Origin of the sequence: Pseudomonas sp. HMWF032 (assembly GCF_003060885.1) — a bacterium.
Lineage (GTDB): Bacteria > Pseudomonadota > Gammaproteobacteria > Pseudomonadales > Pseudomonadaceae > Aquipseudomonas.
In genome coordinates this window covers 57,800-114,633 of sequence record NZ_QAIG01000002.1, presented here as the reverse complement: position 1 = coordinate 114,633, position 56,834 = coordinate 57,800, and the positions used below count along the sequence as shown (strand labels likewise).

General features: G+C 59.9%; 53 protein-coding genes, 3 tRNA genes and 2 pseudogenes (1 of these 58 cut by a window edge). 30 read left to right on the top strand and 28 right to left on the bottom strand.

All coding sequences use genetic code 11. From position 1 onward, the window contains the following. Positions 1-83, top strand: the end of a protein-coding gene (locus tag DBR00_RS01260) for a glutathione S-transferase N-terminal domain-containing protein (protein WP_108487114.1). The gene continues 622 nt to the left of window position 1, outside the view; the window shows 83 of its 705 coding nt (coding positions 623-705); its start codon lies off the left edge, out of view; it ends in the stop codon at positions 81-83. A 55-nt stretch (positions 84-138) separates the two neighbouring features. On the opposite strand, the gene DBR00_RS01255 is transcribed toward DBR00_RS01260, so the two are convergent. The 3 genes from DBR00_RS01255 to DBR00_RS20615 form a co-directional block, all read right to left on the bottom strand. Further along, on the bottom strand, positions 139-630 hold the full coding sequence (locus DBR00_RS01255; RefSeq protein ID WP_108487131.1) for a hypothetical protein: 492 nt from the start codon (positions 628-630) through the stop codon (positions 139-141). A gap of 216 nt (positions 631-846) precedes the next feature. Next, entirely contained in the window at positions 847-1,542 is a 696-nt protein-coding gene (locus DBR00_RS01250; RefSeq protein WP_305888764.1) for a tRNA (adenine(22)-N(1))-methyltransferase TrmK, read from the bottom strand. A gap of 142 nt (positions 1,543-1,684) precedes the next feature. Beyond that, the gene (locus tag DBR00_RS20615) at positions 1,685-1,834 is read right to left on the bottom strand and encodes a cyclophilin-like fold protein (RefSeq protein ID WP_256582899.1); all 150 of its coding nucleotides are present in this window, start codon (positions 1,832-1,834) and stop codon (positions 1,685-1,687) included. Between the two features lie 101 nt (positions 1,835-1,935). On the opposite strand from DBR00_RS20615, the pseudogene DBR00_RS01245 reads away from it, so the two are divergent. From DBR00_RS01245 to DBR00_RS01235, 3 genes and pseudogenes are all read left to right on the top strand, one after another. Next, a pseudogene (locus tag DBR00_RS01245) lies at positions 1,936-2,325 on the top strand (phosphoadenosine phosphosulfate reductase family protein); the annotation flags it as partial. A gap of 303 nt (positions 2,326-2,628) precedes the next feature. Continuing rightward, positions 2,629-3,747, top strand: coding sequence for a DUF1837 domain-containing protein (locus tag DBR00_RS01240; RefSeq protein ID WP_108487112.1), 1,119 nt, complete (start codon positions 2,629-2,631; stop codon positions 3,745-3,747). Then, complete coding sequence (locus DBR00_RS01235; protein ID WP_108487130.1) at positions 3,740-6,361, top strand: DEAD/DEAH box helicase; 2,622 nt, start codon at positions 3,740-3,742, stop codon at positions 6,359-6,361. The genes DBR00_RS01240 and DBR00_RS01235 overlap by 8 nt, the downstream gene beginning before the upstream one ends. 385 nt (positions 6,362-6,746) lie before the next feature. On the opposite strand, the gene hrpA is transcribed toward DBR00_RS01235, so the two are convergent. From hrpA to DBR00_RS01160, 14 genes and pseudogenes are all read right to left on the bottom strand, one after another. Beyond that, positions 6,747-10,814: an ATP-dependent RNA helicase HrpA gene (hrpA, locus tag DBR00_RS01230; protein ID WP_108487111.1), complete on the bottom strand. Its 4,068-nt coding sequence runs from the start codon at positions 10,812-10,814 to the stop codon at positions 6,747-6,749. A 135-nt stretch (positions 10,815-10,949) separates the two neighbouring features. Beyond that, positions 10,950-11,159: a cold-shock protein gene (locus DBR00_RS01225; protein WP_090251540.1), complete on the bottom strand. Its 210-nt coding sequence runs from the start codon at positions 11,157-11,159 to the stop codon at positions 10,950-10,952. Positions 11,160-11,397: 238 nt separating this feature from the next. Then, positions 11,398-11,586: a 4-oxalocrotonate tautomerase gene (locus DBR00_RS01220; RefSeq protein ID WP_108487110.1), complete on the bottom strand. Its 189-nt coding sequence runs from the start codon at positions 11,584-11,586 to the stop codon at positions 11,398-11,400. 430 nt (positions 11,587-12,016) lie between these two features. Continuing rightward, positions 12,017-13,852 carry a Gldg family protein gene (locus tag DBR00_RS01215; protein WP_108487109.1) on the bottom strand — a complete coding sequence of 612 codons (1,836 nt, stop codon included), beginning with the start codon at positions 13,850-13,852 and terminating at the stop codon, positions 12,017-12,019. A gap of 8 nt (positions 13,853-13,860) precedes the next feature. Beyond that, positions 13,861-14,595, bottom strand: a complete 735-nt coding sequence (locus DBR00_RS01210; protein WP_108487108.1) for an ABC transporter permease subunit — start codon at positions 14,593-14,595, stop codon at positions 13,861-13,863. Continuing rightward, on the bottom strand, positions 14,592-15,515 hold the full coding sequence (locus DBR00_RS01205; RefSeq protein ID WP_108487107.1) for an ABC transporter ATP-binding protein: 924 nt from the start codon (positions 15,513-15,515) through the stop codon (positions 14,592-14,594). Before DBR00_RS01205 ends, DBR00_RS01210 begins: the two co-directional genes overlap by 4 nt. Positions 15,516-15,709: 194 nt before the next feature. Further along, a complete protein-coding gene (locus DBR00_RS01200) occupies positions 15,710-16,879 on the bottom strand; it encodes an iron-containing alcohol dehydrogenase (RefSeq protein WP_108487106.1) in 1,170 nt (389 codons plus the stop codon). 8 nt (positions 16,880-16,887) lie between these two features. Beyond that, on the bottom strand, positions 16,888-18,276 hold the full coding sequence (locus tag DBR00_RS01195) for an aldehyde dehydrogenase family protein (RefSeq protein WP_108487105.1): 1,389 nt from the start codon (positions 18,274-18,276) through the stop codon (positions 16,888-16,890). A gap of 186 nt (positions 18,277-18,462) precedes the next feature. Next, positions 18,463-19,836: a glutamine synthetase family protein gene (locus DBR00_RS01190; RefSeq protein WP_108487104.1), complete on the bottom strand. Its 1,374-nt coding sequence runs from the start codon at positions 19,834-19,836 to the stop codon at positions 18,463-18,465. Between the two features lie 231 nt (positions 19,837-20,067). Next, positions 20,068-20,175, bottom strand: a pseudogene (locus DBR00_RS21330) (C4-dicarboxylate ABC transporter); the annotation flags it as partial. A 303-nt stretch (positions 20,176-20,478) separates the two neighbouring features. Further along, positions 20,479-21,426, bottom strand: coding sequence for an alpha/beta fold hydrolase (locus tag DBR00_RS01175; protein ID WP_108487102.1), 948 nt, complete (start codon positions 21,424-21,426; stop codon positions 20,479-20,481). Between the two features lie 323 nt (positions 21,427-21,749). Continuing rightward, on the bottom strand, positions 21,750-22,859 hold the full coding sequence (locus tag DBR00_RS01170; RefSeq protein ID WP_108487101.1) for an NADH:flavin oxidoreductase: 1,110 nt from the start codon (positions 22,857-22,859) through the stop codon (positions 21,750-21,752). A 52-nt stretch (positions 22,860-22,911) separates the two neighbouring features. Next, positions 22,912-23,505: a TetR/AcrR family transcriptional regulator gene (locus tag DBR00_RS01165; RefSeq protein WP_108487100.1), complete on the bottom strand. Its 594-nt coding sequence runs from the start codon at positions 23,503-23,505 to the stop codon at positions 22,912-22,914. A 275-nt stretch (positions 23,506-23,780) separates the two neighbouring features. Next, positions 23,781-24,068 (bottom strand): PA4642 family protein, encoded by a 288-nt coding sequence (locus tag DBR00_RS01160; RefSeq protein ID WP_108487099.1) that lies wholly within the window; start codon positions 24,066-24,068, stop codon positions 23,781-23,783. A 183-nt stretch (positions 24,069-24,251) separates the two neighbouring features. Here DBR00_RS01160 and dauA point away from each other — a divergent pair, with 183 nt between their 5' ends. After that, positions 24,252-25,982 carry a C4-dicarboxylic acid transporter DauA gene (dauA, locus tag DBR00_RS01155; protein WP_177479867.1) on the top strand — a complete coding sequence of 577 codons (1,731 nt, stop codon included), beginning with the start codon at positions 24,252-24,254 and terminating at the stop codon, positions 25,980-25,982. A 5-nt stretch (positions 25,983-25,987) separates the two neighbouring features. Here the strand turns inward: dauA and DBR00_RS01150 are convergent, their stop codons facing one another. Both DBR00_RS01150 and DBR00_RS01145 read right to left on the bottom strand, forming a co-directional pair. Beyond that, positions 25,988-26,461: a WbuC family cupin fold metalloprotein gene (locus DBR00_RS01150; RefSeq protein ID WP_108487098.1), complete on the bottom strand. Its 474-nt coding sequence runs from the start codon at positions 26,459-26,461 to the stop codon at positions 25,988-25,990. 5 nt (positions 26,462-26,466) lie between these two features. Continuing rightward, entirely contained in the window at positions 26,467-27,024 is a 558-nt protein-coding gene (locus tag DBR00_RS01145) for a hypoxanthine-guanine phosphoribosyltransferase (RefSeq protein ID WP_090375611.1), read from the bottom strand. 247 nt (positions 27,025-27,271) lie between these two features. Between DBR00_RS01145 and upp the strand changes: the two genes are divergently transcribed. Together upp and DBR00_RS01135 are read left to right on the top strand one after the other, a co-directional pair. Beyond that, positions 27,272-27,910 carry a uracil phosphoribosyltransferase gene (gene upp / locus DBR00_RS01140; RefSeq protein ID WP_108487097.1) on the top strand — a complete coding sequence of 213 codons (639 nt, stop codon included), beginning with the start codon at positions 27,272-27,274 and terminating at the stop codon, positions 27,908-27,910. A gap of 3 nt (positions 27,911-27,913) precedes the next feature. Then, entirely contained in the window at positions 27,914-29,182 is a 1,269-nt protein-coding gene (locus tag DBR00_RS01135) for a uracil-xanthine permease family protein (protein WP_108487096.1), read from the top strand. Positions 29,183-29,246: 64 nt separating this feature from the next. Here the strand turns inward: DBR00_RS01135 and DBR00_RS01130 are convergent, their stop codons facing one another. From DBR00_RS01130 to DBR00_RS01120, 3 genes are all read right to left on the bottom strand, one after another. Then, the gene (locus DBR00_RS01130; protein ID WP_108487095.1) at positions 29,247-30,623 is read right to left on the bottom strand and encodes an MFS transporter; all 1,377 of its coding nucleotides are present in this window, start codon (positions 30,621-30,623) and stop codon (positions 29,247-29,249) included. 156 nt (positions 30,624-30,779) lie between these two features. Next, positions 30,780-31,802 (bottom strand): ferrochelatase, encoded by a 1,023-nt coding sequence (hemH, locus tag DBR00_RS01125; RefSeq protein WP_108487094.1) that lies wholly within the window; start codon positions 31,800-31,802, stop codon positions 30,780-30,782. A gap of 8 nt (positions 31,803-31,810) precedes the next feature. After that, positions 31,811-32,716: a TIGR01777 family oxidoreductase gene (locus DBR00_RS01120; RefSeq protein ID WP_108487093.1), complete on the bottom strand. Its 906-nt coding sequence runs from the start codon at positions 32,714-32,716 to the stop codon at positions 31,811-31,813. Positions 32,717-32,906: 190 nt separating this feature from the next. On the opposite strand from DBR00_RS01120, the gene DBR00_RS01115 reads away from it, so the two are divergent. The 12 genes from DBR00_RS01115 (at position 32,907) to DBR00_RS01060 (ending at position 43,071) form a co-directional block, all read left to right on the top strand. Further along, positions 32,907-33,899, top strand: a complete 993-nt coding sequence (locus DBR00_RS01115; RefSeq protein WP_108487092.1) for an NAD(P)/FAD-dependent oxidoreductase — start codon at positions 32,907-32,909, stop codon at positions 33,897-33,899. Next, entirely contained in the window at positions 33,896-34,141 is a 246-nt protein-coding gene (locus DBR00_RS01110) for a TIGR02450 family Trp-rich protein (protein ID WP_108487091.1), read from the top strand. The genes DBR00_RS01115 and DBR00_RS01110 overlap by 4 nt, the downstream gene beginning before the upstream one ends. A 125-nt stretch (positions 34,142-34,266) precedes the next feature. Continuing rightward, the gene (locus DBR00_RS01105) at positions 34,267-35,232 is read left to right on the top strand and encodes a DUF523 and DUF1722 domain-containing protein (RefSeq protein ID WP_108487090.1); all 966 of its coding nucleotides are present in this window, start codon (positions 34,267-34,269) and stop codon (positions 35,230-35,232) included. Next, positions 35,229-36,170 carry a MerR family transcriptional regulator gene (locus tag DBR00_RS01100; protein WP_108487089.1) on the top strand — a complete coding sequence of 314 codons (942 nt, stop codon included), beginning with the start codon at positions 35,229-35,231 and terminating at the stop codon, positions 36,168-36,170. Before DBR00_RS01105 ends, DBR00_RS01100 begins: the two co-directional genes overlap by 4 nt. A 14-nt stretch (positions 36,171-36,184) precedes the next feature. After that, on the top strand, positions 36,185-37,624 hold the full coding sequence (phrB, locus tag DBR00_RS01095; RefSeq protein ID WP_108487128.1) for a deoxyribodipyrimidine photo-lyase: 1,440 nt from the start codon (positions 36,185-36,187) through the stop codon (positions 37,622-37,624). Further along, positions 37,621-38,043 carry a nuclear transport factor 2 family protein gene (locus DBR00_RS01090; protein WP_108487088.1) on the top strand — a complete coding sequence of 141 codons (423 nt, stop codon included), beginning with the start codon at positions 37,621-37,623 and terminating at the stop codon, positions 38,041-38,043. The genes phrB and DBR00_RS01090 overlap by 4 nt, the downstream gene beginning before the upstream one ends. Further along, on the top strand, positions 38,040-38,807 hold the full coding sequence (locus DBR00_RS01085) for an SDR family oxidoreductase (RefSeq protein WP_108487087.1): 768 nt from the start codon (positions 38,040-38,042) through the stop codon (positions 38,805-38,807). Before DBR00_RS01090 ends, DBR00_RS01085 begins: the two co-directional genes overlap by 4 nt. Positions 38,808-38,816: 9 nt before the next feature. Continuing rightward, positions 38,817-40,064, top strand: a complete 1,248-nt coding sequence (locus DBR00_RS01080; RefSeq protein WP_108487086.1) for an NAD(P)/FAD-dependent oxidoreductase — start codon at positions 38,817-38,819, stop codon at positions 40,062-40,064. Between the two features lie 17 nt (positions 40,065-40,081). Further along, positions 40,082-40,882 carry a DUF1365 domain-containing protein gene (locus tag DBR00_RS01075; protein WP_108487127.1) on the top strand — a complete coding sequence of 267 codons (801 nt, stop codon included), beginning with the start codon at positions 40,082-40,084 and terminating at the stop codon, positions 40,880-40,882. After that, on the top strand, positions 40,869-42,143 hold the full coding sequence (locus DBR00_RS01070) for a cyclopropane-fatty-acyl-phospholipid synthase family protein (protein ID WP_108487085.1): 1,275 nt from the start codon (positions 40,869-40,871) through the stop codon (positions 42,141-42,143). The genes DBR00_RS01075 and DBR00_RS01070 overlap by 14 nt, the downstream gene beginning before the upstream one ends. Then, positions 42,136-42,663 (top strand): DUF2878 domain-containing protein, encoded by a 528-nt coding sequence (locus DBR00_RS01065; protein ID WP_108487084.1) that lies wholly within the window; start codon positions 42,136-42,138, stop codon positions 42,661-42,663. The genes DBR00_RS01070 and DBR00_RS01065 overlap by 8 nt, the downstream gene beginning before the upstream one ends. Before the next feature lie 96 nt (positions 42,664-42,759). Next, complete coding sequence (locus DBR00_RS01060; RefSeq protein WP_108487083.1) at positions 42,760-43,071, top strand: YkgJ family cysteine cluster protein; 312 nt, start codon at positions 42,760-42,762, stop codon at positions 43,069-43,071. Positions 43,072-43,197: 126 nt separating this feature from the next. Here the strand turns inward: DBR00_RS01060 and DBR00_RS01055 are convergent, their stop codons facing one another. The 6 genes from DBR00_RS01055 to hemA form a co-directional block, all read right to left on the bottom strand. Continuing rightward, positions 43,198-43,713: an acyloxyacyl hydrolase gene (locus DBR00_RS01055; RefSeq protein WP_108487082.1), complete on the bottom strand. Its 516-nt coding sequence runs from the start codon at positions 43,711-43,713 to the stop codon at positions 43,198-43,200. Positions 43,714-43,814: 101 nt separating this feature from the next. Further along, the gene (murI, locus tag DBR00_RS01050) at positions 43,815-44,603 is read right to left on the bottom strand and encodes a glutamate racemase (RefSeq protein WP_108487081.1); all 789 of its coding nucleotides are present in this window, start codon (positions 44,601-44,603) and stop codon (positions 43,815-43,817) included. Beyond that, the gene (locus DBR00_RS01045) at positions 44,596-45,354 is read right to left on the bottom strand and encodes a molybdopterin-synthase adenylyltransferase MoeB (protein WP_108487126.1); all 759 of its coding nucleotides are present in this window, start codon (positions 45,352-45,354) and stop codon (positions 44,596-44,598) included. Before DBR00_RS01045 ends, murI begins: the two co-directional genes overlap by 8 nt. Before the next feature lie 19 nt (positions 45,355-45,373). Continuing rightward, a complete protein-coding gene (gene prmC, locus DBR00_RS01040; RefSeq protein WP_108487080.1) occupies positions 45,374-46,207 on the bottom strand; it encodes a peptide chain release factor N(5)-glutamine methyltransferase in 834 nt (277 codons plus the stop codon). A 131-nt stretch (positions 46,208-46,338) separates the two neighbouring features. Next, positions 46,339-47,421, bottom strand: coding sequence for a peptide chain release factor 1 (prfA, locus tag DBR00_RS01035; protein ID WP_108487079.1), 1,083 nt, complete (start codon positions 47,419-47,421; stop codon positions 46,339-46,341). Positions 47,422-47,430: 9 nt separating this feature from the next. Further along, positions 47,431-48,726: a glutamyl-tRNA reductase gene (gene hemA, locus DBR00_RS01030; RefSeq protein ID WP_108487078.1), complete on the bottom strand. Its 1,296-nt coding sequence runs from the start codon at positions 48,724-48,726 to the stop codon at positions 47,431-47,433. A 185-nt stretch (positions 48,727-48,911) separates the two neighbouring features. On the opposite strand from hemA, the gene DBR00_RS01025 reads away from it, so the two are divergent. The 11 genes from DBR00_RS01025 to DBR00_RS00975 all read left to right on the top strand — a co-directional run bounded on the left by DBR00_RS01025 (position 48,912) and on the right by DBR00_RS00975 (position 56,718). Next, on the top strand, positions 48,912-50,642 hold the full coding sequence (locus DBR00_RS01025; RefSeq protein WP_108487077.1) for a tetratricopeptide repeat protein: 1,731 nt from the start codon (positions 48,912-48,914) through the stop codon (positions 50,640-50,642). Then, on the top strand, positions 50,639-51,259 hold the full coding sequence (gene lolB, locus DBR00_RS01020) for a lipoprotein insertase outer membrane protein LolB (protein ID WP_108487076.1): 621 nt from the start codon (positions 50,639-50,641) through the stop codon (positions 51,257-51,259). Before DBR00_RS01025 ends, lolB begins: the two co-directional genes overlap by 4 nt. Beyond that, positions 51,256-52,131, top strand: coding sequence for a 4-(cytidine 5'-diphospho)-2-C-methyl-D-erythritol kinase (ispE, locus tag DBR00_RS01015; protein WP_108487075.1), 876 nt, complete (start codon positions 51,256-51,258; stop codon positions 52,129-52,131). Before lolB ends, ispE begins: the two co-directional genes overlap by 4 nt. Positions 52,132-52,173: 42 nt before the next feature. After that, positions 52,174-52,248: transfer RNA gene (locus DBR00_RS01010), tRNA-Gln, on the top strand. 51 nt (positions 52,249-52,299) lie between these two features. Then, positions 52,300-52,374: transfer RNA gene (locus DBR00_RS01005), tRNA-Gln, on the top strand. Positions 52,375-52,420: 46 nt separating this feature from the next. Then, positions 52,421-53,362, top strand: a complete 942-nt coding sequence (locus tag DBR00_RS01000; RefSeq protein ID WP_090251437.1) for a ribose-phosphate pyrophosphokinase — start codon at positions 52,421-52,423, stop codon at positions 53,360-53,362. A gap of 114 nt (positions 53,363-53,476) precedes the next feature. Continuing rightward, entirely contained in the window at positions 53,477-54,082 is a 606-nt protein-coding gene (locus tag DBR00_RS00995; RefSeq protein ID WP_108487074.1) for a 50S ribosomal protein L25/general stress protein Ctc, read from the top strand. A 69-nt stretch (positions 54,083-54,151) separates the two neighbouring features. Next, entirely contained in the window at positions 54,152-54,742 is a 591-nt protein-coding gene (gene pth / locus DBR00_RS00990) for an aminoacyl-tRNA hydrolase (protein ID WP_108487073.1), read from the top strand. Positions 54,743-54,772: 30 nt separating this feature from the next. Next, positions 54,773-55,873, top strand: coding sequence for a redox-regulated ATPase YchF (gene ychF, locus DBR00_RS00985; RefSeq protein ID WP_108487072.1), 1,101 nt, complete (start codon positions 54,773-54,775; stop codon positions 55,871-55,873). A 78-nt stretch (positions 55,874-55,951) separates the two neighbouring features. Beyond that, positions 55,952-56,028 (top strand) — tRNA-Met (locus DBR00_RS00980). 102 nt (positions 56,029-56,130) lie between these two features. Beyond that, the gene (locus tag DBR00_RS00975) at positions 56,131-56,718 is read left to right on the top strand and encodes a hypothetical protein (RefSeq protein ID WP_108487071.1); all 588 of its coding nucleotides are present in this window, start codon (positions 56,131-56,133) and stop codon (positions 56,716-56,718) included. The last annotated feature ends 116 nt before the right edge of the window (positions 56,719-56,834 follow it).

Genomic DNA, 56,834 nt, shown 5'->3' with positions numbered 1-56,834 from the left:
TCAGCAATGTGCAGCGGGTGCTGCATGCCTTTGTAGCCCGCCCAGCGGTGATCAAAGGCCTGGCCCTGCCGGCACGCGGCTGACTCAGACGGCGCAGGCCGTTAGCCTGAAACCATATGACCTGTAGCAATGCGCCTGCTACAGGCGGGCGCTGCTGCGAGCATTCTTCTTCTGCAGGATCAGCGAGGCTTCGTTGTAGGCGCTCTGGAACGCATCACTGCCGATCCAGAGCACGGCTGCGTCCTCGTCTTCATCATGGAACATGCCGCGATAGACGATCAGCAGGCCCATCATAAAGTCGGTCGCCGCATCCTCCGCCTCTTCTGCAACCACCAGCTCCAACACCGGGTATTGCAGAAACACCAGGCACATCGCCAACAGGCTGATGCCTTCACCTGCCCTCATCGCCTGGAACAGGTCATCGAAATGCGCAGGGTCGAAGCCGTTTTCCTCGATGTCTTTGAAGTCAAAGGTACTCAGGTCGAGTTCAACATCATCGAATGGTTCATTGATCAACGGATTAGCCAGCAGCGGGTGCACCACATTGGCCTTGGGCTTGCCCATGCGGTTCTGCTTGGCCTTGGTTTTGGCCCGTTGGGCGCGTTTTTGCTGTTTATCTGGGGAAGCCATGATGCTGAGTTCCTTGTCCGGCGCAGCCACTTTCATGGCCCATAAGGTATTCGGGAGCACATTGTATTCACTCCGCCAGGCTTAGTCGGCAACGCGTTGCAAATCGACAGGGTCACCTGATTCAAGCCCTCGTCAGCAGAGGCCGAGCAACGCCACAAGCGAGGCAATATGCGCTGCAACGACCGGCGCACTCGCCCAACAGCACCAGCATCGAGCTTAGGCCAACAACTCGATAATCCACTGCGTCTGCTGGGTAACCTGCTGAACTTTCGCCTCAGGCACCCCCTGCCGTGCCCGAGCAAAATCAGCCAGGGTCTGCTGCTTCAAGCGCAGCAGGCGTTGCCACTTGGCCAGGAATGCGGGGCTGCGCGCCTGCATCTGCAGCGGGCCAAAGTACAGCTCCTCGGCGCTGTACAGCACCGGGCCGGAGCGTTCGGCCACGATGATTTCGTAGGCAAAGCGGTTTTCCCGCAGCACCTCCTCGCAGAGGATGCGGTAGCCATTGTCCATCAGCCATTGGCGCAGCGGCTGTTCGCCGCCGTTGGGCTGCAGAATCAAACGCTCCTGGCCTGTCAGGCGTGTCTTGCCGCTGTCGAGAATGTCGCGAATCCGCTCGCCGCCCATCCCGCAGATGCTGATTGCCGTGATGGCATCGCCCGCCTCAACCGCCGCCAAACCATCGGCCAGACGCACACTGATCTGTTGGCTCAGGTCATGCTCGCGCACGCTGCGCTCGGCCGCCTGAAACGGCGTCAGGGCCACCTCCCCCGCCACCGCAGCCTCAATGGCACCACGGCGCATCAAGGCTACCGGCAGATAGGCGTGATCCGAGCCAATATCAGCCAGCCGCGCCCCAGCCGGCACATGCGCCGCCACACGCTCCAGGCGCATCGACAATGTCTGCTCGTTCAACTCCAGCCCCTTTTCAGCATCGCCCCCGGCCCTTTGACCGAAGCGGAGCGCGATTCTGTCGAGCAACGCCATGCATGGCAAATCGCGGCGACCAACGCTCTGCGCCAGAGGCTAATGCGCGCAAAACCGGCGATGGGGTCGTCTAATGCGCAGAGAAATGGACAGTCACATCATTGCGACCCAGCACCTCAGCGAGCGTCTCGGGATTATCGACGCGCCCACGCCGGGTGTAGGGATAACTCGATTTGAACGTTCGGTAAAAAATCACCAGCGTATCGGCCGCATACACCATCAGAGCGCCGTTGTAGAGTACTCCGGGCCTCGCTGTGCGAGCAGGCCGTACGTCTCGTTGGCATTGAGTTCGGCCATGCCCAAGGTCAGCGGTAACCGCTGGGCGAAAGCCAGCGCGTGTTACCCCTGTCGAACTGGACCGAGCTGGACATCTGGCAGTGCATCCACCGGAAAAACATCGACATCGTCGACCTCTACCGCGCCGCACCAAGGCCGGTGGCGGAACTGCACGGCACGCGGATCTGCATCGACGACGAACGCATCCTGCCGCACCTGAGCGCCGAACAGCGCGCCAGCATCGAAACACGCTGGGTACGCTTCCGCACGCTGGGCGGCTACCCACTGACCGGCGCCGTGGAATCCACCGCCACCGACCTGCCGCAGATCATTCAGGAAATGCTGATGACCCGCACCTCAGAACGCCAAGGCCGAATCATCGACCACGACCAGGACGGCTCTATGGAGAAGAAGAAAATCGAGGGGTATTTCTAGCCGGCGGTTGAAACATCAACTGCGTGGCTATTACTGCATTTAAAACAGGCTGGGACGTAGCGTCTCGGCCTGCTTGTTTGCAGTGTGTCACCGCGCGGGTGGCGCGATCTGCAAAGTTGCGCGGATTTAACTTGCGAAGTGAAGTCGGCCTGACCGGGTATGTGCAGGGGTATAGAGCCAGACACAGCGTAATGGCGACTGGCAGGTATCGGCCATAAGCGGTCATTCTTACGAAAGACCAATCCATGGTGGTGAACGTTTTGCATGATGGCAATTTGGGTTCATTCCCTTCATGATCGAGGCATGAATTTGGCCGCATCCTTTGCTTGTCGATCAGTTTTCGGATTCACACAGGCATCACCAGGGAATGGAAAAGTGTCTTCAGAAACAACTACCCCTTCGCTCGACGAAGTTATTGAGAAGCTCCTCGATCAATCCCCGCTGGACAAGTATGTTAAGTGCGCTGTGGATTTCCCCACACCGCCAGGCACTCCCCCGAAATTGGCGCTGCTTCATGTCCGTTATCAGGAGGATGTTCCTAACGTCACTGCGCTCGCAGATTTTCTAAGCAATCAGGCTGTTAACTATGCGCTCAGTCGTCGACGTCGTGAAGCGTATAAAGCCCAGTTGCTTGCTAGTGACAATGGTGATTTGTCTTTGGCTGGTGATATATCCAAAGTCGTTAGAAACGTCTTTATCGACTTCAGGAAAAAAAATCCTACAAGAGCAAGCGAAGTTGGAGAAGTCTTGGCTTACTGCGTGGCAGTCCACCACCTGAGTGCTGCACAACTAATATCTAAAATGTCATTAAAGACTTCCAACAACATGCCGGTTTATGGTTTAGATGGCATACATGCATCGGTCAATAACGGCGCACTGAACGTCTATTTCCTAGAGTCGAAACTGGCGGGCACGGCTGCAAGCGGAACTGCGGACTTCGCAAAATCTGTTGCGGGCTTCAATAGTGATAAGGGTCAAATGTTTCACGAGTACGGACTTGTCAGCGACCTGGGCAATCTTGATTCTTTGAATGCGACCGATAAAGAAATATTAATGCAGTACTTGGACGTTTTTGAAAATCCAAATGCGAATCGTCGAGAGCGAACCATTGGGGTGGTCTGCTATTCAGAGAACAAGCACTTTTCTAACAAAATCCCTGTTGATGATGAAGGGGATATTGAAAAGCATGAGGCACACTTCGGTGAATTGTATAAGGGTGACTTTGCTCGGCACCACCTCAACATTGCCAACCAATTGAGTGCTCAAGAGATAGTCGCCGGTAAGTGTATGTTGTTTCTTGTTGCTGTTCCTGATGTTAATGAGCTGAGAGAAAGATTCTATGAGTCGCTGGGAGTGGCACCAAATCCAGCGGACTCCCCTATAGCCTGCGAGACCGGTGATGGGGGTGATACAAATGAATAATTTTGCTACTGAACTTTCAAGACGTCTTATACATAGCTCGGAATTTTCGAATTGCTTGGGGAAGCTTCAGTCTGTGGGTGCCGCAGCGACGCTCCCAAATAAGCTTGATAGGAACATCGCTGCGCTAGAAGATGATGTAATAGGTAAATTACTTTATTGCGCTTCTGTCTTCGCACAGTCAACGACTGAATCTCATATCGGGCTGGCCCAAACAATCGCATTCAACGCGATGTTGGTTTGCCAGGAGTCCAGTGTCATGGAGCGATGCTCTTCGATATTGACTGAGATTGGTAATTTCCCCAGTATCAAGTATGCAGAAACGCATTATGGGTCGAAGCTTTCTAGTTTGATAGGAATGATTCAGCGCAGTGTCGTTGAACATCTCAATACAGTACATGTGCATGGGCAAAGTATTGCACTGACAGACTACCAAAAGACTGTGTGGGATTCCTTGAAGGTGGGTGAGTCAGTTGCTGTATCGGCACCAACCTCAGCAGGGAAATCTTTCCTTGTGATTGAGCACTTATGCCGTAGGGCTCTGTTAGAAAAAAGCTTCATCTTTGTTTATATTGCACCTACCAGAGCTTTGTTGGCAGAAGTGCATATGAAAATCAAGGAGAGGCTAGCGAGTAATCCTGATATTCGTGTCACTGATATACCTTCTTGCGATGATACCCCCGGACAAATTTTTATCCTCACGCAAGAAAGGTTCCAAGTTCTCCTCTCAGTAACATCTGCTCAGGTTGAGTTGGTGATCGTTGATGAGGCTCAGAACCTATCTGATGGTGCCCGGGGAATGATCCTGCAAAATTGCGTTGAACAGTGCTTTGATCGCAATGAACATACTCATGTGGTTATGCTCGCCCCTGGAGCTGAAGGTTTCAGAGCCGCGGTAGAAAGCCTTGGCATGCCTCATATCTCTGAGGTTTCGACCACGGTTTCGCCTGTCTTGCAAAATCGGATTGTTGTATCAAAGACGCCTAGCCTCAATCAGCTTGAGTTCAAATTACTTACTGAGCATGGAAGCATACCTATCGGTTCGATGGGGTGCGAAAGGGGAATGTCTACCCCGGAAAGTCGTCTTGCTTCAGTAGCTCTTGAACTTGGAAGCCAAGGCGGTTCGCTTGTATATGCGAAGACACCTACTGAAGCCGCTAAACTTGCTGGATCACTAGCTCTCGGAATTAGTGAAGATGATAAAGAAAATGATGCGCTTGTCGCATTCATAAAAGATCACATTCACCCTGAATACCATTTAATAAACATGGTGAGGAAGGGGGTGGCGTTTCATTACGGCCAAATGCCGGCTCTGTTACGCGAGGCTATTGAGAATGCTTTTCGCAAGGGCTCTATCAAGTTTCTAGTCTGCACTACTACTCTGTTTCAAGGTATCAATCTTCCCGCACGAAATGTATTTCTAAATACGCCTGCGAGAGGACGGGGTGAGAGCCAAATTCTTGATCCCGCACTACTTTGGAATTTTGCTGGTCGTGCCGGCAGGATGACTAAAGACATTGTAGGCAATGTCTTCTTGGTGGACTATGACTCATGGAGCGAGCAGCCCATGGATAAATTTTCAAAATTTACTATTAAATCTGCCCTTACGGAATCCATCACACAGAACGTTAATGATGTATTGACGGTACTGAGTGGAAGTTCGGCCCCTGGAAATCCTCGGGATGACTCCTACAGAAATGCAGTTGCTTCAGCAGGTATGCTAATAACGAAAGCCCGCCAAGATACAATCAGTGATTTTCTGTTGCGTGTGGCACCGGATCTAGATGCTTTTGAGTATCGGCAGGTCAGGCAGTTAGCTAATAAAGCGTCCGAACACATTTCGTTACCAGAAAGCGTAATCAGCTCTAGCTGGATGCTGAATTTATTTGCTCTGAATAATCTTATGAGCTTCTTAGTGCAGAGTGTTAAGAATGGGGTGATAGATGAACTTATCCCTAAAAATCCATCTGATCTACGCGGATCATTTGGGCACTACACGCGCATATTCAATATTATTTTTGAGTACGTGAAAGGTTATGGCGGAAATTATGGCGGATACGTCTCTCGCATTGCTGTTCGCTGGATGGAAGGTAAGCCTTATCCAGTTATAATTAGGTATGAATTGAAGGCTAAGGAGGGAGAAATACAGATGAAGCGTTTTAACGAGAAAATGCTTCAGCTTGCAAATCGGAGCTATAAAGAAAAAAACATTAAACCCATAAATCCAAACATAGTGATCAAAGATACCTTCGACACCATTGAAGATGTTGTGAGGTTCCAGCTTGTACAGATGGGCAAGGCTTACATTGATATACTGACGCATGTCCTTATTTCAAATGGGTTGAAACAAAAAGTTGCGGAGATTTTTGATTTTTCAATGGCGCTTGAGTTGGGAGTATGTACGCTGACCAGTCGCGCGTTCCTTGAACTTGGTCTTTCTAGGATCGCAGCATCTGTGCTGCAAAAGGAAATTCCTGACAGCGACTGGGATGTATCGAGAGCCAGGAAGGCGTTGTTGGAACTCGACCATACCCCATTCAAGTTCAGTCAAGTGATATTGGAAGAGATTAGTAAGGTGAGGGTCGCGCTCGGCGGCGAGAAGCTTGTTGGTGTGTAGTGAATCGCCCTTGATATTATAGACACTTAATGTCTGCTACTGGCCGTTAACTGCCTATCGATACCAACAGCTCGTAGGATGGGTTGAGCATCGCGATACCCATGCTGCTATCGGCCAAACACCTTGGCCAACCTGTTTGCCTGATGGGTATCGCTTCACTCCACCCATCCTACGTCGGTGAGCAAACCCGCTTAGGGGGTTAAGACTAATTGGCTACTTTTCAGATCGTTCCCAAGTCGAGGCGTCGAACCTTATGCGCGGGAAAGCAGCCCTCGACGCTCCGGCTTCCAATTGAGTGATCCCTGAACGTCGTCATAGACTTGCTGCCACGCTGGAACGTAGCAGCTATCGGCGCTAAGCGCCGACACCACGACCCGCTAAGCCGCTAAGCCTCAACGCTGTTCCACTGCTTGCTCAGGCGTTTGTCGGATACTGGCAGTTTGGTGCCCAGTTGCTGGGCGAACAGTGACACGCGGTATTCCTCCAGCAGCCAGCGGTAGAGCGTCAGTTGTGGGTCGCGTTTGCCTTCCTGGTTGTGCTTGGCGAGGCGTGCTTGGTACTGCTCCCAGTAGCCGGCCAACTCACCGCTCCAGACGCGGTCGCGTTGTACCTGCGCGGCGATTTTGTCCAGGCGTTGTTCGATGGCTTTGAGGTAGCGCGGCACTTCTTTAAGCCATTGCGCCGGGGTTTCGCGGACGAAACCGGGATACACCAGATGGCTCAGCTGCTGCTTGATGTCGTTGAGCGCCATGGCCTGGGCCAGGTCGATCTTGCCTTTGAAGCGCTTCTGCAGGCCGTGCCAGAGTTTGAGTATTTCCAGGGTCAGTTTGGCCAGGCGCTCGGCCTCAGTGGTCCAGTCGCTGCGTTTGCGTTCGGCCAGGGCGGCCAAGCCAGCACCGTCACGCGGCAGCGGCTCAGCACCTTCAAGGATGCAGCTGTCGAGGCTGGCCAGCAGGATGTCTTCAACCAGCGCGTCAACGCGGCCCTGCTCGCGATAGAGCAGCGCCAGCTCGGTCAGCCCCGGCAGTTTGCCGCGCAGGAACTTGGTCTGTTCACTCAACTGCTGCAAAAGCAAACGCTGCAGGGCGCGGCGATGCTGGAATTCGGCTTCGGCCAGGGTCGGGAAGCGCCCTTCCTTGACCACGCCCGCCTCTTCCACCAGCGCCGGGTAGACCGTCATGGACAGGCCGGCGACCTGCTGTTGAGTCTTGGCCGCCACTTCGCTAAAGGCCTTGGCCTCCACCGGTTGCTGGCTCTTAGCGGTTTTCGGTAAGGCCAAACCGGCTTGGGTGGCCTCGCTAAAGCGTGCGGTCAGCTCGGCCAGGTCGCGGCCTTCACCCAAGGGCTTGCCCTGGTTGTCGACCACTTCGATATTCATGCGCAGGTGGCCTTCGAGCTGCGCGGCGGACTCGGCCCACGCCTCGTCACTGACCCGTGTGCCGGTCATGCGCGTCAGCTCCCGACCCAGGGCTTCGGGCAGGCTGCCATCAGCAAAATTGATCTTGTCCAAAGCAGCGCCGACAAAGTCCGGCACGGGGACAAAGTTCTTGCGCAGCGCCTTGGGCAGACCACGCACCAGGGCCATGCATTTGACCTCCAGCAAGCCTGGCACCAACCACTCCAGCCGCTCGGGCGGCAGTTGCGGCAACAGCGGCGCAGGCACGCGCAGGGTCACGCCGTCACGCGGGTGATTGGGCTCAAAGTGATAGGTGAGCGGCAAGGTCAGTTCACCCAGGCGCAGGGTGTCCGGGTACTGCGCGGCGGTGACTTCCTTCGCATCACGGGCCAACACATCCTCTTCACGCATCAGCAGCAGCTGCGGATTCTTGGCGCTTTGCGTTTTGTACCAACTGTCGAAGCTGGCGCTCTGGTAGATGTCGGCGGGCAGACGCGCGTCGTAGTAAGCGAACAGGGTTTCTTCATCGGCGAGGATGTCGCGGCGGCGCGCCTTGGCTTCCAGCTCGTCGAGTTTCTCCAGCAGTTCACGGTTGGCCGTCAGGCACTTGGCGCGCGAGTTGATCTCGCCACCCACCAGGCCCTCGCGGATAAACAGCTCGCGCGAGGCCACGGGATCAACCGGACCGAAGTGCACCGGACGACGACCGACCACGATCAGGCCGTACAGGCTGATTTGCTCGTAGGCCACCACCTGACCGCGCTTCTTCTCCCAGTGCGGTTCGAGGTGGTTTTTCTTGATCAGGTGGCTGGCCAGCGGCTCGATCCAGTCCGGCTCGATCTTGGCGACCATGCGCGCGAACAGCTTGGTGGTTTCCACCAGTTCGGCGGCCATTAGCCAGCTGGGTTTCTTGCGGCCGATCACTGAGGACGGATGCACCCAGAAGCGCCGCTGACGAGCACCGAGGTAATCGCCGTCTTCGGTTTTCTGGCCGATCTGGCTGAGCAGACCGGCGAGAATTGCCTTGTGCACGGCGGCGTAGCCTTTGGCTTTTTGCGCGGCCTGGTCTTTTTCGGCCAGCTCTTTTTCTTTCTGCGCAGCGGAGAGCTGGGGTGTGGCATTGCGGCGATGACTTTCTGGGCTCGAAGGCTTAGTTGCCTGAGCGCCCGAATCGCCAGCAAGCTGGCTCCTACCCTTCGCGTTGTCACCTGCAGACAGCTGCAAATCACGGCTAATCAGCACCAGCTGACGGTGCGCGTCGCGCCATTCGCGCAGGCGCAAATAATTCAGGAAGTTCTTCCGGCACCAACTGCGCAGGGCGCTGGAGCCGAGGGCCTGACGCTGTTCTTCAAAACCGCGCCACAGGTTAATCAAGGCGGCGAAGTCGGAATCGACATCTTTCCACTGCGCGTGGGCCTGGTCGGCGGCTTGCTGGCGGTCGGACGGGCGCTCGCGCACATCCTGCACCGACAGCGCGCTGGCGATGATCAGGATTTCCTCCAGGCTGCCCTGCTTGGCCCCTTCCAGCACCATGCGACCCAAGCGTGGGTCCACCGGCAAGCGCGCCAGCTGGCGACCCAACTGCGTGAGCTGACCTTCGCGGCTGACCGCCGAGAGTTCCTGCAGCAGGTTGAAACCGTCGCTGATGGCCTTGCCATCCGGCGGCTCAATAAAGGGGAAGGCGTTGATCTCACCGAGGCGCAGATGAAGCATCTGCAAAATCACCGCCGCCAGATTGGTGCGCAGGATTTCCGGATCGGTAAAGGCCGGGCGACCGTTGAAATCGTCCTCGCTGTACAAGCGAATGCAGATGCCCGGCTCGACCCGCCCGCAACGGCCCTTGCGCTGGTTGGCGCTGGCCTGGCTGATGGCCTCAATCGGCAAGCGCTGGACTTTGGCGCGGTAACTGTAGCGGCTGATGCGTGCCGTGCCGCTGTCGATCACATAGCGGATGCCCGGCACGGTCAGCGAGGTTTCCGCGACGTTGGTGGCGAGCACTATTTTGCGCGCGCCCATGGGCGCAAAAATCTTCTGCTGCTCGGCCGGGGTCAGGCGCGCATACAGCGGCAACACTTCGGTCAGGCGCAGGTTGGCTTTGCGCAGCACCTCGGCAGCGTCGCGAATCTCGCGCTCGCCGGGCAAGAACACCAACACATCGCCGGGGCGTTTGCCTTCGGCCTTTTCAAAGGCGCTGATTTCATCCAGCGTGGCGAGGATCGCCTGATCGACCGAGAGGTCTTCCTCAACGCGGTTGCCGTCTTCATCCTGCTCGGCGGCCAGCGGCCGGTACCAGGTGTCCACCGGGAAGGTGCGGCCGGACACCTCAACAATCGGCGCGCCGCCAAAGTGCTCGGAGAAGCGCTGCAAATCGATGGTCGCCGAGGTGATGATCAGCTTGAGATCAGGCCGGCGCACCAGCAGGGTTTTCAGAAAGCCCAGCAGAAAGTCGATGTTCAGGCTGCGTTCGTGGGCTTCGTCGACGATGATCGTGTCGTACTTTTCCAGGTAGCGGTCGTGCTGGGTTTCCGCCAACAGAATGCCGTCGGTCATCAGCTTGATCAGGCTGCGTTCGTTGCTCTGGTCCTCAAAACGCACCTGATAGCCGACCAGCTCGCCCAGCGGCGTGCCGATTTCTTCCGCCACCCTTGTGGCCACACTGCGCGCAGCCAAGCGGCGCGGCTGGGTGTGGCCGATCAGCCCGTGCACACCACGGCCCAGCTCCAGGCAGATTTTCGGCAACTGGGTGGTTTTGCCCGATCCGGTTTCCCCGGCGATCACCACCACCTGATGCCCGGCGATGGCGGCTTTGATTTCATCGCGCTTGGCGGCAATTGGCAGCGCGTCGTCGTAGCGCAGGGTCGGCACGCTCAAACGGCGCGCCTCGACCTTGGCCTTGGACGCCTCAAAGCGCTGCAGCCACTGCGCCAGCTTGGCCTCGTCCACCGGCGTCTGCTTGCGCAGCTCCTGCAACTGGCGGCGCAGACGAGGACGATCGCCCAGCAGGGTCTGGTCGAGGTTTTTCAGCAGTTGATCAAAAGCGGGCGTGGCGTCGGTCATCGGGTAATCGCGGGGGTGGAGTCAAGGGGAAGAGCAGGAAGGCGGCGATTGTCGCATTTTTGCCTAGGGGAAAACGACCGAAGGGCAGAAAGCAAAAAGCCCATCGGCGATGGGCTTTCTACTGAGGGAATGGGCTTAAACGGCGGACACGTCGTCAGCCTGCAAGCCCTTCTGCCCCTGGGTCACGGCGAACTCGACCTTCTGCCCTTCGAGCAGGGTGCGATGGCCTTCGCCACGGATCGCACGGAAATGCACAAACACGTCCGCGCCGCTCTCGCGCTGAATAAAGCCATAACCCTTGGAATCATTGAACCACTTGACGGTGCCTGTCTCGCGCTCAGCCATTACCTGTATCTCCAGCATGCAGTTTTTATTGTTTGGCGCGGCCTGCAGGCAAGTGCCCGGCCATCACCGAAAGCCGAGTATAAAACAGCGTTTATGACTGAAAAGCACTTTTTGCAGGAAGGCTACAGGCCATACAGGACAAGCTATGCAGCGATATTCATAAGGTGGAAAGGCGGGCGCGGGATGGGTTAGCCGCACAGCGGCGTAACCCATCACCATGTGCCGAGGTGAAAGCCGACTAGTCGCGCTCAGACCACATCACACCACCAGTGGCCCAGTCGCCTTTTTTGACCTCTTCAAAGATCACATCCACCGCGCTGGCATCGCAGCCAAGCACGTTGGTCGACGCGTCGGTCAGGGCTTTGGCGTACTCGCGTTTGATCTCATCGCTGCGGCCTTCGAATATTTTGACCAGGAGAGTCGGCATCTAATTAATCCTCAAGACAGGTGAAACAGGACTGGTTAGATCGGTCACGGCGATCCGCTTGGCGCATAGGCGCGCGGGGCATTATGGCGTGAGTTGCGGTTTTTGGCTGCACTGCGCTTAGACCCTGAATTACCGCCTTGGCCGCGATGCTTTATGGCCTTGATCGCGGGCAAGCCCGCGCCTACAGAGACAGAGTGGCAATAGCGTGGGAGGCGCTTTAGCGGCGGGCTTTTAATCGCTTTTATCGCGACTGCGACTGCATGGATGCAGGAGGTAGGCCGCACCCGCTCCCGGCGGGTCTGCGGCATTCACCACATCCCTGTGGATCGCGAAGCAGGATGCCAGAGCCGACAGCCCCTCCCACACGGTCCATAAAGAAGCACAAAAACAAAGGGCCGCATCAAGCGGCCCTTTGCAGGCACTAACGGAATCAGCCGTGCTTGCGCCGACGCCACAGCCACAGTGCCAGCACGCCGAGGGTCAGCACCAGCGGCACCAGGGCGATATTGAGGAACTTGAGCGTGCTGCCCAGGGCCTCGATATCGGCATTCAGCTGGTAACGCACATCGCGCAACTCCTTGCGGATCGCCAGTTTCTGCTGCACAAACTGCTGCACCGCGGCTTGCTGCTCGGGCGTCAGTTCCAGGGTTTTGCTCGGGTCCTCGCTCTGCTGCAGGGCGGCGAGTTTTTGCTCGGTATCGGCCAGTTGCGTTTGCAGGGCCTGTTCCTTCTCGCGGAACTTGACCTCGGCCTCACGCTGAATGGCGTCCACCACCTCGAACGGCCGGGTGAAGCGACCGCGCGAACGCACGCTGATCAGGGCTTCGGAACCGGCCAGGTTGTCCAGGGCGTTGATCGCAAAGCCGGCGTTGTCTGCCCACGGCTGCGGGATGCGCTGGCCGAAGAAGTCCTGCACCTGCACCCACATGCGGTCGGTGAGCATGTCGGTGTCGGCCACAACGATCACGTTGATGTTATCGGCCTGTTTGAGGCCATCCTTCTGCCCCTCGATACCATCAGGGAAGGCCGTTTGTGCCGGACCACTGATGCGCGCCGCCAGGGTGTAGCGCTCGCCGGTGGGTTTGAGTTCGCGGATCAGCTCTTCCGGGTTGGCCAGCATGCCGAAGCGTTTGACATCAAACGGCATGGCGTACTGCGAACTGCGCACCAGTGGGATGAACTGGGTTTTCGCGCCGTCCAGCGGTTCCAGCATGCCGGCGGTGGCCACCGTGATGGTTTCCAGCGAGGCGGTGCTGATGTCGTCCTTGTCCAGGGCGTTTTTCGGCAGGCTCAGCCAGGCAGCGTGACGCACCGGACGCTGACCTTCACCCATGCTCACCGACATGGCGTAGGAACCGTCGCCGAGCACCTGGTCCGGCACCATGCGCAAGCCCCAAGCCTTGAACAGTGCGGGCAGGTCGGACGCTTTGTCGACCACCATCTCGCCGGGCATTTCGGCCTGGTTATCGGCCTCGCTGAACGGGTCGACGAAGGTCAGCAACTTGCCGCCGCGCAGGACGAACTGGTCAATCGCATACAGGGTCTGCTCGGGCAGCTGCTTGGGGTGGATCAGCAGCAGCACCGAGACCTTTTCCGGGATCAGGTCGACATCGCGCTTGAGGCTTTCGATCTGGAACAGCTGACGAATTTCCTCGATCAGCATCCAGGCCGGTGTCGGCTGACGCGCGGCCATGTCGAAACCACCATTGACCTGCAAGCCAGACAATACGCCGACCACCGGCCGCTCGGGCTTGGCCAGGCTCTGCACCAGACGGCTGAGTTCGTATTCGAGGAACTCTTCCTGATCCAGGGCGAAGAACGGGATCACCTGGGTCTGGCCTTCGGCATTTTTGCCGGCCAGGCCGAAGTAGATCGAGTCGCCGCCCTGCTGCAGTGGAATACCCTGCAGGCCGAACTCAGCGGCCTTGTCTTCGTCCTCGGAAAACGGCGCCGGATCAATGATCGTCAGCTTGAGCTTGTCACCGGCCTCGCGCTGGTAGGCCTTGAGCATTTCCTCGACGCGCTTGGCATAGGTGCGCAGCGCCGGCAGGTCCTTGGTCGCGGTGTCGGAGTAGAAGAAGTTCAGCTCCACCGGCTCGTCCAGTTCTGCGAGAATCTGCTCGGTGCCGCTGGAGAGGGTGTAGAGCTTCTGCTCGGTCAGATCCAGACGTACGCCACTGAGGCTGACGCTGGAGAACAGGTTGAAGGCAAGAAACGCCAGGGCAATGAGTGCAAGCCCGGCGCTGGAAACCATCAGCTTTTTCATGGGCGGCCTCAGTCAGCTTTCTTCAGATCGATAACCACCGCCGTTGCCGCCAACCAGGCGGCAATCAGGGTGAGGAAATACAGCAGGTCGCGCAAGTCGATCACGCCCTTGCTGATCGCATCGAAACGGGTCAGGAAGCTCAGGGAAGCCACCGCATCCACCAACCATTGCGGTGCCCAGCCACTGAAACCGTCGAGCACCATGGGGAAGCCGCTGACGATAAACAGGAAGCACACGCTGACGGCCAGGATAAAGGCGATCACCTGATTCTTGGCCAGTGCCGACATGCACGAACCAATGGCCAGATAAGCCCCGGCCAGTAGCCAGCTGCCGATGTAGCCGGTGATGATCGCGCCGTTGTCCGGCTCACCGAGGTAATTGACGGTGATGATCATCGGGAAGGTCAGCAGCAGCGCCAGGCCGGCAAACACCCAGGCGGCGAGGAACTTGCCGGTCACCGCGTCAAAGCGGGTGATCGGCAGGGTCATCAGCAGCTCGATGGTGCCGCTCTTGCGCTCCTCGGCCCACAGGCGCATGGCAATCGCCGGCACCAGGAACAGATACAGCCAGGGGTGGAAATTGAAGAACGGCGCCAGGTTGGCCTGACCGCTCTCAAAGAAACCGCCCAGGTAAAAGGTGAACACCCCGGACAGTACCAGGAAGATCAGGATAAACACGTAGGCCAGCGGCGTGGCGAAGTAGCTCGCCAACTCGCGCTTGAAGACCACCGATAACTGACTCATACCACCTCCCCACGGGTCAGGCTGCGGAACACTTCATCCAGCCGCCCGCGTTCAACATTCAATTCACGCACCTTCCAGCCGCGCTCGACGATCAGCGCATTGACCTGCGGGAAAATCACCTCGCCCGGTTTGGCCAGCACGCTCAAGCTGTGTTCCGGGGTGTTTTCTTCCACCCCGGCCACGCCCGGCAGTGCCGCCAGCGCGGTTTGATCCAACGCCTCATCGGCCACCAGGGTGACGGCCTGGTGATAACGCGAGCGGCTTTCCAGCTCCAGCGGCGCGCCATCGGCCAGCAGCTTGCCGTGAGCGATGACCACCGCACGGGTGCACACGGCCGAGACTTCTTCGAGGATGTGGGTGGAAATGATCACGATCTTGTCGTGGGCCAGGCTCTGGATCAGCTTGCGCACCTGGTGCTTCTGGTTGGGGTCGAGGCCGTCGGTGGGCTCGTCGAGAATCAGCACCTTGGGGTCATGCAGAATCGCCTGGGCCAGACCGACGCGGCGCTTGAAGCCTTTCGACAGGGTTTCGATGCTCTGTTCCAGCACGCCTTCCAGCTCGACCTGAGCGACCGCCTTGGCCACCCGTTCACGCTTCTCGATGCCCTTGAAACCGCGCACCTCGGCGATAAATTCGAGGAAGCTGCGCACCGTCATATCGCCGTAGCACGGCGCGCCTTCGGGCAAATAACCGATCTGCCGCTGGGCGTTGAGGGTGTCTTTCTGGATATCGAAACCGAGAATGCTGGCTGAGCCTGATGTCGGCGCCAGAAAGCCGGTAAGCATCTTCATGGTGGTGGATTTGCCGGCCCCGTTAGGGCCGAGAAAGCCCAGCACTTCACCGGGCTTAACACTGAAGGACAGGTCGTCAACAGCCGTGTGCTGCGCAAAACGCTTGGTTAGGTTTTTTATTTCGATCATGGCCTCTCACCATTGCGGTAACAGGCCCTGCTTGCAGCCGGGCAGGCGCAAGCCGGGCGCGCTTAAATGCCGGCGGACTATAAGGAGTCACGCGCGGCCAGCGCAAGCCAAGAACCGGAGAGTCATGTATCAGTTCGCTACAGCGCCACCCGACGCTGGCTGCTTAGCAACCGGCGCCGGGCTAGATGGCAGATCTAGAGAGAGCCGCGCAGGGCTTTTTCGAAAAGCTGACTGTATTGCGCAGCGGTAAAAGCAATCGGGTTGGTGCCGGCAGAAGGATCGACCTCAGCCATCTGCCCGACCTGCTCGATGCGCGTGTCATCAATACCAATTTCGCCCAGGCTATGCGGGATACCGACCTGCTCACGCAACGCCATCACCCACTCCAGCACGCCATTGAAACCGGGCTTGGCCAGATCCAGGTAGCGCGCTATTTTCTCCATCTGCGGCTCAATGCGCTCACGGTTGGCGACCAGCACATAGGGCATCAGCACCGCATTGAGCAGGCCGTGGTGGGCGTCGTACAGCGCGCCCAGCGGGTGGGCCAGGGCATGCATGGCGCCCAGGCCGCGCTGGAATGCCGTGGCGCCCATGCTGGAGGCCACCAGCATCTGCAGACGCGCGTCCACATCACCTCCGTGCGCCACGGCGCGTGGCAGGTAGTGCTGCACCAGACGCATGCCTTCCAGGGCGATGCCCTCGGCCATAGGATGGAACAGCGGTGAGCAGAACGCCTCCAGGTTATGCGACAGCGCGTCCATACCGGTGGCAGCGGTGATCTTGGTTGGCAGGCCGAGGGTCAGTTCCGGGTCGAGGATCACCAGCGCCGGCAGCATGCGTGCGTGAAAGATGATGCGTTTTATATGCGCGGCATCGTCAGTGATCACCGAGGCGCGCCCCACTTCCGAGCCAGTGCCGGCGGTAGTCGGCACCGCCACCACCGGGGCCATGCCGGCAACATTGACGCGGTTGCAGTTGTCGCCGATGTCCTCGAAGTCCCACAGCGGCCGGTCCTGGCCAACCATCAGGGCAATCGCCTTGCCGGCATCCAGCGCCGAACCGCCGCCAAAGGCGATCACCCCGTCATGCTTGCCGGCCTTGAATGCGGCCACCCCATCCATCACGTTCTGCCCGGTGGGGTTGCCCCTGATGCCATGAAACAACCCGACCTTGAGGCCATCATCACTGCAGTGCAACAGCGCCCGTTCGATCATCGGCAAAGCGGCCAGGCCGGGGTCAGTAACCAGCAGTGGCGCGCTCATGCCCAGTTGCTGACAGGCAGCCGGCAACTCGCGGGCACGACCAACACCGACGCGCACCGAGGTCGGGTAGTTCCAGTTCATACGGAAGTGATTCAGGTCCATGGCGCGCCTCACAGCTTGGTTTTCAGATGAAAGGATTTCGGCCGGGTGACCTGCTCGAAGCCGACGCTGGACAGGGTGCAACCGCGCCCGGATTTTTTCACCCCGGTCCAGGCCAGCGCCGGGTCGAGGTAGTCACAGCGATTGAGAAACACCGTGCCCGCCTCCACCCGTTCGGCCAGGGCCATGGCGGCGTCGACATCACGGCTGAAGATGGCGGCCGTCAGGCCGAACTCGCTGTCGTTCATCAGCGCCAGGGCTTCATCATCATCCTTGACCTTCTGAATACCCACCACCGGGCCGAAGGATTCTTCGGTCATCACGCGCATGCCATGGTGCACATTGGTCAGCACTTGCGGCGCGAGGTACTGCGAGCCGGGATGGTCCAGGGCAAAATCGGCCGGTACCAGATGAGCAGTGGCCCCCTGCTCGATGGCATCGTGGATCTGCCCACGCACGAAGTCCGCCGCCTCGGCACGCACCAGTGGACCTAACGTGGTGTCCGGATCGTCGGAGCGACCCAGCTTGTACTGCTTGACCAGCGCCACCGCCTGCTCGACAAAGGCGTCATACAGCGATTCGTGCACGTAGATGCGCTCGATACCGCAGCAGGATTGCCCGGAGTTGAAGAACGCGCCATCAATGCTGGTTTCCACCGCGTGAGTCAGGTCGGCGTCGGCGCGCACATAGGCTGGGTCCTTGCCACCCAACTCCAGACCGATGCTGAGAAAGCGCCCCACCGCCACCCGTTCGACCATGGTGCCGCCGGGCACCGAGCCGGTGAAGGCCACGTGATTGATACTCGGTGCCTGAATCAATGCCTCGGTTTCGCCGTGGCTCAGGTGCAGGTACTGAAACACCCCATCTGGCAGACCGGCCTCACTGAAGGCTTCGACCATACGTTCGGCGCATAGCGGAGTTTGCGCCGAGTGTTTCAGTAGCACCGCATTGCCGGCCAGCAGTGCCGGCATCACCGCGTTTACCGCTGTCAGGTAGGGGTAGTTCCAGGGCGCGATCACCAGCGCCACGCCCAGCGGCTCGCGGCGGATAAAACGAATAAACCCGGGTTTTTCCGGTACCTGGATATCCGCCAGGGCCTTCTCGGCAATATCGGCCATATAACTGGCGCGTTCGACAAAGCCGCGTACCTCGCCGGCGGCATAGCGGATCGGCCGCCCCATCATCCAGCACAGTTCTTCAGCCAGCTGAGTTTCCTTGGCGGCGAAGGCGGCAATCGCCTTGCGCCCGATGGCGATGCGCTCGGCCAGTGGCGTGTTTCTCCAGGCCTGCTGCGCCAGTTCGGCCTTGGCCAGGGCCGCCTGAATTTCCGGATTGGAGGCCAGATGGCGCTCGACATACACCGAGCCGTCGATGGGAGAAATGCATTGCAGTTTGCTCATTGCTTGCACCTTAGAATCCTGTCGCGAACAACAGGAGGTCTGCTGTGACTCTACAAGCCTGGATCTCGTATTGGCGGATGACGCTTTATCCATCCACCAATACGCGGGTAAAGGAAAACAGCCCCCTCCACCCAACCCAGCGCCTCTAGCCCCTGTGTCTATTGGTGCCTGCCGCGAGGCAGCGCATCAGATAATTTCGAAGTAGCGATCCAGTTCCCAGTCGCTGACATGCCGGCGGTATTCGCGCTCTTCCCATTCACGGCTGGCGGCAAAGTGCTCGACAAACTCATCACCAAACAGCTCCCGCGCCGCCGTCGAGGCTTTCAGCCGTTGCGCGGCATCCCACAGGGTGCGTGGCAGGGCCAGCGCCTCGGGGTGCTTCATGGCGTAGGCGTTGCCCACCACCGGCGCGGTCGGCTCCCATTGCTGCATCACCCCGTACAGACCAGAGCCAAGCGCCACCGAGAGGGCCAGAAACGGATTGCCGTCGGCTGCACCCAGACGGTATTCCTGACGTTGGGATTTGTCGCTGCCGGGAATGACCCGCAGCGCAGCGGTGCGGTTTTCCACGCCCCAGGTGGCATCCGTGGGTGCCCAGAAACCGGGGATCAGCCGGCGGTAGCTGTTCAGCGTCGGCGCCACCATGCAGAGAAGTTCCGGCATCAGGCGCTGCTGACCGGCCAGAAAGTGGCGCTGAATCGTGCTCATGTTGTGCGCCTGGCTTGGGTCATAGAATGCCGATTTACCACTGGCCAGATCGCGCAGGGAGACATGGATATGCCCACTCTGCCCTGGATACTTGCCCGACCACTTGGCCATAAAGGTGGCCATCAGACCGTTGCGCTGGGCCAGTACCTTCATAAAGGTCTTGAACAGTGCACCCTTGTCAGCCGCAGCTTCGGCGCGGTCATAGGCAATCGCCGCCTCCAGCACGCCGGGACCGGTCTCGGTGTGCAGGCCTTCAATGGGGAAATCCATGCGCTCGGCCATTTCGAGAATCTCGTGGTACAGCTCGGCATGCACCGAGTTGCGAATCATCGAGTAGCCAAACCAGTCCGGGGTAAAGGGTTTGAGGTTGCGAAAGCCCTTCTCGCGGGCCGACTCCGGGGTTTCATCGAACATGAAGAATTCATATTCCAACGCCGCAAACGCATCAAAACCCATGGCCTTGCAGCGCTCGGCCACCCGGCGCAGCGTGCCGCGCGGGCAGACTTTTTCCGCCGCTTCGGCAAACTCGCAGATAAACAGCAACATGCCGTTCTCGAAGGGCAACTCACGGCAGGTGTGCGGCAACACCCGCACCGGGGCATCCGGGTAACCCGTGTGCCAGCCGGTGTACTGGGCGTTGTCGTAGAGCTGGTCCTTCACGTCCCAGCCGAGTACCACATCGCAGAAGGCAAAGCCGCTGTCGAGGGCAGAAAAGAACTTGCTGCGGCAGAGGTATTTGCCGCGCATCACGCCATCGTTATCGAACACCCCAACCTTGATATGGCTAAGGCCGCGCTCTTCGACAATACGCTTGGCATCCTGAACGGTTTTCACGTCTCGCGGATTGAGCATAAATGCACCTGTGTCTTGTTGTTATGACTGTCGTTATGGCCGACATCCAGGGCAACAACTGAGTTTCAAGCGCATCCCCACAACCACCGCACAACGCGCCCAGACTGCCACCCAACGTCTGTTAGAACACCCGGTAAAAAGCCTGTTGAGTGTGGTACAGGATTGGACAGTTGGCTGACTGATCCGTGAAAATCGATGCCAATGCATCCGCAACCATGCGCCTGAACTTCACCACCAGTGCTGGCGGTAGTAGTTGGAGCTGTCCATGCACAGCTTGAACAGGGTTTTCAGGTGCTCGGGCACCTCGGCCCATTTGTCCGAGTTGGCAAAGTAGGAACCGCACTAAAAGGAGGTCTTGCTGATTGAGGAGTACAGCAGCACGCCGAGAATGGCGAAGATCAGGGACATGGCGAAGCGCCCGATAACGCGGTTGAGCGCCTACACTGCGTGCACAAACAGCCTGATGGCCTTGGGCATACCGCACCTGCCGAATAATTGTTATTCCGAGAGCCTAGAGCAAGATGGCGTACAGCCAATCAGCGCAAAGAGCGTAAGCACAAAGCACGTCAGCTCTTTTATGCGGGCAATCTCTCTCGAAGTATCAGCAGCTTAGTGTGCGGTCCACAACTGCGGAAACCCCGCCTAGCCATCTAGAAACCCCATCAGCACCGCCACGGTGCGCGCAGGGTCCTCTTCTTGGGGCACATGGCCCAGGTCGTCGAACAGCACCAGGCGACTGCCCTGGATATCGCGGTTGAAGCGCTCGGCGTTGTCCGGCGGAATCAATTCATCGCGGCCGCCCCAGATAATCAACGTCGGCACCTTGAGCTCAGCAATACGCGTATAGCTCTGCCCCGCTTCGGCCTGAATAAAGCGCTGACGCAAGGCTTCACGGTTGCCGGCGCGCAAGGTCAGCTCGTAGTAACGGTCGATCAGTGCATCGCTGACCTTGCTCGGGTCGCCATAAACGTTGCGAATGCTTGATTCGATCATCGGCCGGGGCAGCAGGTTGGCCATCACCGGCGCCAGCGCGGGAATCTGCGCCAGACGAAAACCGATGGGGATAGAGGTGGCATTGCGCGGGTAACCGGCCGCATCCACCAGCACCAGCCGCTCAACGCGCTGCGGATGGTCAAGGGCAAACTGCCAGGCCAGTTGCCCGCCAAAACTGTTGCCCGCTACCACCGCACGCGGCACCTGCAACTGATCCAGCACATGGCCGAGAAAGGCGCTGTAGTGGGCCATGCGGTAATCGCCATCAGGGAATGGCCCGGTCAGGCCGAAGCCTGGCAGATCAAGGCTGATCACCCGACGCTTAGTCTGCAATGCCGCCACCCAGCCTTCCCAGGTGTGCAGGCTGGCCGAGGTGCCGTGCAGCAGCACAATCGGCGCGGGGTCATCCCGCGGGCCTTGGTCGCGCAGGTGCACCAGCATGCCGTCAACCGCCACAAACTGCGACGGTGGCAAAGCCCAGCGCGGCTTGAGGTCCGCCACGGGGCGATCAGGCGCCCAGTTCCAGGCAACCGCAGCGGCCAGGCTGATCAGCACCAACAAGACAACGGATACAGCAATCGGTGCAACACGCTTCATGGTCGATACCTGATGACGGGGCACTGGCAATACTAGTCAACGAGGCGCAGCTTGCCTGCAGAGCGCCGGATATCAATCGACACAAGCGGCCGATACCGGACGAAAAAGCTATGTAGCCATTGCGTGTTGTGAGGCGATAAACCGTAGGTTGGTGTTGAGCGCAGCGAAGCCCAACAGGCCGCTGCATGTCTCGTTGGGCTTCGTCGCGTTGCTCCTCAACCCAACCTACCCGTGCACCCGATATGCAGACGAAAAAAAGCCCCGATGTGCCGGGGCTTGAGGAGTGTTGCACCGTTTTGCGGTGCACACGATAAAACCAATAGTTACACCAGGCTGGTCAGCGCATCGCGGCTAAACGGCAGAATGTCCTGCTCGCGGCCATCACGCACTTTCACCGCCCAATCCGGGTCAACCAGCAGGGCACGGCCTACAGCCACCAGGTCGAACTCCTGCTTGTTCAGGCGCTCCAGCAGGTTTTCCAGGCTGGCCGGCTGGGCCACCTTGTCGGTGTTGACCATGAACTGCAGGAACTCACCATCCAGGCCGACGCTGCCAACGGTGATGGTTGGTTTGCCGGTGAGCTTGCGCGTCCAGCCGGCCAGGTTGAGGTCCGAGCCTTCGAACTCCGGCTCCCAGAAGCGGCGCGTCGAGCAGTGGAAGATGTCCACGCCAGCATCGGCCAGCGGCTTGAGGAAGGCCCCCAGCGCTTCCGGCGTTTGCACCAGACGCGCGGTGTAATCCTGCTGTTTCCACTGCGAGAAGCGGAAGATGATCGGGAAGTCCGGACCGACGGCAGCGCGCACGGCCTGGATCAGTTCAATGGCAAAACGCGAGCGCTGCGCCAGGTCACCGCCGTAGGCGTCGGTGCGCTTGTTGCTGCCTTCCCAGAAGAACTGATCAACCAGGTAGCCGTGGGCACCGTGGATTTCCACGCCGTCCATGCCAATGGCTTGGGCATCCTTGGCGGCCTGGGCGAAAGCGGCGATCACCTCGTTGATGTCGTCCTGGGTCATGCCGTGCACAACCACGTTACCCTCTTTGATCTTCTCACTCGGGCCGTAGCCTGGGACGCTGGCGTCCGGCTCGGTACCGAGCTTGCGCACATTGCCCACGTGCCACAGTTGCGGAACGATCTTGCCGCCTTCGGCATGCACGGCATCTACCACTTTCTTCCAGCCGGCCAGGGCGTCTTCACCATAAAAACGCGGCACGTTCGGGTAACCGTTGGCAGCCTTGTGGCCGACGGTGGTGCCCTCAGTGACGATCAGGCCAACACCGGCAGCGGCGCGGCGGCGGTAATACTCGATAACCTTGCTGTTCGGCACGCCACCTGGGGAGAAGGAACGGGTCATGGGCGCCATGACCACACGGGTCGGCAGCGCCAGATTGCCCAGGGTAAAGGGTTGGAACAGCGCTTTAACGGGATCGGTCATCATCATTCCTCGGGGCGGCCAGAGCGCCGCAACTGGTTAAAGGGGCTTGTGATCAAGGCTGCAACAGCAGCTGCAGGCGTTGGATAAAGTCAGTCAGGGCACGGGTGTTGTTCGCCACCTTGAGCCGGGTCAATGCGCCTTGCCAGGCATTGGCGATAAAACTCGCCAGGTTGCGGCAATCTTCGTCGGCGGGAAGTTCGCCAACGGCTTGCGCCTGATCGAGGCAGGCCTGGAGGATGTCCGCCGAAGCTTGCAGAATCGCATCGACCTGCGCGCCCAGCGTCGGCGACAACTCCGCCATCTCAAAACTCAGGCTGCCGATAAAGCAGTGGTATTCCAGACGTTCCTGACGGGCGAAGTGCTCCACCAGTTCGGCGTAATAACCCAGGATGCGCTCGCGTGGGCTTAATGCAGGATTGGCCAGCGCTTCGGCATAACGCGCCAGGCGCGGCTGATAGACCTGCTGCAAGGCTTGCAGGGCAAAGTCTTCCTTGCTGGCGAAGTAGTGGTAGAAGGAGCCTTTCGGCACCCCCGCAGCCTGGACGATTTCCTGCACGCCGGCACCGTGATAACCCCGACGGGTCATCACCTCGGCGCCTTTAGCGAGGATCAGGTCACGCTTGTCGAGTCGGATGCTGGCGTTCATGCCGGCAAGAATATGACCGGTCGTCTCGCCTCGCCCAGCACTATTGATTTGCGTGATTATCAGTAAGAAGCAGCGCGGGTTTCAGAAACAACAAAGCCGCGAACAGGTCGCGGCTTTGTGGGAGAGGAAGATGCAGAACCTGCTCAACGTCTCGCGAGCTAGAGCCATGCAAGGCAAAAGCAGGTGAGGAAGCGGAGTTTACTGGCTGTAAATGAGCATTCCGAACCTGCTTTTAACGCAGCAGGGCCGACGCGCAGCAGACGTTGGGCAGGTTCTTAGCCGCGGGCGGCTTTGATCACTTCGATATAGGGCTCGGCAAAACGTTGATCCTGGATCAGTGCGATAAAGTCGTTACCCTGGGCATCCTTGGCGTTCAGATCGTAGCCGGCGGCAACGAAGAAGCCGACAAAACGCTCGAAATCGTCGATACGCAGACCACGGTAGGCCTTGACCAGCTTGTGCAGCGACGGCGGCGTGGCATCGGCCGGCTCTACGCTGAGGAACAGTTTGATCGGCTCGTCACCAATCGCTTCGCCAATCACCTGTTTCTTGTCTTTACGCATCGTTCACTCCAGCTAACCAGGCCACACGGGGCCGGCAGTGTACCTCCGGGGCGGGCAAGGGCTCAACGGATGCCGGACAACCACAGGGTTTAACACGCGTTGAGGCTGGCGCACAGCCGACTTAGGTCAACACCGCCCGTCGCGCATGGCCCCTATACTGCGCCCAGCCACCTGGGAGTCATTATGTCGCTGCCCTTACCGCCACTGTTCTCCGCCTGGCGCCAGACGCTGCGCGCCGGCTATGGCTGGAAAAACCTGCGCAGCGACCTGAGCGCCGGTTTAACGGTGGGGATCATCGCCATTCCGCTGGCCATGGCCCTGGCAATTGCCGTCGGTGTGGCGCCGCAGCACGGCCTGTACACGGTGCTGGTAGCCGGCACGCTGATCGCCCTGTTTGGCGGCTCGCGCTTTAACGTATCCGGGCCGACCGCCGCCTTTGTGGTGATTTTGCTGCCGGTCACCCAGCAATTCGGCCTGGGTGGCCTGCTGCTCTGCACCCTGATGGCGGGCGTTATTCTGATTGCCCTCGGGCTGATGCGCGCCGGGCGGCTGATCGAGTTTATTCCCTACCCAGTAACGCTGGGTTTTACCGCCGGTATCGGCATCGTCATCGCCACCCTGCAGATCAAGGACCTGTTAGGCCTGCAGCTCAGCAGCCAGCCGAACAACTACATCGAACAGCTCAACGGCCTGCTGCACGCCCTGCCCAGCTTGCAGCTGGGTGACAGCCTGGTGGCGCTCGTGTGCCTGGCGACGCTGCTGATCTGGCCGCGCTGGGTGCCAAAAATACCCGGGCATCTGGTGGCACTGACCATCGGCGCACTGCTCGGGCTGTTGCTGGAAAGCCTGCAGATTCCCGTGGCGACCCTTGGCGAGCGCTTCAGCTATAGCCTGAATGGCGTTGAGCACCCGGGTATTCCACCGTTTCTGCCGAGCTTTATTTGGCCCTGGCAGCTACCTGGCGCCGATGGCCAACCGCTGGTGGTGAGCTTCGAGCTGTTCCGCCAGCTGCTCGCGCCGGCGTTTGCCATCGCCATGCTCGGAGCGATTGAGTCGCTGCTGTGCGCGGTGGTCGCCGATGGCATGACCGGCAGCAAACACGAGCCCAATGGTGAGTTGATCGGCCAGGGCATCGGTAATCTGGTGGCGCCACTGTTCGGCGGTATCACCGCCACTGCTGCGATTGCCCGCAGTGCCGCCAACGTACGCGCCGGGGCTTACTCGCCACTGGCGGCGATTACCCATGCCGGCGTGGTGCTGATTGCCATCCTGTTTCTCGCCCCCTTATTCAGCTACCTGCCGATGGCGGCGCTGGCGGCCTTGCTGCTGGTGGTGGCGTGGAATATGAGCGAGCCGCGGCATGTGCGACACACCCTGCGCATCGCCCCACGCAGTGATGTGCTGGTGCTGCTGACCTGCCTGATTCTTACCGTGCTGTTCGACATGGTACTGGCCGTGGGCGTCGGCCTGCTGCTGGCCGCCGGGCTGTTTATCAAGCGCATGAGCGACCTGACCGATACCGAAGCGCTGCCCAAGCACTTTCACCAGGCGCTTAATGATCTGCCCGAACACGTGCTGGCTTATGCCATTCGCGGGCCGCTGTTCTTCGGCGCAGCAGAAAAGGCCCTAAGCGTGCTCAGGCGCTTTACCCCAGGAGTGAAGGTGGTGATCGTCGATATCAGCGCCGTACCGTTACTGGACATGACCGCGATTGCCGCGCTGGACAATGTACTGCGCGACTACCGCGAACAGCATGTCGCCCTGGTGCTCAGCGGCCCAACGCCACAGGTGCGCCTGCAATTGCGCCGCGCCGGCATCGTGCGTATTGAAGGTGAGTTGGCTTATGTACGCGACCTGGCGCAGGCCAGGGAGAAAGCGTTGCGGTGGCTAGCGCCAAAGCCCGATGGGGAATAAACGGACTACGTGAATTGTGCGCGCATCCAGGCCCGGTAGTCGGCAACGCCAGGTTCGCCTTCACGCGGTGCCCAACCGGCCTGCTCGCCCTCCCCCACTGGTTTGTAGGGCCCGGCTTTGCATTCGAAGAGAATGCTGTTGGCTTCCAGCACCACCAGAGCATGAAACACCCCAGGCGGCAGGTCGACGCCGACACACTCGCCACCGGCCTGCAGCACACGCTTATCCAACACCTCACCGGCGTCATCGAAGATCAGCACGCCCAGGCGACCCTTGAGCACCAGCAGCGCTTCGGCCTTGTCCGCCGAAAGATGGCGGTGCGGCGGGATATAGGTGTCAGGCTGCAGCCCCACCGCCATGCGGTGGCAGGGTTCTTCCATCTGGTGGAAGTTATGGTGCTGGCGTTGCCGTGGGCTGGCCGCCGCTTGCTCGACCAATGCGCCAAACAGGGTCTGATCGAGAAAGCGTGGCTCAGTCATACGTCTTACAACCCTTTAACCGCGTAAATACCCGGCGCATTACGCCAGTAGCCCTTGTAGTCCATGCCGTAGCCAAACACATAGCGATCAACGCAAGACATACCGACGTAATCGGCCTTGAGGTCGGGGCGCGCTTTGCGGTCGTGGGTTTTGTCTACCAGCACGGCGATGCGCACGTTCTTGGCACCCGCATGCCGGCAAAAATCAATGATGGCACCAAGGGTGTGCCCTTCATCGAGTATGTCGTCGATGATCAGCACATCGCGGTCGATAAAGGAGATTTCCGGCTTGGCCTTCCAGAACAACTCGCCACCGCTGGTTTCATTGCGGTAGCGGGTGGCGTGCAGGTAGGACAGTTCCAACGGAAAATTGAGCTTGGGCAGCAGCTTACCGGAGAAGATCAGTCCACCGTTCATCACGCAGAACACCACAGGGTTGCTGTCAGCCATCTCACTGTTGATAGCGGCCGCCATGGTGTCGATGGCCACCTCAACCTCGGCATTGCTGTGCAGGCAATCGGCTTCGGCCATGACTTGGCGGATATGCGCGAGATCGACGGACATGCTGTTTCCTCTTGGGAGCGGGACGGTCAGACCAGAAAGCTGATCGAAGCGTCAAAATAAAAGCCGGCAAAGGTACGCATCTGCGCCAGACAGAGCAAGCCCTGACAGACCAACTGCGTCAATTGCCCGCAAGCAGCAGCACGATAGCTACTTTTTAGCGACTTTAGACCATCAAGGCTCAGCACTTGGCACAGCCAATGCTTTAATCTATCGCGAATTTTTGCCGTCCTGCCGGAGAGCCCTGTCCATGCCCATTCTCGAGATCCGCCATCCGCTGATCCGCCACAAACTCGGCCTGATGCGCCGCGCCGATATCAGCACGAAAAATTTCCGTGAGTTGGCCCAGGAAGTGGGTGCGCTGCTGACCTATGAAGCAACCAAGGATCTGCCCCTGGAAAACTATGAGATCGAGGGCTGGTGCGGCACCGTGCAGGTGGAAAAAATCTCCGGCAAAAAAATCACTGTAGTGCCGATCCTGCGCGCGGGCATCGGCATGCTCGAAGGCGTGCTCAGCCTGATCCCGGGCGCCAAGGTCAGCGCGGTCGGTGTGGCGCGCAACGAGGAAACTCTGCAGGCGCACACTTACCTGGAAAAACTGGTACCCGAAATCGACGAGCGCCTGGCGATGATCATCGACCCGATGCTCGCCACTGGCGGCTCAATGGTCGCCACCATCGACCTGCTGAAAAAAGCCGGTTGCAAGGAAATCCGCGCCATGGTGCTGGTGGCTGCACCAGAAGGCATCAAGGTGGTCAACGATGCACATCCGGACGTGACCATTTACACAGCCTCCATCGATCAGCGCTTGAACGAACACGGCTACATCATTCCCGGCCTCGGTGATGCCGGCGACAAGATCTTCGGCACCAAACAAAAGGACGCCTGAGCCATGCTGGATGAATACAACGATCCACTCTGGCGCCAGGTGCTATCAGGAGCGCAGATGCTGTTCGTCGCGTTCGGTGCCCTGGTGTTGATGCCACTGATCACCGGCATGGACCCTAACGTCGCACTATTTACCGCCGGCATCGGCACCTTGCTGTTCCAACTGGCCACAGGGCGTCAGGTGCCGGTATTCCTCGCCTCCAGCTTCGCCTTTATCGCGCCGATAATCGCCGCCAAGGGCGAATTCGGCCTGCCGGCGGTACTCGGCGGGGTGGTCGCAGCCGGCTTCGTCTATATGTTTCTCGGCCTGGCGGTGAGGCTCAAGGGGCCGGGTTTTATCGACCGTATCCTGCCGCCGGTGGTGATCGGCCCGGTGATCATCGCCATCGGTCTGGCCTTGTCGCCGGTCGCGGTAAACATGGCCATGGGCAAGACGGGGGATGCCAGCGTGCAGTTGGTGCCCTACCAGACCGCAATGCTTATCTCCATGCCGGCACTGGTCACCACCTTGCTGGTGGCCGTACTCGGCAGCGGCCTGCTGCGCCTGGTGCCGATCATCGCCGGCATCGTGGTCGGCTGCGGGCTGGCGGCCTTCTTCGGGGTGATCGACACCGCTGGTATCGCCGCCGCACCCTGGCTGGCGATGCCCAACTTCGTCGCCCCCGAGTTCCACCTGGGCGCCATTCTCTACATGCTGCCAGTGGCCCTGGCGCCAGCCATCGAGCATATCGGCGGGGTGATCGCCGTCGGCACCGTCACCGGTAAGGACTTCGTGCGCAAGCCCGGCCTGCATCGCACCTTGCTTGGTGACGGCCTGGCCACCTCGGCCGCCGGCCTGTTTGGTGGCCCCCCCAATACCACCTACGCCGAAGTCACCGGCGCGGTGATGCTGACCAAGGCCTACAACCCAAAAATCATGACCTGGGCGGCAGTCTTCGCCATCGGTCTGGCCTTTATCGGCAAGTTCGGCGCCGCACTGCAGAGCATTCCTGTACCGGTGATGGGCGGTATTCTCTGCCTGCTGTTTGGCTCCATCGCGGTGGTCGGTTTGAATACCCTGATCCGTCACCAAGTCGATCTGTCAGAAGCCCGTAACCTGATCATCGTCTCGGTGACCCTGGTGTTCGGCATCGGCGGCATGGTCATAGGCGGCAACGAGTTCGCCCTGTCCGGCATCTCGCTGTGCGCCATCAGCGCCCTGGCGCTCAACCTTCTGCTGCCCAGCGGCCAGGGCTGGAAGAACAGGGCGCTCGACGACGAGCCGACGCCCTAAGCAGTGCACTGACGCTGGATAAAAAAGCCCCGCAATCGCGGGGCTTTTTTATCCAGACACAGTCTCAGGTCGAAGGCTTCAGCTCACCAACGACGGGCACCTCGATCTTGGCAGCCCCACCGCCGCTCCACTGCTGCAACCGCACCACGCTCTCGCGGTAAGGCTTGAGGCTCATGCTCAGCAGCACAATCGAGCTGAACACGGCGATGCTGGTGACGATCAGCAGCGAGTAACGCAGCGCCATGTCATCGGCAAACACATAGTCGGTCACCAGCGCCACCGCCGTCGGGCCGATGCCCAAGCCAATCAGGGTGATCACAAACAGGTAGATCGCTGAAGCCTGACCGCGCATCGAGTTGGGCATGATTTCCTGAATAGCGGCCGGTGCGACACCAAACGGCATGCTCAGGAAAAACACCGCCGGCGCAGTGAGAATCGCCGCCCACAGTGCCGTTTCCATCAAGGGGAAGGCCAACACACAAGGCACCGCACCGATGGCGGCATACAGGCCGACACGCATATTGGCGTCGCTGCTGCCGCGCTTGGCCATCCAGTCCGCCAGACGGCCACCGAAGACAATGCCCAGGCATCCGAACACCGCCACGATGCTGCCGTAAACGATCCCTACCTGACTGGCATCCCAACCGTAAGTGCGAATAAAGAAGGTCGGAATCCAGGCCGCACTGCCGTAACCAGCAAACGCCAGGCCGGCAAAACCGAAGTTGTGGCACAGCACGGTACGCCGGTTGGCACGGATATACCGGCCGACATCCGCCAGCGGCACCGCCACCCCGGCCCCCACGCCGCGCCTTACCGGCTCCTTGATCGCCAGCATCAGCAGGGTGAACAACACCCCGGCCGCACCGAGAATCAGGAAGATCAGCTGCCAGGGCCGTACTTCACCGAACACCGGCAGCACCACATCACCCTGCGCCGAAGCAAACTGAATCACCAGGCCGCCAAGCAGAAACGCCAGTCCGGACCCCAGGTAAACCCCCATGGAATACACGCTGATCGCCGTGGCACGCCGCTCGGCCGGAAAGCTGTCGGCAATCAGCGAGTAGGCCGCCGGCGACAGTGCCGCCTCACCGACGCCTACGCCGATGCGGCAGAGCAGAAATTGCCAATACAACTTGGCCATGCCGCAGGCGGCAGTCGCCGCGCTCCAGAACAGCACGCCGATGGCAATCAGCCCTCGACGGCTCTTGGTATCAGCCAAACGGCCCAGGGGAATGCCGCAGACGGTGTAGAACAGCGCAAAGGACAGCCCCATCAGCAAGCTCATCTGCGTGTCACTGATCATCAGGTCACGACGGATCGGACCGACCAGCAAATTGAGAATCTGCCGATCGATAAACGACAGCACGTACGCCACCATCAAGATGGCGACAGTTACCCAGGCTCGGGTAGCAGAGGGATAGCCGGTATTGTTGTTGGGCACTGGCAGTCTCCTCGGCACCGTTGGTGCGGTGCACGACGGTTGAAAGAGCTGCCAGCTTAGGCCGAGGACGAAGCAAATGAGTACCGCGCGAAGCCGTTATCAGCCAGACGAATGCGCAACACCGCTTTGCACGAATGACTGTTACAAGACGTGCCGTTACAGCATCAGCGGTGCGCGCTCACTCAGCGTTTTCAGGGCGGCCACCCAGCTTGGATGATCATTTAGACACGGCACCAGTTGCAGGCTCTCGCCACCGGCCTCAACAAACTGCTCGCGGCCACGGTCGCCGATTTCCTCCAAGGTCTCGATGCAGTCGGCGACAAAGGCCGGGCACATCACCAGCAACTTCTTCACGCCCTGCTTGGCCAGTTCATCGAGACGCGCCTCGGTGTAGGGCTCGATCCACTTGGCGCGGCCCAGACGCGACTGGAACGACACCGACCACTGCTCGGGCTTGAGGCCCATGCGCTCGGCGAACAACTCGGCACTGCGCAGGCACTGCGCCCGGTAACAGCTGGCGAGCACTTCGGGCGAAGCGGTACGGCAGCAATCAGCACCTTTCAGGCAATGACCGCTGGCATCGAGCTTGTGCAGGTGGCGTTCAGGCAGGCCATGGAAACTCAGCAGCAGGTGGTCGAAATCCTGCTCCAGGTAGGGCTTGGCACTGTCGACCAGTGCATTCAGGTATTCCGGCTGATCGTAAAACGGCGGCAGGATGGAAAAACGGATCGGCAGTTGTTGCTCACGCACCACCCGCCTGGCCTCTTCGATCACCGTGGTGGTGGTGCTGTCGGCAAACTGCGGGTACAGCGGCGCCAGGGTGACCTGCTTGATACCCTGTTCGGCCAGGCGCGTCAGCACGGTTTGCAGGGACGGCTCGCCATAGCGCATGGCCAGCTCCACCGGACCGTGGGTCCAGGACGCCTTCATCGCTTGGTGCAGACGCTTGCTCAGCACCACCAACGGCGAGCCGTCTTCCCACCAGATCGAGGCGTAGGCATGCGCCGAAGCCGCGGGACGCTTGATCAGAATCAGCGAAACCAGCAGGCGCCGCAGCGGCCAGGGCAAGTCGATGACGTAGGGGTCCATCAGGAACTGGTTGAGGTAACGGCGCACATCAGCCACGTCAGTGGAGGCCGGCGAGCCCAGGTTTACCAACAGCAAGGCGTGATCGGTCATGCAAATTCCTAGTCCGGTTGACCCAGCAAATCTGCCAGGGCTACATCCAAATGAGTAAAACGAAAACTGAAACCCGCCGCCTGCAAGCGTGTCGGCATCGCGCGCTGACCACCAAGCAGCAGCACCGACAGTTCCCCCAACAGCGTGCGCAAGGCAAACGCCGGAGCCGGCATAAAGGCCGGCCGATGCAACGCACGGCCCAAGGCCTGGCTAAAGGCGTGATTACGCTCAGGCGTCGGCGCACAGGCATTATAAGGACCGCGAGCCGAGTCCTGCTGCAGGAGAAAATCAATCAGGGCGATTTGATCGCTGAGATGAATCCACGGCATCCACTGCCGGCCATTGCCCAGCGGGCCGCCTAAACCGAGCTTGAACGGCAGCAACAGACGCTTGAGCAGCCCGCCATCACGGGCCAGCACCAGTCCGGTGCGCAGTAGCACCACACGGATGCCCAGCTCCTCAGCGCGCAAGGCGGTCTCTTCCCAGGCGCCACACAACTGCGCGGCGAAATCCTCACTCACCGGCGGCGAATCTTCATGCAGCTCGCGCTCGCCACCGTCGCCGTACCAGCCTACCGCCGAGCCAGACAGCAACACCTGGGGCTTGTGCGCGCGGCTTTCCAGCCAGGCCAGCAGTTCTTCGGTCAGGCCGATCCGGCTAGCCCACAACAGCGCCTTGCGCTTGCGCGTCCAGGGACGATCGGCAATCGGCGCACCAGCCAGATTGACCACGGCATCCAATGGTTCTTCAGCCAACTCATCAAGCTGAGCAATACCACGCACCGCTTGGCCACACAGGGCACCGACCTGCTCGGGCCTGCGGCTCCAGACCGTCAGCTGGTGGCCCTGTTGCAACCAGTACCGACAGAGTGCGCGCCCGATCAAGCCGGTTCCACCGGTCAGAAGAATGTGCATGCGCTTGCCCTCATGTATGCACCGGATAAATCGCCGCCGACTGATTTGTGCCTGTGTGGCTTCAATCCGGCTGCAGGTTGTCTTAACTATAGAAAGGCAGGATCAACTCCGACATAGCTTATACACAAAAACAATATTGTATAGCTTTTGTCTAAAGCGTAGCCTAACGCTTGAAAACACGAGGTAGACCATGACCGCTCTACACCCCATCGCCATCATCGGCACCGGCATCGCCGGGCTGTCTGCCGCCCAGGCACTGCATGCCGCCGGACACCCCGTCCAACTGTTCGATAAGAGTCGCGGCAGTGGCGGCCGCATGGCCAGCAAACGCAGTGATGCCGGCGCGCTGGACCTTGGCGCGCAGTATTTCACCGCCCGTGACCGCCGCTTTGTCGAGGTGGTGCAGCAATGGCAGACGCGAGGCTGGGTCGCTGAATGGACCCCCAGCCTCTACAACTTCAGCAACGGCCAGCTCAGCGCCTCGCCGGATGAGCAAGTGCGCTGGGTCGGCAGCCCGCGCATGAGTGCGATCACCCGCGCCCTGCTCGGCGCACTACCCGTGGCCTTCTCCTGCCGCATCACCGAAGTGTTTCGCGGCGAGCAGCACTGGCACCTACAGGACGCTGAAGGCAACAGCCACGGCCCCTTCAGTCATGTCATTGTCGCCACCCCGGCGCCGCAAGCCACCGCACTGCTGTCCAGCGTACCGAAACTCGCCGGCGCCGCCGCCAGCGTGATGATGGACCCAACCTGGGCCGTCGCCCTGGCCTTCAACAGTCCGCTGGAAACCCGCGTCGAAGGTTGCTTCGTGCAAGACAGTCCGCTCGACTGGCTGGCCCGTAACCGCAACAAACCCGGTCGTGACACCCAACTCGACACCTGGGTGTTGCATGCCACCAGCCAGTGGACCAAGCAGCACTTGGATCTGCCCAAGGAAGCCGTCATCGAACAGTTGCTCGGTGTCTTTGCCGAACTGATCGGCTGTGCCGTACCCGCCCCGGCCTTCAGCCTGGCGCACCGCTGGCTCTACGCCCGCCCCGCCAGCGCCCACCAGTGGGGCGTATTGGCCGATGCCGACCTGGGCATCTATGCCTGCGGCGACTGGTGCCTGTCCGGTCGGGTTGAAGGCGCCTGGCTCAGCGGCCAGGAAGCAGCCCGCCGCCTGCTTGAGCACCTGCAATGACCGCGTATGCGCACAAAACACCAGCCAAGCATCGGCTTAACCCGCGCAAGCTGTTGCTGTCGAAATGGACCGCAACGCAGCCGCAGAATCGCGAAAAGCACTTTCTCGTCACCGAGCTGTTCTGTGACGAAGACGGCACGGTGTTGCAGATCGAACTGCAGGCCGTGCTCAATCAGCGCTGCCAGCGTCTGGACTGGCGTGCACTGGAAAACCCCGAACATTGGCGCATGGGCTGGACGTAACACCCTTACACACAAAGTCATACAGTAGTTGTACAAAAACATTGACTTGTACAATTACAAACCTATGATGAACTTAAGTTGTACATCCACCAGGATCTGTACAAGTCGTAAGTCAGAGGTTGCCCATGAGCCCATCCGCCAACGCCGCCGCCAAACCCAAACTGGGGATCAGTGCTTGCCTGCTGGGCAATGAAGTGCGCTACAACGGCGGGCATAAGGAATCGCGCCTGTGCAGCCGCATCCTCAGCGAGCATTTCGACTTCGCCCCGGTGTGCCCGGAAGTGGCCATCGGCATGGGCACGCCGCGTGAGCCAATCCGGCTGGTTGGCAATCCGCAAGCGCCTCGCGCCGTCGGCACGGTCAATCGTACAGTGGATGTCACAGCCCCGCTGACCGCTTATGGTGAACGCATGGCCGGTGAGCTGACCGACATCTGCGGCTACATCTTTATGCAGCAGTCGCCGTCCTGCGGCCTGCACCGGGTCAAGGTCTACCAGGACAATGGTCGCCCCAGCGAGCCGGGCCGCGGTGTCTTTGCCCAGGCCTTCTGCGCCCGCCACCCCAACCTACCGGTGGAGGAAGATGGCCGCCTGAACGACCCGATCCTGCGCGAGAATTTCATCACCCGCGTGTTTACCTACGCACAATGGCAACAGCTGCTGCGTGATGGTTTGACGCGCAAAAACCTGATCGACTTCCACTCACGCTACAAATACCTGCTGATGGCCACCAATCCGGTGCAGTACAAACTGCTCGGGCGCATGCTCGGGAACCTGGGCCAGCAGGACCTGAACGAGCTGGCACCGCGCTACTTCAGCGAGCTGATGAGCGCGTTGAAAAGCTGTGCCACCCGCCGCACCCACAGCAACGTGCTGCAGCACCTCAGCGGTTACCTCAAACAATCCCTGAGCAGCGAAGAGAAACAGGAAATGCAGCAACTGATCGGCCAGTACCGCCATGGCGTGGTGCCGCTGGTGGTGCCTATGACCCTGCTCAAGCACCACTTCCGTCGTCACCCGGACCGTTACATCGCGCAGCAGGTCTACCTGCAGCCGCACCCGGAAAACCTCAGCCTGCGAAATGCCCTATGAGCCTTGAACCGATCACTGACGGCCTGGCCGCCGACGATTACCAGGCCGCGATCGCCCAGGGCTTTATGCCGATTCGCGATGTGGCGCGCATCACCGGAGTCAACGCTGTCACCCTGCGCGCCTGGGAGCGTCGCTATGGGCTGATCGTGCCGCACCGCACGCCCAAGGGCCATCGCCTGTATTCCGATGAACATGTCACCCGCATCCAAGCGATTCTCACCTGGCTGGGCCGTGGCGTGTCAGTGAGTCAGGTCAAAGGGCTGCTGCGTTCCAATCAGCCGGCCTTCGCCGAAGCCAGTTCGCAATGGGAAAGCAAGCGTCAGCAGTTGCAGGAAGCCATCTGCAACCTCAACGAGCGACGCCTGGACGACTGTTTCAACAGCGAGCTGGCGCTCTATCCGCCGCATACTCTGTGCCAGCAACTGCTGCTGCCGCTGCTCAACGAGCTTGACCTGCGCTGGCGCAACCAGTTCGGCGCGCAGGCCGAGCGGGTGTTCTTCTACTCCTGGCTGCGCAGCAAACTCGGCGCCCGCCTGTACCACAACAATCGCCAGTACAACGGTGCGCCACTGCTGCTGATCAACGTTTCCGACCTGCCGATGGCCCCCGGCCTGTGGCTCACGGCATGGCTGGCGAGCAGCGCCGGCAGCCCGGTGGACGTTTTCGACTGGCCACTGCCGCCCACCGAACTGGCACTGGCGGTTGAACACATCCAGCCGCGTGCGGTGTTGCTGTATTCCAGCCAGGCGCTGAACAGCACCCACCTGCAACGCCTGCTCGGCGGTTACGACTGCCCCTGCCTGCTGGTCGGGCAAGTGGTGCAGATCCACGCCGACGAGCTGCAAAGCATCACCGCACAGAATGCCGAACTGAGCCTGGCCGCCGACCCACTGGCCGCCCTGCACAGCCTCAGTGATCTCAACCTGCTGCACAGCTGACAGGATTCAACATGCTGCAATTGATGTGGTTCCGCACCGACCTGCGGGTACAGGACAACAGCGCCCTGGCGGCCGCCATGCGCAGCGGCCCGACTGTGGCGCTGTTCCTGCTCAGCCCCGGCCAGTGGTTGGCCCATGATGACGCGCCGAGCAAGGTCGACTTCTGGCTGCGCAACCTCCAGGCGCTGAGCGCCGAACTGGGCAAGCTCAACGTGCCGCTGCTGGTGCGTGAGGCCGACGATTGGAGCGCCGCGCCGCAGGTGATCGGTGAGTTATGCCAGCAGCTGCAGATCGGCAGCGTGCAGGTCAATGAAGAATACGGCGTGCATGAAAGCCGCCGCGACCAGACCGTGGCGCAAACGCTTGATGGTCTGGGAGTGACTTTTCACAGCCACCTGGATCAACTGTTCTTTAAGCCCGGCAGCGTGCTGACCAAATCCGGCAGTTATTTTCAGGTCTACAGCCAGTTCCGCAAGGTCTGCTATCAACGCCTGCACAGCACCCTGCCCGCGCTGATCGCGACACCCAAGGCGCAGGCGCCGCTGGCGATTCAGCGTGATGCCATACCTGAACACGTCAACGGGTTTGCTCTACCCCCTGCGGCCCTGCGTGCATTGTGGCCGGCCGGTGAGACCGAAGCCGCGCGACGCCTGGATGATTTCGCGGCGCAACAGATCGACCTCTACCAGAGCGCCCGCGACTTCCCTGCGCAGCCCGGCACCAGCCAGCTGTCCGCTTACCTGGCCGCCGGCGTGATCTCGCCACGCCAATGCCTGCACGCCGCACTGGCGGTCAATCAAGGCGAGTTCGACAGCGGCAATATCGGAGTCATCACCTGGATCAACGAGCTGCTTTGGCGTGAGTTTTACAAGCACATCCTGGTGGGCTACCCACGTGTATCCATGCACCGCGCCTTCCGCCCGGAAACCGAGGCCGTGGCCTGGCGTGATGCACCGCTGGAGCTCAAAGCCTGGCAACAGGGCCGCACCGGTTTCCCGATTGTCGATGCGGCCATGCGCCAGCTGCTGGCCACCGGCTGGATGCACAACCGCCTGCGCATGATCGTGGCGATGTTTCTGACCAAGAACCTGCTGATCGACTGGCGCGAAGGTGAGCGTTTCTTTATGCGCCACCTGATCGATGGCGACCTGGCAGCCAACAACGGCGGCTGGCAATGGAGCTCATCGACCGGCACCGATTCGGCGCCATATTTCCGCATCTTCAACCCGCTCAGCCAGTCGCAGAAATTCGATCCGGACGGGCGTTTTATCCGCCAGTGGCTGCCGGAGCTGATCGGTCTGAACAAAAACAATATTCATAACCCGGCCGCCATGGGTGGACTGTTCGGCATCGCCGACTACCCCACGCCCATTGTCGACCTGAGCAAAAGCCGCACGCGTGCCCTGACTGCATTCAAGAGTCTGCCGCACTTTGCCGGCGAGGAGGCCCTATGAGCGATTTTCTGCGACAGTTCGCCCAGGACTTTGCCGGGCTGAACAAGGACAATCTCGACCGCCTGGGCCAGCTGTACAGCGATGACGCATTGTTCTGCGACCCGCTGCATGAGGTGCGCGGCCTGGCCAATATGCAGCGCTACTTCGGCGAGATGTACGCTAACGTCAGCGAACTGCGCTTTGACTTCTACGGTTTTGACCAGGTGCGCGACGGCGAAGGCTACCTGCGCTGGACCATGAGCTACCGCCACCCACGCCTGGCTGGCGGGCAACTGATCCGCGTGGAAGGCTGTTCGCACCTGCTGTGGCAGGACAAGGTCTATCGTCACCGTGACTATTTCGACGCAGGCAGCCTGCTCTACGAGCACCTGCCCTTACTCGGCTCAGCAATTCGCTGGCTGAAACGGAGGTTGGCATGAACGCGAACGCACGGCGCATCTGGCTCACCGGCGCCAGCAGTGGCATCGGCGCGGCCCTGGCCGAACAATTGCTCGAACAAGGCCACCGCCTGGCCCTCAGTGCCCGCAGCCTCGAACCATTACAAGCCTTGGCCAAGCGCTACCCACAGCAAGTGCTGGTGGTGGCCGGCGACCTCAGTGATGCCGCGCAAGTGCGCAGCATCGGCGAGCACATTGCCCAGGTCTGGGGCGCGCTGGACTGCGCCATCCTCAATGCCGGCACCTGCGAATACGTTGAAGTGCGTACCTTTGAGGCGGCGATGGTCGAACGGGTGATGCGCGCCAACCTGCTCTCTGCCAGCTACTGCATCGAAGCCGCCCTGCCCCTGCTGCGCCAGGGCAATCGTCCGCATCTGGTGGGGGTCGGCAGTTCAGTGACGTTTATGCCACTGCCGCGCGCCGAAGCCTACGGCGCGTCGAAAGCCGCCATGCGCTACCTGCTTGAAGCACTGCGCATCGATCTGCATGCGGAAAAAATTGCCGTCACCCTGGTCAGCCCCGGTTTTGTCGACACCCCGCTGACACAGAAAAACGACTTCCCCATGCCCATGCGCTGGCCGGTGGACAAAGCCGCCGCCTACATTGCTCAACGCCTGGATCAGCAGCCCTTTGAAATCGCTTTCCCTGGCCCGTTTATTGCCATTCTCAAACTACTCGGGCGCTTGCCCAAAGGCCTGCAGGTCGCCCTCGGCGCCCGCATGGCCCGCACCGAAGCCAAGACCTAAGGACAGCCCATGAAAATTGCCATTATCGGCAGCGGCATTGCCGGCCTCACCAGTGCTTACCTGCTCAACCGCCGTCACGAGATCACGGTGTTTGAGGCCAGCGACTGGATCGGCGGCCACACCCACACCGTTGATGTTGAGGTGAGCGGGCAGCGGTACGCCGTGGACACCGGCTTTATTGTGTTCAACGACTGGACCTACCCGAACTTTATCCGCCTGCTCAGCCAGCTCGGCGTTGGTTTCAAGGACACCGAGATGAGTTTCTCGGTCAGCGACCCGCTAAGCGGCGTGGAATACAACGGGCACAACCTCAACAGCCTGTTCGCCCAACGCAGCAACCTGGTGTCGCCAAAGTTCTGGGGCATGGTGCGTGACATCCTGCGCTTCAACCGCGAAGCGCTGAACGACCTCAACCTGCAGCGCATCGCCAGTGACATGACCCTCGGCGATTACCTCAAGGCCAATGGCTACAGCGAGCGCTTTATCCAGCATTACATCGTGCCCATGGGCGCGGCGATCTGGTCGATGTCGCTGAATGACATGCTCGGTTTCCCGCTGCAGTTCTTTGTACGCTTCTTCAAAAACCACGGCCTGCTATCGGTCAGCGACCGCCCGCAGTGGTGCGTGATCGAAGGCGGCTCCAGCAGCTATGTGGCGCCGTTAACCGAATCGTTCAAGCAACAGATCCGCCTGAACTGCGCGGTGACCCGGGTTGAACGCGATGGCGACGGTGTGACCGTGCACAGCGCTGCCGGTAGCGAGCGCTTCGACAAAGTGGTGTTTGCCTGCCACAGCGACCAGGCCCTGGCGTTGCTGGCCGCGCCGACGCCTTCCGAACAGGCCATCCTCGGCGCGCTGCCCTATGCCGACAACGATGTGGTGCTGCACACTGACACTCGCCTGCTGCCGAAACGGCCACTGGCCTGGGCCAGCTGGAACTACCGCCTCGGCGGCCCTGTAGATCAGCCAGCCGCCGTCACCTACGACATGAACATCCTGCAAGGCATCCAGAGCGACACGACTTTCTGCGTCAGCCTGAACCAGACCGCCGCCATCGACCCAAACAAAATCCTGGCGCGCTACACCTACGCCCACCCGCAATACAGCCTGGCCGGCATGGCCGCACAGGCGCGCTGGGAAGAACTGCTCGGTGCCAACCACAGCTACTTTTGTGGTGCTTACTGGGCCAATGGTTTCCACGAAGATGGCGTGGTCAGCGCGCTGCGCGTAGCCCGTGAATTCGGTGAGGCGCTGTAGTGAACAGCACAACGGCACTGAACAGCGCCCTCTACAGCGGCTGGGTGCAGCACCGGCGTTTTGCCCCACGCCTGCACAACTTCCGCTACCGCATGGGCCTGCTCTACCTCGACCTGAGCGAGCAGGACGCCGTGCTCGCGCTATCGCCCCTGGCTGGGCATGGTCGCTTCGCGCCCTTTGCCTTTCGCGAAACCGATTACCTGCCGCAGTTCACCGGTGCAGGTATCCGCCTGATTGATGCCGTGCGCCAGCGCGTGACAGAAGCTCTCGGGCGCACGCCGCTGGGTACCATCTGCCTGCTGACTCAGCCGCGCAGCTGGGGGCTGAGTTTCAATCCGGCGAGTTTCTTTTACTGCCATGAGGCTGATGGTCGTCTGGCGGCGATTCTCTGTGAAGTGAGCAACACGCCATGGCGCGAACGCTACCACTACGTCTTGCCGGCCGAGGGCGAGGGGCATCAGCACGTTGCCGTGGCAAAGGCGTTTCACGTCTCGCCCTTTCTGCCGCGCGAGCTGGAATACCGCATGAGTTTCAGCCCGGCTGGCGAACGCCTGGGCATTCATATGGCTGACTGGCAGGGTGAGGACAAACTCTTCGACGCCAGCCTCAGTCTGCAGCGCAGCGCACTCAACCGCGCGAGCCTGCACCGCTACCTGATCAACTTTCCCTGGATGACCGGTAAGACCGTGGCCGCCATTTACTGGCAAGCCCTGCGTCTACTGCTCAAACGCATTCCCCTGTTCACCCACCGGGCCGCTGAAGGTAATTTCCGCGTCGCTCGCCCCGCATCAAAGGAAGTCCCCCATGAAAAGCTCTAGCCTGGCTTCTGCAAAACACACCGTACGTGCCGGCAGCGGCATCGGTGCCAGCCTGCTGCGCCGCGCGGTGCTGCGCCAGCTGAAACAGCTACGCCACGGCCAACTGGTGATCGTCGAAGGCGATGAGCGCATGGAGTTCGGTGATGTCCACTCCAGCCTCTGTGCCGAGATCCAGGTGCAGGATGGTGCGGTCTGGGGACTGGTGGCCGGCAATGGCTCGATCGGCTCGGGCGAAGCCTATATCCACGGCTACTGGACCACCCCGGACCTGACCGCGGTGATCCGCGTCTTCGTCAGCAACCTGGACGTCCTCGACGCCATGGAAAGCGGCCTGGCCCAGCTGGGCCGCCCGTTGATCCAGGGCTTGCACTGGCTCAACCGCAACACCCGTAAAGGCTCGCGCAAAAACATCTCGGCGCATTACGACCTGGGCAACGAGCTGTTCGAGCAGTTCCTCGACCCGACCATGATGTACTCGGCGGCGATGTTCCAGAGCGCCGATGACAGCCTGGAACAGGCGCAACTGAATAAGCTCGAACGTATCTGCCAGAAGCTTGCCCTCAAGCCCAGCGACCACCTGCTGGAAATCGGCACAGGCTGGGGCAGCATGGCGATCTACGCCGCCACCCACTTCGGCTGCAAGGTCACCACCACCACCCTGTCGCGCGAGCAATTCGCCTACACCCAGCAACGTATTGCCGAGCAGGGTTTGCAGGGGCAGATCACCCTGCTGCTGGAGGACTACCGCGATCTGTCCGGGCAGTACGACAAGCTGGTGTCGATCGAGATGATCGAAGCCGTTGGCCATCGCTTCCTGCCCACCTACTTCGAGCAATGCGCCAGCCTGCTTAAACCCGATGGCCTGATGCTGCTGCAGGCCATCACCATCCGTGACCAGCGTTATGAGCAGGCGAAAAACGCCGTGGACTTTATCCAGCGCTATATCTTCCCCGGCGGCGCGCTGCCCTCGGTAAACAAGATGCTGGAAATCATCACTGCCAAGACCGATATGAACCTGCACCACATGGAAGATTTCGGCCTGCACTACGCCCGCACCCTGCGCATCTGGCACGACAACCTGCGCCAGGCGCGGCACAAGCTGGAACAGCAGGGTTACGACGACTACTTCTTCCGCCTGTGGGAGTTCTACCTGTGCTATTGCGAGGGTGGCTTTATCGAGCGCACCATCGGCACCGCGCAATTGCTGCTGGCCAAACCCGCCGCACGCCCAGCTCCTCTGTTAGGAAACCTAGATGGCTAAGTTGATCGTCAACACCCTGCTGTTTCAGCTTGGCTGGTTTGCCTGCGTCTTCGGCGGCGACAGCCTGTGGCTGCTGGTTATCGCAGCGGTGCTGGCGATACATCTGCTGTGGACCAGCAGCTGGGCGGCGGAAGGCAAACTGCTGATCACGGTGTTTCTCGCCGGCAGCGCACTGGACAGTTTCCTACTCAACCTCGGCGTGTTCGACTTCGGCGAGCCGCGCACGCTGATCCCGCTGTGGCTGGCCAGCCTATGGCTGCTGATGGCCACCACGCTCAACCACTGCCTGGCCTGGACCGCGCAACCCTGGTGGCGCGGCAGCCTGCTCGGCGCAATAGGTGCACCACTGTCCTATTATGGCGGCGCACAGATTGCCGGCGTCGATCTGCCCTACGGCACCTGGCCAAGCCTGCTGCTGATCGGCGTTATCTGGGCGCTGGTGATGCCCGTGCTGCACGGCTTCGCCAAGCTCTACCGCAGCCAGTACGAACAGAGCCTGCGCACACGCCAGTCGGCGTAACAAACAGGCTCAGCGCAGGGCTCGATGGCTAAAACGCCAGCCACCCTACGTCGACAGCAGACGCCGCAGTAACACCGATGACGTACACTGCGCGGCATGAGTCAGAACATCCCCCATACCCAACTTGCGGATGAACCCGCAGTAAGCTGCAGCAACTGCGCCGCCTGCTGCTGTCAGCTGGAAGTCATGCTGATCACCGACACCGGCGTGCCGCCGCGCTATATCGACACCGATGACTGGGGCGGCGAAGTCATGCTGCGCCTGGACGACGGCTGGTGCGCCGCGCTGGACCGCGACAGCATGCGCTGCACCATCTACGAAGTGCGCCCACTGATCTGCCGCGAATTCGAAACCGCCTCGCCGGAATGCCTGGATGAGCGCAAGGGCATGAACAGCATCTACCGCTAAGCACGCACAAAAAATCGTCAGAAACGATTTTTAACGTCGCGCAGCAATGGCTCCGAAGGGCTGGCGCTGTGGATGGCAGGCCATAAAAAGCCGGATAACAATCCGGCTTTTTAACAGCTCAAACCGCTAGAAACTCATGCGGTAATGCAGGCTATAAGTCTCAACCCCGTCGTTAGGCTGTTTAAGCCCTGCGTTGGAGTAATGCAGGGCGCGCACGCCGACTTCCTGCCCGGCGAAACGCACACCGAAACCGATGCGGTCTTCAAACTGGAAAGACGAGCCCAGGTCGTTGTCTTCCAACTCGGTACTGCTGAACGCGGCAATGCCGATACCGGCTTCGAGATAGGGTATGAAGCGTCCGCCGGCAAACTCGTAAACAAACACCGGACTCAGCGAAAGGCTGTGGTTGCTGGAGGTTTCATCCCCGTCCCAGTAGGTATACGCAGCATCCCAGTAACCCGTTAGACGACCGACATCACTGGCAAACCAGCTCTGGTTGAAATCGAACTGCGTGCCCAGGCGGTAAGTCATGGTCGAGTCGCCCGTCTGGCCAACTGCCGCACTTACATCCATCGCCTGCACTGCACTCACATGCCCCCAAGCCAAGGCCAGCAACGCAGCCAAGGTCACGACTTTTCTCATGGCAATTTCCTTGTTCAGCCCAATAGCGGAGGTGTCTGTAGACGCCGCCTGAGAGTATAGAAATCTTTAGCCGCTTAGAGAGTATTCAGCGTACCGCCACATCAGGGCAGACAGCGCACCTGGCTGGCTTCGTGCCAAAGCAGCGGCAGCACCCGCTGCATGGTTGCCGGCTCGGCACTGGACCAGAATGCCGTGGGCTGTGCAGGTCCAGTGGCCAGCAGCTCACGCGCCGCCAGCAGGCGCTGAACCTGGCGCGCCACCGCCGCACCGGTGTCGACCAGGCTGATTGACTCCGGCACCAGGCTGCGCAGCAGCGGTTTGATAAAGGGGTAATGGGTGCAACCGAGAATCAGCGTGTCACAGCCTTCGGCCAGCAGCGGCGCAACAAAACCCTGTAGCAGCTCGCGAGTGGCAGGAGTGTCCAACTCGCCGGCCTCAATCCGCTCGACCAGCCCCGGGCAAGGCTGGGTGATCACCCGCACATCGCTGGCAAAACGGTCGAGCAAGGCGGCGAACTTGGCGCTCTTCAGTGTGCCGGTGGTGGCCAGTACGCCGACCACGCCGGATTGCGTCGCAGCCGCCGCTGGCTTGACTGCAGGCTCCATGCCCACCAAGGGCAACTGCGGATACAACTCACGCAACTCGGCCACCCCTGCCACCGTGGCGGTGTTGCAGGCCAGCACCAGCGCCTTGGCGCCCTGAGCCAAAAGAAACTCGGCCAGCACCCGGCAGCGTTCGCGGATAAATTCCGGACTTTTCTCGCCATAGGGCACATGGCCGCTGTCGGCCACATACAGCAACGACTCATGAGGCAACAGCGCGCGAATTTCGCGCAACACCGACAAACCGCCGACGCCGGAATCGAACACACCAATCGGCGCGTTACTCACCGCTGGTCACTCCACACACGCTACAGCCCGGATCACGTTTGACCCGCAGCTCGCGGAAACGGCTGCCAAGGGCATCAATCAGCAGCAAACGCCCCACCAGCGGCTCACCGAACTGCGCCAGCAGCTTCAGCGCCTCCAGCGCCTGCAGGCTGCCGACCACACCGACCAGCGGGCCGACCACACCGGCTTCGCTGCAGGTCAGCTCCGCTTCGCTGCCATGGCCGTAAATGCAGTGGTAGCACGGGCTGTCGTCACGACGCGGATCAAACACCGACAGCTGGCCCTCCAGGCGGATCGCCGCACCGCTGACCAGCGGCACCTTGGCCGCAACACAGGCGGCGTTGACCGCCTCGCGGGTGTTGAAGTTGTCCGAGCAATCCAGCACCAGGTGCACCGCTGCAACCGCAGCCGCCAGAGAATCGCAGTCCAAACCCTGGCGATGGGTGTGCAAGCGCAGCTGTGGGTTGATCGCCAACAGACGCTGGCTCGCCGAATCGACCTTGCTCAGACCGATGCTCGCGGTGTCGTGGGCGATCTGCCGTTGCAGATTGGTCAGGTCGACCGTATCGAAGTCCGCCAGATGCAACTCTCCGACACCCGCAGCCGCCAGATACAGTGCCACCGGCGAACCCAGACCACCGAGACCGATGATCAGCACGCGGCTGTTTTTCAGGCGCAGCTGGCCGGCGATATCGATCTGTTGCAACAAGATCTGCCGGCTGTAGCGCAGCAGTTCCTCGTCATTCAGCATGTCATGCGGGCTCATGGCATCACTCATTCTCGAAACGTCCCAGAGTGATACGCTCATGGCCGCCCAAGTCACGCCGGCTTTCCACAGCGCTAAACCCACGCGCGCTAAGCAGCTCACGTACCGCCGCAGCCTGATCGAAGCCATGCTCCAACAGCAACCAACCACCGGGTTCAAGAGAGCCCGGAGCCTGCTGGATGATCAGGCGAATATCATCCAACCCATCCACACCGGCGACCAGTGCGCTGCTTGGTTCGAAGCGCACATCGCCTTCGGCCAGGTGACGGTCATCGGCGGCGATATAGGGCGGATTGCTGACAATCAACTGATAGCGCTGGCCTGACAGGGCACTAAACCAGTGGCTCTGCACAAAATTGGCATTGGCCAGTTTAAGGCGTGCGCGGTTGCGTTCAGCCAGGGCGACCACCTCAAGCACACGGTCCACACCGGTCAATCGCCAAGCCGGGCGCTCACTGGCCAATGCCAGGGCAATCGCACCGGTGCCGGTGCCCAGATCAAGCAGCGCAGCCGGTGTGGCCGGCAGCAGCGCGAGCACGGTCTCCACCAACAACTCGGTATCCGGCCTTGGGATCAGGGTATGCGGGGCAACCTCCAACTCCAGGCTCCAGAAGCCTTGCTGGCCAAGGATATAGGCCACCGGCTCGCCGGCCTGACGCCGAACGAGCGCGGCCTGATAACGCTCAATCTGCTCGGCCTCAAGTGCGCGCTCTGGCCAGGTATGCAGGTAACTGCGCGATTTTCCCAGGACGTGGGCAAGCAACAACTCGGCGTCCAGCCGTGGGGTGGGCGAGTCGGGCAGGTCGGCTTGATTGAGCAGGGATTCGATGGTGACCATAGTATTCTCGTGGGGCGGCTCGCGCTTTATCGATCCACCGCAAGCTTCTGCTGGATAAAAATCCTCATCCACCCTATGTGGCGTACGGCGTACGGCGTACGGCGTAGGGTGCGCCGTGCGCACCACAGCACTCAATCGCCCAGCGCGGCCAACTGATCAGCCTGATATTCGACCAGCAGTGGCTCGATAATCGCCTCGACGCCGCCGGCGATCACTTCATTGAGCGAATACAAGGTCAGGTTGATGCGGTGATCGGTCACCCGCCCCTGTGGGAAATTGTAGGTGCGAATGCGCTCGGAACGGTCACCAGAGCCCACCAGCAGTTTGCGCGAGTCGGAAATTTCCTTGTGCGCGGCAGCTTCCTGCTGATCCTTGAGTTTCGCCGCCAGCCAGGCCATAGCCTTGGCGCGGTTCTTGTGCTGCGAGCGCTCTTCCTGACATTCCACCACGGTACCGGTGGGAATGTGGGTGATGCGGATCGCCGAGTCGGTGGTGTTGACGTGTTGACCGCCCGCGCCGGAGCTGCGGTACGTGTCGACACGCAGGTCCGCCGGGTTGATGTCGATAGCCATCTGCTCATCCGGCTCGGGCAACACCGCAACGGTACAGGCCGAAGTGTGAATACGGCCCTGAGATTCGGTTTCCGGCACACGTTGCACGCGGTGCGCGCCTGATTCGAACTTGAGCTTGCCGTAAACGTTGTCGCCCTCAACCCGGGCAATCACTTCTTTATAGCCGCCATGCTCCCCTTCGCTGGCCGACAGCACTTCCACGCGCCAGCCCTGCTTCTCGGCATAGCGTGAATACATGCGAAACAGGTCGCCGGAGAAGATCGCCGCCTCGTCACCACCAGTGCCGGCACGCACTTCGAGGAACACGTTACGGCCGTCATTCGGGTCTTTGGGCAGCAGCATGCGCTGCAAGGTGGCTTCCAGTTCGATCAATTGCGCCTTGGCTTCGGCGACTTCTTCCTCGGCCATTTCACGCATGTCCGGGTCGCTGTCCTTGAGCAGCGCCTGGGCGCCTTCCAGATCTGCCTGCACCTTACGGAAGGCGCTGAACGCCTGGTAGACCGGCTCAATCTCAGCGTATTCCTTGGAATAGGCGCGAAACTGCGGCTGATTGCTGATCACGTCAGCATCACCGAGTAAGGCAGTCAGCTCTTCGAAACGATCCTGCAACAGGTCGAGTTTGTTGATCAGTGACGCTTTCATTGCAGACCTTTATTGATGGGCCGAGCTGTTAGGGGTAGCGGCAGGCGGCACGCCCTCGTCGAGGGCAAACAGTTCTTGAGCCACGCCCAGCGCATCGACGCGGCCGTCAGCAGAGAATTTCTTCAGCTGCACGCTGGGCGCATGCAACAGTTTGTTGGTCAGACCACGGGCCAGTTGCGCCAGCACGTCCTCGGCGGAGCTGCCATTGCTCAGCAGGCGCAGCGCCTTGCCCAACTCCTCGTCACGCAAGCGCTCGGCCTGCTGGCGATAGGCCTTGAGCACATCCACTGCCGCCAGTTCACGCAGGCGCTGCATAAAGTCCTGAGCGCCAACGCTGACCAGCTCTTCGGCGGCCTGAGCCGCGCCCTGACGGCTCTTGAGGTTTTCTGCGATGACCTCATGCAGGTCATCGACGGTATACAGATAGACGTCGTCCAGTTCACCAACTTCCGGCTCGATATCACGCGGCACGGCGATATCGACCATGAAGATTGGCTTGTGCTTGCGCTGCTTGAGCGCCCGTTCGACAGCGCCCTTGCCAAGAATCGGCAGCTGGCTGGCGGTGGAGCTGATAACGATATCGCTGTTGACCAACTCATCGGGGATTTCCGAAAGCAGCACGGCGTGCGCGCCGAACTGTTCGGCCAGGCTGCTGGCGCGCTCCAGGGTGCGGTTGGCCACCACGATGCGCTTGATGCCCTGATCGTGCAGATGGCGGGCAACCAGGCTGATGGTCTCGCCGGCGCCGATCAGCAACGCCTGACTGCGGTGCAGGTCGGCGAAGATCTGCTTGGCCAGGCTGACGGCAGCGAAGGCCACGGAAACCGGGTTTTCGCCAATCGCGGTATCGGTACGCACGGTCTTGGCGGTACTGAAGGTGGCCTGGAACAAGCGCCCGAGCAGCGGGCCGAGGGTGCCGGCCTCGCGGGCCACAGCGAACGCCGACTTCATCTGCCCGAGAATCTGCGGTTCACCCAGCACCATGGAATCCAGCCCCGACGCGACGCGCATCATATGCCGCACGGCTTGATCATCGGCATGGATATAGGCGCAGGCACGTAACTCGTCGAGGCTCAGCTGATGATAATTGGCCAGCCATGCCAGCACCTCATCGGCGCCCAGGTCATCCTGTTCAAGATACAACTCGCTGCGATTGCAGGTCGACAGAATCGCCGCTTCACGGCTGCTGGTGCGCTGACAGAGCTGCTGCAATGCCTCAACCAACTGCTCGGGAGTGAAAGCCACGCGTTCGCGGACATCCACCGAGGCGGTCTTGTGGTTGATACCGAGGGCAATAAAGGCCATGCACGATCGCTGACAGGGAGTGGAAGCCGGCAATTGTCCTACTTCGGCAATGCGAGAACAACCACTGCGGCTTATTGTCCCTATAGGCAGCTTTGTCTCTCTCACCAGGATCGTGGCAGCCCATGGGCTTGCCCCAGCGCTTGTGTCATGATGCCCAGACCGCAGGTTGGCCACATACTCTTCTTATGAATAGATCCTTTGCCTTGCTGACTGCCGCTGCCTTCTTAAGTGGCTGCCAGACCTTTGCCCCTTCTGCCCCGGATGGCACGCCACCCGTGGAAGATCCAGCCACTGTTGCCACGCCTACGCAGCCGCAGGTGTATCGCGCATTCAGCCAGGAAACCCTGCTGGCGCTGTTGACCGCAGAGCTGGCAGGCCAGCGCAACCGTTTTGATATCGCCCTGGAAAACTACCTCCAACAGGCCAAGGCCACCCAGGATGCCGGTGTCGCCGAACGCGGCTTCCGCATTGCCGAGTACCTGGGAGCCGAGCAGCCTGCACTGGAAACCAGCCTGCTGTGGGCCAAAACTGCACCCGAGAATATCGACGCGCAGCGCGCCGCCGCCGTACAACTGGCCCGCGCTGGCCGTTACGACGAATCCATGACATTCATGGAGCAGGTGCTACAGCGTCAGGGCGATACGCACTTCGACTTCCTTGCCCTGTCTGCCGCCGAAACCGACCCGGATACGCGCGCTGGTCTGCTACAAAGCTTCAACCGTCTGCAGGCGAAATATCCGGACAACAGCCAGCTGCAATTCGGCAAAGCCCTGCTGCTGCAACAAGATGGCCGCCCACAGGAAGCCTTGGAGCTGCTCGAAGAGCAACCCAGCAAGAATCGCCCAATTGCATCAATCCTCCTGCATGCCCGCCTGCTGCAAAGCCTCGATCGCAATGAAGACGCCCTGCCGCTGCTGGAAAAAGGCCTTGAACAGTACCCTAACGACAAACGCCTGCGCCTGACCTATGCACGCCAGCTGGTTGCACAAGACCGCTTGAACGATGCCAAGGGCGAATTCGCCTCACTGCTGCAGCAATACCCCAATGATGATGACCTGCGTTTCTCCCTGGCCCTGGTCTGCCTGGAGGCCGAATCCTGGGAAGAAGCCATCGTCTACCTGGAAGAACTCGTCGAGCGTGGCAGCCACAGCGATGCCGCGCATTACAACCTGGCCCGCGCTTACGAAGAACTGGACGACATCCCTAGCGCGCTGATCGAGTACGCACTGGTCGGCCCGGGCAACGACTACCTGCCAGCCCAGGCCCGCCAGAGCGAGTTGTTGTTCAAACAGCAGCGTGGCGACGAAGCCGCTGAACGCCTTAGCCGCGCCCGCGAAAGCCAGCCCGACTACGCCATCCAGCTGCACCTGATCGAGGCCGAGGCCTGGTCCAAGCAACGCAACAGTGAGCGTGCCTGGCAAGTCATCGAGCAGGCCCTGGAACAGTTCCCGGAAGACCTCAACCTGCTCTACACCCGCGCCATGCTGGCGGAAAAACGCGGCGACCTAACCCTTTTGGAGGAGGATCTGCGCTTTATTCTGGAACGCGAACCCGACAACGCCATGGCCCTCAACGCCCTGGGCTACACCCTGGCCGACCGCACCACACGCTATGCCGAGGCCAAACAGCTGATCGAGCAGGCCCATCAGCTCAATCCCGGCGACCCGGCCATTCTCGACAGCCTCGGCTGGGTCAACTACCGCCTGGGCAACTTAGATGAAGCCGAACGCCTGCTGCGCAAGGCCATGCAGGAATTCCCCGACCACGAAGTCGCCGCCCACCTGGGCGAAGTGCTGTGGGCCCAGGGCAAGCAGAAGGAAGCGCGCAAACTTTGGCGCGAAGCCCTGAAGCAGCAACCCGACAGTGACATTCTGCGCAGCACCCTGCTGCGCCTGACCGGAGCAGAGACGCTGTGAAGCTTGTCCGCCACCTGCTGGTTTTCAGCCTGATCACTTTACTTGCAGGCTGCGCCGGCCTGACCTCGAAAGAAGCGCTGCAAGGCCAGGGCAATGCACAAAGCTGGCAGGCCCACAAACAGCGCATCAGCAGCCTGGATGCCTGGCAAATCAATGGCAAAGTCGGCATCCGCGCACCGAAGGACTCCGGCAGCGGCACGCTGTTCTGGCTGCAACGCCAAGATTACTACGACATTCGTCTCTCCGGGCCACTCGGTCGCGGCGCCGCTCGCCTCACCGGCCGACCAGGCGAAATCATCCTGGAAGTGGCAAATCAGGGCCGCTATCAAGCCGCCTCACCGGAACAGTTGCTGCAAGATCAGCTCGGCCTCAACCTGCCAGTCTCCCATTTGCTCTGGTGGATTCGCGGCCTGCCCTCACCGGACAGTAAAAGCCGCCTGAACCTCGACGAGCAGAGCCACCTGGCACAACTGAGCCAGGATGGCTGGTACGTCGAATACCTCAGCTATACCGAGCAAAATGGCTTTTGGCTGCCGGAACGCATCAAGCTCAGCGGCTTTGACCTGCAGGTCACCCTGGTGATCAAGGACTGGCAACCACGCCAGCTCGGTCAATGAGCAACCTGGCCATACCCACCTCTGCCGAATTGACTCTGCCGGCACCGGCCAAGCTCAACCTGATGCTGCATATCCTCGGTCGGCGCCCTGATGGTTACCACGAACTGCAAACGCTGTTTCAGTTTCTCGAGTTTGGCGACGAACTGGGGTTTACCCTGCGCCACGACGGCGAAATCCGCCTGCACACCCCTATCGACGGCGTGCCCCATGACAGCAACCTGATCGTTCGTGCTGCCCGATTGCTGCAGCAGCAAACTGGCTGCACACTGGGCGCCGACATCTGGCTCGACAAACGCCTGCCCATGGGCGGCGGCATTGGTGGCGGCAGCTCGGATGCGGCCACCACCCTGCTCGGCCTAAACCACCTGTGGCAACTGCACAGCAGCGAAGACCAACTGGCAGCGCTAGGACTCAGCCTGGGGGCAGATGTCCCTGTATTCGTGCGTGGCCACGCCGCCTTTGCCGAAGGCGTTGGTGAAAAGCTACAGCCAGTAACGCTGAACGAACCCTGGTTTCTCGTGGCAATTCCGCAAGTGCTTGTCAGCACTGCGGAAATTTTCTCCGACCCTGAGTTGACACGCGATACGCCGCCCATTAAAGTTCGCAGCCTTCTTGAGGGGGGTGGTCATAATGACTGCCAGCCGGTGGTTCAGAAGCGTTACCCTGAAGTTCGTAACGCTTTGATCCTGTTGAACAAATTTGTTCCAACTCGATTAACCGGCACTGGAGCTTGTGTGTTTGGGAGCTTCCCAAACTGGGACGATGCTGATAAAGTCGCCCGCCAACTTCCAGGCACTTTGCCAAGTTTCATTGCCCAAGGTCGTAACATTTCGATGCTGCACCGCAAGCTGGAAACACTGGTCAGGAAGTAGATGCATGCTCTGCAGTTAAATAGAGCAACGGGTTGTACATGTAGGGGCGTCGCCAAGCGGTAAGGCAGCAGGTTTTGATCCTGCCATGCGTTGGTTCGAATCCAGCCGCCCCTGCCATTCCGTCCTGGAGCGGATACTCAACTCAAAGCATTTGGTTACACAGGATACAGGGGCGTCGCCAAGCGGTAAGGCAGCAGGTTTTGATCCTGCCATGCGTTGGTTCGAATCCAGCCGCCCCTGCCATTTTCTGTACTCATCCAGGTATACCCTCAGCCGGCAGGTACTGCGCGTGTCCAAGATGATGGTCTTTACGGGGAACGCTAACCCCGATCTGGCGCGACGTATCGTACGTCAGCTGCACATTCCCCTCGGTGATGCTTCTGTCGGTAAATTCTCCGACGGCGAAATCATGATTGAAATCAACGAAAACGTCCGCGGTAAAGACGTCTTCCTGATTCAACCGACGTGTGCGCCAACCAATGACAACCTGATGGAACTGGTGGTGATGGCAGACGCCTTCCGCCGCTCCTCAGCGACCCGAATTACTGCTGTTATCCCCTATTTTGGCTATGCCCGCCAAGATCGCCGCCCACGCTCCGCGCGCGTGGCCATCAGCGCCAAAGTCGTGGCTGACATGCTCACCGTGGTAGGCATCGACCGGGTTTTGACCGTCGACCTGCACGCGGATCAGATCCAGGGCTTTTTCGATATCCCGGTAGATAACATCTACGGCTCCCCGGTACTGGTGGACGATATCGAAGACCAGCGCTTTGAAAACCTGATGATTGTCTCCCCGGATATCGGCGGCGTGGTGCGCGCTCGTGCCGTGGCCAAATCCTTGGGTGTTGACTTGGCGATCATCGATAAGCGCCGCGAGAAAGCCAACCACTCCGAAGTGATGCACATCATCGGTGATGTTGAAGGCCGCACCTGCATCCTGGTCGACGACATGGTGGATACCGCCGGCACCCTGTGCCACGCCGCTAAAGCGCTGAAAGAACACGGCGCCTCGAAAGTCTTTGCTTACGCCACACACGCAGTACTGTCTGGCCGCGCAATCGAAAACATTGAAAAATCCGTACTCGACGAGCTGGTGGTGACCAACACCATCCCGCTGTCCGCTGCCGCTCAATCCTGCTCGCGCATTCGCCAGCTGGATATTGCTCCGGTAGTCGCTGAAGCGGTACGCCGCATCAGCAATGAAGAATCGATCAGCGCGATGTTCCGCTAACCCGGACCCCGCCCTGAACGCAAACGCCCTGCCCTGATGGCAAGGCCTTTCAACCAACCGTCCCGTCGCTGGTCGCAAGCGTAACGGACGGTTTGGTTATTTTGGAGAAGTGAAATGACTGTTGAATTTAGCCTGAATGCCGAAGTGCGTTCCGACCTGGGGAAAGGTGCGAGCCGCCGCCTGCGTCGTAACGTTGCCATGGTACCTGCGGTAATCTACGGCGGCGAAAAAGCCCCACAATCGATCAGCCTGCTGGCCAAAGAACTGGCCAAACTGCTGGAAAACGAAGCCGCGTTCAGCCACGTACTGAGCCTGAACGTTGCAGGTAGCACCGAAAGCGTGCTGATCAAAGCCCTGCAGCGCCACCCAGCCAAAGGCTACGTACTGCATGCTGACTTCGTTCGCGTTGTCGCCGGCCAGAAACTGACCGCTCACGTCCCCCTGCACTTCATCAACCAGGAAACCTCGGTTGGCGTGAAGCAGCAAGGCGGCGAAGTGTCTCACGTACTGGTAGAAGTAGAGGTTTCCTGCCTGCCGAAAGACCTGCCTGAGTTCATCGAAGTCGACATGGCTGCCGTTGAAGTCGGTCAGATCGTTCACCTGGCCGACCTGAAACTGCCGCAAGGCGTTGAGTTGGTCGCACTGGCTCATGGCAACGACCTGGCAGTGGCCAACATCCACGCCTCCCGCGTTGTTAAAGACGAAGGCGCTGCCGAGTAAACCTCGCAGTGTCGGAAACCAGCCTGGCATGCGATTCTGCCAGGCTATTTCCACATAAGGGCTCCTGACATGACTGCCGTACAACTGATCGTTGGCCTGGGTAACCCCGGCCCTGAATACGACCAGACCCGGCACAATGCAGGGGCCCTTTTCGTTGAACGGCTGGCAGACAGTCAGCGCATCAACCTGAGCCTTGATAAAAAATATTTTGGCCTGGTGGGTAAGTTCAGCCATCAAGGCCGCGATGTTCGCTTGCTGATCCCGACGACCTTTATGAACCGCAGCGGCCAGGCCGTTGCCGCATTGGCGAACTTCTTCCGCATCCCGCCAGACGCCATACTGGTCGCTCACGACGAACTCGACATGCCGCCAGGCGTCGCCAAACTCAAACAGGGTGGCGGGCACGGCGGACATAACGGGCTGCGCGACATCATCGCCCAACTCGGCAATCAAAATAATTTCCACCGCCTACGGCTTGGCATTGGCCATCCTGGGCACAGCAGCCTGGTCTCCAGTTTCGTTTTGGGCCGCGCGCCTCGCAGCGAACAAGATTTATTGGATACCAGCATTGGCTTCGCACTGGATGTACTGCCGGAAATACTCGCCGGCGACTGGACCGTCGCCATGCGTAAACTGCACAGCCAGAAAGCCACCTCCTAACTTTTATCGCCAGCGCGCGAGGGAACCATCATGGGATTTAACTGCGGCATCGTCGGCCTGCCCAATGTCGGCAAGTCCACCCTGTTCAACGCCCTCACCAAATCCGGGATCGCGGCCGAGAACTTTCCGTTCTGCACCATCGAACCCAACAGCGGCATCGTCCCTATGCCCGACCCACGCCTCGACGCCCTGGCAGAAATCGTTAAACCCGAGCGCGTGATTCCCACCACCATGGAATTCGTCGACATCGCCGGCCTGGTAGAAGGCGCCTCCAAAGGCGAAGGCCTGGGCAACAAATTCCTCGCCAACATCCGCGAAACCGACGCCATTGCCCATGTGGTGCGCTGCTTCCAGGACGACAACGTGATTCACGTTGCCAACAGCGTCGACCCCAAGCGCGATATTGAGATCATTGACCTTGAACTGATCTTCGCCGACCTCGACAGCTGCGAAAAGCAACTGCAGAAAGTCACTCGCAACGCCAAGGGTGGTGACAAAGAAGCGGTCGCCCAGAAAGGCCTGCTGGAAAAGCTCATCCCCCACTTTACCGAGGGCAAGCCTGCACGCACCCTCATGAAAACCCTGAGCGATGATGAAAAGGCTCTGGTACGCGGCTTCCACCTGCTCACCAGCAAGCCCGTGATGTACATCGCCAACGTCGCCGAAGACGGCTTCGAGAACAACCCGCTGCTCGACGTGGTGCAAGCCATCGCTGACGCCGAAGGCGCTCCGGTGGTGCCCGTGTGTAACAAAATCGAAGCCGAAATCGCCGAACTCGATGACGGTGAAGAGAAGGACATGTTCCTCGATGCTCTAGGCCTGGAAGAACCTGGCCTCAATCGCGTTATCCGCGCCGGCTACGAGTTGCTTAACCTGCAAACCTACTTTACTGCAGGCGTGAAAGAAGTACGCGCCTGGACCGTCAAAGTCGGCGCCACGGCACCGCAAGCGGCCGCTGTCATCCACACCGACTTCGAAAAAGGCTTTATCCGCGCCGAGGTCATCGCCTACAACGACTTCATCCAATACAAAGGCGAAGCCGGGGCTAAAGAAGCGGGTAAATGGCGATTGGAAGGCAAGGAATACATCGTCAAGGATGGCGACGTCATGCATTTCCGTTTTAACGTGTAAGCGCTTGATCGCGCGCAGAAATTTTCGAAAAGAAGGGTTGACACCCACCCCCAAGACGCGAATAATGCGCGCCACATCGGCTACGTAGCTCAGTTGGTTAGAGCATAGCATTCATAATGCTGGGGTCCGGGGTTCAAGTCCCTGCGTAGCCACCAAACAAAACAAGGGTTTACCGAAAGGTAAGCCCTTTTTTGTGCGCGCTAGTGACTACAAAGTGACTACAGCGTGCCCACCTCCCTTGCAACGGCAGGACGCCAATGAAATTCCTAAAGCTCACTCTGATTGCGGCAGGGCTGTTTGCGGTGGGGACACTGCTTTTCCCGATGCTTCCCCTACATTACCAGCACGAAGTAACCGACTGGTATGCCCGCCTAGGCACACCCACCTATGCAGAATCACCGGACTATTTCTCTCGACGAGACCAAGCCTCGATCATCCGCGAGAATGAAGCACGTGGCCACAAGCTGAAATGTTATGGAAATCTGGGCCATACGGACCGCATCACCGTAAAGGACGACTATCTATGCTCGGCGCATATAAGCACTGCGTACGACAACATCCCCGCCCGACTAGTAACCTTCTTTTTCTCCAAGAACGAATTAACTAACGTACGTATCGAGTTCGCGGCCGGAAGCTTTGACCGTTTGGATGACTATCTTTCGAGAAAGCTTGCCGACTATCCGCGCCTAGACCAAGAGCCTGGAGCCAAGCATGGAACAGATCCGTTCGGGAAAAAGTTGGTTGTATGGCGAGTCCAGGATGGCCTGATCATCGCTGCAGCTGAGGATACACCGGGGCAAAACCCCATCATGTTGTGGAGCGGTTATAGGTATGCAGACGAGTAACCCAGCTCACGGGGTAACTCATCGAACTCTTTGCCCACTCAAGCAACATACAGGTGGGCAAGGAGACAACACGACAAGAACAGCAGATATACGCCTAGTGAATCGCCCCGGGTTTT

Bases quoted from the DNA above. Each gene is read 5' to 3' on its own strand.
- DBR00_RS01175 (WP_108487102.1), bottom strand. From the start codon at position 21,426: ATGAAGCGTGTTGCACCGATTGCTGTATCCGTTGTCTTGTTGGTGCTG.
- DBR00_RS01170 (WP_108487101.1), bottom strand. From the start codon at position 22,859: ATGACCGATCCCGTTAAAGCGCTGTTCCAACCCTTTACCCTGGGCAAT.
- upp (WP_108487097.1), top strand. From the start codon at position 27,272: ATGCCCATTCTCGAGATCCGCCATCCGCTGATCCGCCACAAACTCGGC.
- DBR00_RS01070 (WP_108487085.1), top strand. From the start codon at position 40,869: ATGAAAAGCTCTAGCCTGGCTTCTGCAAAACACACCGTACGTGCCGGC.
- DBR00_RS01135 (WP_108487096.1), top strand. From the start codon at position 27,914: ATGCTGGATGAATACAACGATCCACTCTGGCGCCAGGTGCTATCAGGA.
- DBR00_RS01220 (WP_108487110.1), bottom strand. From the start codon at position 11,586: ATGCCGACTCTCCTGGTCAAAATATTCGAAGGCCGCAGCGATGAGATC.
- DBR00_RS01065 (WP_108487084.1), top strand. From the start codon at position 42,136: ATGGCTAAGTTGATCGTCAACACCCTGCTGTTTCAGCTTGGCTGGTTT.
- DBR00_RS01055 (WP_108487082.1), bottom strand. From the start codon at position 43,713: ATGAGAAAAGTCGTGACCTTGGCTGCGTTGCTGGCCTTGGCTTGGGGG.
- DBR00_RS01190 (WP_108487104.1), bottom strand. From the start codon at position 19,836: ATGCTCAATCCGCGAGACGTGAAAACCGTTCAGGATGCCAAGCGTATT.
- DBR00_RS20615 (WP_256582899.1), bottom strand. From the start codon at position 1,834: ATGGTGTATGCGGCCGATACGCTGGTGATTTTTTACCGAACGTTCAAA.
- DBR00_RS01045 (WP_108487126.1), bottom strand. From the start codon at position 45,354: ATGCTGAATGACGAGGAACTGCTGCGCTACAGCCGGCAGATCTTGTTG.
- DBR00_RS01240 (WP_108487112.1), top strand. From the start codon at position 2,629: ATGAATTTGGCCGCATCCTTTGCTTGTCGATCAGTTTTCGGATTCACA.
- prfA (WP_108487079.1), bottom strand. From the start codon at position 47,421: ATGAAAGCGTCACTGATCAACAAACTCGACCTGTTGCAGGATCGTTTC.
- DBR00_RS01150 (WP_108487098.1), bottom strand. From the start codon at position 26,461: ATGACTGAGCCACGCTTTCTCGATCAGACCCTGTTTGGCGCATTGGTC.
- dauA (WP_177479867.1), top strand. From the start codon at position 24,252: ATGTCGCTGCCCTTACCGCCACTGTTCTCCGCCTGGCGCCAGACGCTG.
- DBR00_RS01160 (WP_108487099.1), bottom strand. From the start codon at position 24,068: ATGCGTAAAGACAAGAAACAGGTGATTGGCGAAGCGATTGGTGACGAG.
- DBR00_RS01110 (WP_108487091.1), top strand. From the start codon at position 33,896: ATGACCGCGTATGCGCACAAAACACCAGCCAAGCATCGGCTTAACCCG.
- DBR00_RS01120 (WP_108487093.1), bottom strand. From the start codon at position 32,716: ATGCACATTCTTCTGACCGGTGGAACCGGCTTGATCGGGCGCGCACTC.
- hemH (WP_108487094.1), bottom strand. From the start codon at position 31,802: ATGACCGATCACGCCTTGCTGTTGGTAAACCTGGGCTCGCCGGCCTCC.
- DBR00_RS01210 (WP_108487108.1), bottom strand. From the start codon at position 14,595: ATGAGTCAGTTATCGGTGGTCTTCAAGCGCGAGTTGGCGAGCTACTTC.
- DBR00_RS01100 (WP_108487089.1), top strand. From the start codon at position 35,229: ATGAGCCTTGAACCGATCACTGACGGCCTGGCCGCCGACGATTACCAG.
- DBR00_RS01080 (WP_108487086.1), top strand. From the start codon at position 38,817: ATGAAAATTGCCATTATCGGCAGCGGCATTGCCGGCCTCACCAGTGCT.
- DBR00_RS00995 (WP_108487074.1), top strand. From the start codon at position 53,477: ATGACTGTTGAATTTAGCCTGAATGCCGAAGTGCGTTCCGACCTGGGG.
- DBR00_RS01085 (WP_108487087.1), top strand. From the start codon at position 38,040: ATGAACGCGAACGCACGGCGCATCTGGCTCACCGGCGCCAGCAGTGGC.
- DBR00_RS01205 (WP_108487107.1), bottom strand. From the start codon at position 15,515: ATGATCGAAATAAAAAACCTAACCAAGCGTTTTGCGCAGCACACGGCT.
- DBR00_RS01090 (WP_108487088.1), top strand. From the start codon at position 37,621: ATGAGCGATTTTCTGCGACAGTTCGCCCAGGACTTTGCCGGGCTGAAC.
- DBR00_RS01215 (WP_108487109.1), bottom strand. From the start codon at position 13,852: ATGAAAAAGCTGATGGTTTCCAGCGCCGGGCTTGCACTCATTGCCCTG.
- prmC (WP_108487080.1), bottom strand. From the start codon at position 46,207: ATGGTCACCATCGAATCCCTGCTCAATCAAGCCGACCTGCCCGACTCG.
- DBR00_RS01255 (WP_108487131.1), bottom strand. From the start codon at position 630: ATGGCTTCCCCAGATAAACAGCAAAAACGCGCCCAACGGGCCAAAACC.
- DBR00_RS01115 (WP_108487092.1), top strand. From the start codon at position 32,907: ATGACCGCTCTACACCCCATCGCCATCATCGGCACCGGCATCGCCGGG.
- DBR00_RS01165 (WP_108487100.1), bottom strand. From the start codon at position 23,505: ATGAACGCCAGCATCCGACTCGACAAGCGTGACCTGATCCTCGCTAAA.
- pth (WP_108487073.1), top strand. From the start codon at position 54,152: ATGACTGCCGTACAACTGATCGTTGGCCTGGGTAACCCCGGCCCTGAA.
- DBR00_RS01235 (WP_108487130.1), top strand. From the start codon at position 3,740: ATGAATAATTTTGCTACTGAACTTTCAAGACGTCTTATACATAGCTCG.
- hemA (WP_108487078.1), bottom strand. From the start codon at position 48,726: ATGGCCTTTATTGCCCTCGGTATCAACCACAAGACCGCCTCGGTGGAT.
- DBR00_RS01200 (WP_108487106.1), bottom strand. From the start codon at position 16,879: ATGGACCTGAATCACTTCCGTATGAACTGGAACTACCCGACCTCGGTG.
- DBR00_RS01145 (WP_090375611.1), bottom strand. From the start codon at position 27,024: ATGTCCGTCGATCTCGCGCATATCCGCCAAGTCATGGCCGAAGCCGAT.
- DBR00_RS00975 (WP_108487071.1), top strand. From the start codon at position 56,131: ATGAAATTCCTAAAGCTCACTCTGATTGCGGCAGGGCTGTTTGCGGTG.
- DBR00_RS01060 (WP_108487083.1), top strand. From the start codon at position 42,760: ATGAGTCAGAACATCCCCCATACCCAACTTGCGGATGAACCCGCAGTA.
- ispE (WP_108487075.1), top strand. From the start codon at position 51,256: ATGAGCAACCTGGCCATACCCACCTCTGCCGAATTGACTCTGCCGGCA.
- DBR00_RS01225 (WP_090251540.1), bottom strand. From the start codon at position 11,159: ATGGCTGAGCGCGAGACAGGCACCGTCAAGTGGTTCAATGATTCCAAG.
- hrpA (WP_108487111.1), bottom strand. From the start codon at position 10,814: ATGACCGACGCCACGCCCGCTTTTGATCAACTGCTGAAAAACCTCGAC.
- ychF (WP_108487072.1), top strand. From the start codon at position 54,773: ATGGGATTTAACTGCGGCATCGTCGGCCTGCCCAATGTCGGCAAGTCC.
- DBR00_RS01105 (WP_108487090.1), top strand. From the start codon at position 34,267: ATGAGCCCATCCGCCAACGCCGCCGCCAAACCCAAACTGGGGATCAGT.
- DBR00_RS01025 (WP_108487077.1), top strand. From the start codon at position 48,912: ATGAATAGATCCTTTGCCTTGCTGACTGCCGCTGCCTTCTTAAGTGGC.
- DBR00_RS01195 (WP_108487105.1), bottom strand. From the start codon at position 18,276: ATGAGCAAACTGCAATGCATTTCTCCCATCGACGGCTCGGTGTATGTC.